Origin of the sequence: Staphylococcus sp. HMSC067F07 (assembly GCF_001837405.1) — a bacterium.
GTDB classification, from domain to species: Bacteria; Bacillota; Bacilli; order Staphylococcales; family Staphylococcaceae; genus Staphylococcus; species Staphylococcus capitis.
In genome coordinates this window covers 65577-123247 of record NZ_KV832232.1, presented here as the reverse complement: position 1 = coordinate 123247, position 57671 = coordinate 65577, and the positions used below count along the sequence as shown (strand labels likewise).

At 34.1% G+C, this 57671-nt stretch carries 49 protein-coding genes and 3 pseudogenes (1 of these 52 only partly in view); 35 read left to right on the top strand and 17 right to left on the bottom strand.

What is annotated here, in order from left to right; genetic code table 11:
• The 4 genes from secA2 to HMPREF2706_RS03255 form a co-directional block, all read left to right on the top strand.
• On the top strand, window positions 1-2061 hold the 3' portion of the coding sequence (gene secA2 / locus HMPREF2706_RS03270; RefSeq protein ID WP_070862188.1) for an accessory Sec system translocase SecA2. The gene continues 348 nt to the left of window position 1, outside the view; the window shows 2061 of its 2409 coding nt (coding positions 349-2409); the start codon falls outside the window, past its left edge; it ends in the stop codon at window positions 2059-2061.
• 18 nt (window positions 2062-2079) lie between these two features.
• A complete protein-coding gene (gtfA, locus tag HMPREF2706_RS03265) occupies window positions 2080-3588 on the top strand; it encodes an accessory Sec system glycosyltransferase GtfA (protein WP_030062699.1) in 1509 nt (502 codons plus the stop codon).
• Window positions 3581-4918 carry an accessory Sec system glycosylation chaperone GtfB gene (gtfB, locus tag HMPREF2706_RS03260; protein WP_064212229.1) on the top strand — a complete coding sequence of 446 codons (1338 nt, stop codon included), beginning with the start codon at window positions 3581-3583 and terminating at the stop codon, window positions 4916-4918. The genes gtfA and gtfB overlap by 8 nt, the downstream gene beginning before the upstream one ends.
• Before the next feature lie 103 nt (window positions 4919-5021).
• Entirely contained in the window at window positions 5022-5381 is a 360-nt protein-coding gene (locus HMPREF2706_RS03255; RefSeq protein ID WP_002436374.1) for a hypothetical protein, read from the top strand.
• 107 nt (window positions 5382-5488) lie between these two features.
• On the opposite strand, the gene HMPREF2706_RS03250 is transcribed toward HMPREF2706_RS03255, so the two are convergent.
• On the bottom strand, window positions 5489-5776 hold the full coding sequence (locus HMPREF2706_RS03250; RefSeq protein ID WP_227959528.1) for an LPXTG cell wall anchor domain-containing protein: 288 nt from the start codon (window positions 5774-5776) through the stop codon (window positions 5489-5491).
• Between the two features lie 476 nt (window positions 5777-6252).
• Here HMPREF2706_RS03250 and HMPREF2706_RS03245 point away from each other — a divergent pair, with 476 nt between their 5' ends.
• On the top strand, window positions 6253-6600 hold the full coding sequence (locus tag HMPREF2706_RS03245; protein WP_002454198.1) for a DUF4064 domain-containing protein: 348 nt from the start codon (window positions 6253-6255) through the stop codon (window positions 6598-6600).
• 288 nt (window positions 6601-6888) lie between these two features.
• Window positions 6889-7368, top strand: coding sequence for a peptide-methionine (S)-S-oxide reductase (locus HMPREF2706_RS03240; protein WP_023350966.1), 480 nt, complete (start codon window positions 6889-6891; stop codon window positions 7366-7368).
• Between the two features lie 113 nt (window positions 7369-7481).
• Here HMPREF2706_RS03240 and HMPREF2706_RS03235 read toward each other — a convergent pair whose 3' ends face one another.
• Together HMPREF2706_RS03235 and HMPREF2706_RS03230 are read right to left on the bottom strand one after the other, a co-directional pair.
• A complete protein-coding gene (locus HMPREF2706_RS03235; protein WP_002436380.1) occupies window positions 7482-7838 on the bottom strand; it encodes a hypothetical protein in 357 nt (118 codons plus the stop codon).
• Between the two features lie 13 nt (window positions 7839-7851).
• Window positions 7852-8904, bottom strand: coding sequence for an LLM class flavin-dependent oxidoreductase (locus HMPREF2706_RS03230; RefSeq protein WP_030062696.1), 1053 nt, complete (start codon window positions 8902-8904; stop codon window positions 7852-7854).
• 245 nt (window positions 8905-9149) lie between these two features.
• Here HMPREF2706_RS03230 and HMPREF2706_RS03225 point away from each other — a divergent pair, with 245 nt between their 5' ends.
• From HMPREF2706_RS03225 to HMPREF2706_RS03210, 4 genes are all read left to right on the top strand, one after another.
• Window positions 9150-10325, top strand: a complete 1176-nt coding sequence (locus HMPREF2706_RS03225; RefSeq protein ID WP_064212228.1) for an MFS transporter — start codon at window positions 9150-9152, stop codon at window positions 10323-10325.
• 162 nt (window positions 10326-10487) lie between these two features.
• Window positions 10488-11174 (top strand): flavin reductase family protein, encoded by a 687-nt coding sequence (locus HMPREF2706_RS03220; RefSeq protein ID WP_002436367.1) that lies wholly within the window; start codon window positions 10488-10490, stop codon window positions 11172-11174.
• A gap of 156 nt (window positions 11175-11330) precedes the next feature.
• Window positions 11331-12347, top strand: coding sequence for an NADP-dependent oxidoreductase (locus HMPREF2706_RS03215; protein WP_037550690.1), 1017 nt, complete (start codon window positions 11331-11333; stop codon window positions 12345-12347).
• 14 nt (window positions 12348-12361) lie between these two features.
• Window positions 12362-13048, top strand: a complete 687-nt coding sequence (locus tag HMPREF2706_RS03210) for a type 1 glutamine amidotransferase domain-containing protein (RefSeq protein WP_023350970.1) — start codon at window positions 12362-12364, stop codon at window positions 13046-13048.
• 77 nt (window positions 13049-13125) lie between these two features.
• Here HMPREF2706_RS03210 and HMPREF2706_RS03205 read toward each other — a convergent pair whose 3' ends face one another.
• The 4 genes from HMPREF2706_RS03205 to HMPREF2706_RS12205 all read right to left on the bottom strand — a co-directional run bounded on the left by HMPREF2706_RS03205 (window position 13126) and on the right by HMPREF2706_RS12205 (window position 18139).
• On the bottom strand, window positions 13126-13701 hold the full coding sequence (locus HMPREF2706_RS03205; RefSeq protein WP_070862187.1) for a TetR/AcrR family transcriptional regulator: 576 nt from the start codon (window positions 13699-13701) through the stop codon (window positions 13126-13128).
• A 188-nt stretch (window positions 13702-13889) separates the two neighbouring features.
• Entirely contained in the window at window positions 13890-14864 is a 975-nt protein-coding gene (locus HMPREF2706_RS03200; RefSeq protein ID WP_064212227.1) for a glycine betaine ABC transporter substrate-binding protein, read from the bottom strand.
• 23 nt (window positions 14865-14887) lie between these two features.
• Window positions 14888-17737 (bottom strand): MMPL family transporter, encoded by a 2850-nt coding sequence (locus tag HMPREF2706_RS03195; protein ID WP_064212226.1) that lies wholly within the window; start codon window positions 17735-17737, stop codon window positions 14888-14890.
• A gap of 225 nt (window positions 17738-17962) precedes the next feature.
• A complete protein-coding gene (locus HMPREF2706_RS12205) occupies window positions 17963-18139 on the bottom strand; it encodes a hypothetical protein (protein ID WP_162837220.1) in 177 nt (58 codons plus the stop codon).
• A 272-nt stretch (window positions 18140-18411) separates the two neighbouring features.
• Here HMPREF2706_RS12205 and HMPREF2706_RS03190 point away from each other — a divergent pair, with 272 nt between their 5' ends.
• Window positions 18412-19209 (top strand): hypothetical protein, encoded by a 798-nt coding sequence (locus HMPREF2706_RS03190; protein ID WP_030062691.1) that lies wholly within the window; start codon window positions 18412-18414, stop codon window positions 19207-19209.
• A gap of 105 nt (window positions 19210-19314) precedes the next feature.
• On the opposite strand, the gene HMPREF2706_RS03185 is transcribed toward HMPREF2706_RS03190, so the two are convergent.
• Window positions 19315-20214, bottom strand: a complete 900-nt coding sequence (locus tag HMPREF2706_RS03185) for a LysR family transcriptional regulator (protein ID WP_002436383.1) — start codon at window positions 20212-20214, stop codon at window positions 19315-19317.
• 137 nt (window positions 20215-20351) lie between these two features.
• Here HMPREF2706_RS03185 and HMPREF2706_RS03180 point away from each other — a divergent pair, with 137 nt between their 5' ends.
• The 4 genes from HMPREF2706_RS03180 to HMPREF2706_RS03165 are packed head-to-tail and all read left to right on the top strand — an operon-like array spanning window position 20352 to window position 24744.
• Complete coding sequence (locus HMPREF2706_RS03180) at window positions 20352-21416, top strand: ABC transporter ATP-binding protein (RefSeq protein WP_030062690.1); 1065 nt, start codon at window positions 20352-20354, stop codon at window positions 21414-21416.
• Window positions 21400-22440 (top strand): ABC transporter substrate-binding protein, encoded by a 1041-nt coding sequence (locus HMPREF2706_RS03175; protein ID WP_030062689.1) that lies wholly within the window; start codon window positions 21400-21402, stop codon window positions 22438-22440. Before HMPREF2706_RS03180 ends, HMPREF2706_RS03175 begins: the two co-directional genes overlap by 17 nt.
• A 1-nt stretch (window position 22441) precedes the next feature.
• Entirely contained in the window at window positions 22442-24091 is a 1650-nt protein-coding gene (locus tag HMPREF2706_RS03170) for an ABC transporter permease (RefSeq protein WP_030062688.1), read from the top strand.
• 35 nt (window positions 24092-24126) lie between these two features.
• Window positions 24127-24744 carry a metallophosphoesterase gene (locus tag HMPREF2706_RS03165; RefSeq protein WP_030062687.1) on the top strand — a complete coding sequence of 206 codons (618 nt, stop codon included), beginning with the start codon at window positions 24127-24129 and terminating at the stop codon, window positions 24742-24744.
• Between the two features lie 72 nt (window positions 24745-24816).
• Here the strand turns inward: HMPREF2706_RS03165 and HMPREF2706_RS03160 are convergent, their stop codons facing one another.
• Window positions 24817-25245, bottom strand: a complete 429-nt coding sequence (locus tag HMPREF2706_RS03160) for an organic hydroperoxide resistance protein (protein WP_030062686.1) — start codon at window positions 25243-25245, stop codon at window positions 24817-24819.
• A gap of 251 nt (window positions 25246-25496) precedes the next feature.
• Here HMPREF2706_RS03160 and HMPREF2706_RS03155 point away from each other — a divergent pair, with 251 nt between their 5' ends.
• Window positions 25497-27461 (top strand): Rad2 family DNA repair protein, encoded by a 1965-nt coding sequence (locus HMPREF2706_RS03155; RefSeq protein WP_030062685.1) that lies wholly within the window; start codon window positions 25497-25499, stop codon window positions 27459-27461.
• A gap of 151 nt (window positions 27462-27612) precedes the next feature.
• Window positions 27613-28173: a cysteine hydrolase family protein gene (locus HMPREF2706_RS03150; RefSeq protein ID WP_030062684.1), complete on the top strand. Its 561-nt coding sequence runs from the start codon at window positions 27613-27615 to the stop codon at window positions 28171-28173.
• Between the two features lie 165 nt (window positions 28174-28338).
• Here HMPREF2706_RS03150 and HMPREF2706_RS03145 read toward each other — a convergent pair whose 3' ends face one another.
• Window positions 28339-30435, bottom strand: a complete 2097-nt coding sequence (locus tag HMPREF2706_RS03145) for an amidase domain-containing protein (protein WP_030062683.1) — start codon at window positions 30433-30435, stop codon at window positions 28339-28341.
• A gap of 292 nt (window positions 30436-30727) precedes the next feature.
• Between HMPREF2706_RS03145 and HMPREF2706_RS03140 the strand changes: the two genes are divergently transcribed.
• Complete coding sequence (locus HMPREF2706_RS03140) at window positions 30728-33580, top strand: YhgE/Pip domain-containing protein (protein ID WP_064212225.1); 2853 nt, start codon at window positions 30728-30730, stop codon at window positions 33578-33580.
• A 67-nt stretch (window positions 33581-33647) separates the two neighbouring features.
• On the opposite strand, the gene manA is transcribed toward HMPREF2706_RS03140, so the two are convergent.
• From manA to HMPREF2706_RS03125, 3 genes are all read right to left on the bottom strand, one after another.
• A complete protein-coding gene (gene manA / locus HMPREF2706_RS03135) occupies window positions 33648-34583 on the bottom strand; it encodes a mannose-6-phosphate isomerase, class I (RefSeq protein ID WP_030062681.1) in 936 nt (311 codons plus the stop codon).
• A 13-nt stretch (window positions 34584-34596) separates the two neighbouring features.
• Complete coding sequence (locus HMPREF2706_RS03130) at window positions 34597-36573, bottom strand: fructose-specific PTS transporter subunit EIIC (protein ID WP_064212224.1); 1977 nt, start codon at window positions 36571-36573, stop codon at window positions 34597-34599.
• 79 nt (window positions 36574-36652) lie between these two features.
• A complete protein-coding gene (locus HMPREF2706_RS03125) occupies window positions 36653-38530 on the bottom strand; it encodes a BglG family transcription antiterminator (RefSeq protein WP_030062679.1) in 1878 nt (625 codons plus the stop codon).
• A gap of 348 nt (window positions 38531-38878) precedes the next feature.
• Here HMPREF2706_RS03125 and HMPREF2706_RS03120 point away from each other — a divergent pair.
• Window positions 38879-39598 (top strand): annotated as a pseudogene (locus HMPREF2706_RS03120) (MFS transporter); the annotation flags it as partial.
• 42 nt (window positions 39599-39640) lie between these two features.
• Here HMPREF2706_RS03120 and HMPREF2706_RS12350 read toward each other — a convergent pair.
• The 3 genes and pseudogenes from HMPREF2706_RS12350 to HMPREF2706_RS03115 all read right to left on the bottom strand — a co-directional run.
• Window positions 39641-39727 (bottom strand): annotated as a pseudogene (locus HMPREF2706_RS12350) (recombinase family protein); the annotation flags it as partial.
• A 115-nt stretch (window positions 39728-39842) separates the two neighbouring features.
• Window positions 39843-39941, bottom strand: coding sequence for a type I toxin-antitoxin system Fst family toxin (locus tag HMPREF2706_RS12060; protein ID WP_121909925.1), 99 nt, complete (start codon window positions 39939-39941; stop codon window positions 39843-39845).
• 162 nt (window positions 39942-40103) lie between these two features.
• Entirely contained in the window at window positions 40104-40463 is a 360-nt protein-coding gene (locus HMPREF2706_RS03115; protein WP_030062677.1) for a hypothetical protein, read from the bottom strand.
• Window positions 40464-40630: 167 nt separating this feature from the next.
• Here HMPREF2706_RS03115 and HMPREF2706_RS03110 point away from each other — a divergent pair, with 167 nt between their 5' ends.
• Window positions 40631-41410 (top strand): (S)-acetoin forming diacetyl reductase, encoded by a 780-nt coding sequence (locus HMPREF2706_RS03110; protein ID WP_064212223.1) that lies wholly within the window; start codon window positions 40631-40633, stop codon window positions 41408-41410.
• Window positions 41411-41461: 51 nt separating this feature from the next.
• Here HMPREF2706_RS03110 and HMPREF2706_RS03105 read toward each other — a convergent pair whose 3' ends face one another.
• Complete coding sequence (locus HMPREF2706_RS03105; protein ID WP_030062675.1) at window positions 41462-42022, bottom strand: hypothetical protein; 561 nt, start codon at window positions 42020-42022, stop codon at window positions 41462-41464.
• Between the two features lie 267 nt (window positions 42023-42289).
• Here HMPREF2706_RS03105 and HMPREF2706_RS03100 point away from each other — a divergent pair, with 267 nt between their 5' ends.
• The 15 genes and pseudogenes from HMPREF2706_RS03100 to HMPREF2706_RS03025 form a co-directional block, all read left to right on the top strand.
• Window positions 42290-42832 carry an immunodominant staphylococcal antigen IsaB family protein gene (locus HMPREF2706_RS03100; protein WP_023351002.1) on the top strand — a complete coding sequence of 181 codons (543 nt, stop codon included), beginning with the start codon at window positions 42290-42292 and terminating at the stop codon, window positions 42830-42832.
• A gap of 62 nt (window positions 42833-42894) precedes the next feature.
• The gene (locus HMPREF2706_RS03095; RefSeq protein WP_002436274.1) at window positions 42895-43416 is read left to right on the top strand and encodes an immunodominant staphylococcal antigen IsaB family protein; all 522 of its coding nucleotides are present in this window, start codon (window positions 42895-42897) and stop codon (window positions 43414-43416) included.
• Between the two features lie 443 nt (window positions 43417-43859).
• Window positions 43860-45098 (top strand): ArgE/DapE family deacylase, encoded by a 1239-nt coding sequence (locus HMPREF2706_RS03090; protein WP_030062674.1) that lies wholly within the window; start codon window positions 43860-43862, stop codon window positions 45096-45098.
• A gap of 204 nt (window positions 45099-45302) precedes the next feature.
• Complete coding sequence (locus HMPREF2706_RS03085; protein ID WP_037550672.1) at window positions 45303-46142, top strand: M23 family metallopeptidase; 840 nt, start codon at window positions 45303-45305, stop codon at window positions 46140-46142.
• A gap of 332 nt (window positions 46143-46474) precedes the next feature.
• Window positions 46475-47995: a M4 family metallopeptidase gene (locus tag HMPREF2706_RS03080; RefSeq protein ID WP_030062672.1), complete on the top strand. Its 1521-nt coding sequence runs from the start codon at window positions 46475-46477 to the stop codon at window positions 47993-47995.
• Between the two features lie 356 nt (window positions 47996-48351).
• The gene (locus HMPREF2706_RS12275; protein WP_030062671.1) at window positions 48352-48546 is read left to right on the top strand and encodes a hypothetical protein; all 195 of its coding nucleotides are present in this window, start codon (window positions 48352-48354) and stop codon (window positions 48544-48546) included.
• Window positions 48547-48740: 194 nt separating this feature from the next.
• Window positions 48741-48944, top strand: coding sequence for a hypothetical protein (locus HMPREF2706_RS03065; RefSeq protein ID WP_030062669.1), 204 nt, complete (start codon window positions 48741-48743; stop codon window positions 48942-48944).
• Between the two features lie 26 nt (window positions 48945-48970).
• Window positions 48971-49186, top strand: coding sequence for a hypothetical protein (locus HMPREF2706_RS03060; protein ID WP_030062668.1), 216 nt, complete (start codon window positions 48971-48973; stop codon window positions 49184-49186).
• A 186-nt stretch (window positions 49187-49372) separates the two neighbouring features.
• Entirely contained in the window at window positions 49373-49834 is a 462-nt protein-coding gene (locus HMPREF2706_RS03055; protein WP_002436164.1) for an arginine repressor, read from the top strand.
• Window positions 49835-50171: 337 nt separating this feature from the next.
• On the top strand, window positions 50172-51407 hold the full coding sequence (arcA, locus tag HMPREF2706_RS03050) for an arginine deiminase (protein ID WP_037550668.1): 1236 nt from the start codon (window positions 50172-50174) through the stop codon (window positions 51405-51407).
• A 124-nt stretch (window positions 51408-51531) separates the two neighbouring features.
• Window positions 51532-52539, top strand: a complete 1008-nt coding sequence (argF, locus tag HMPREF2706_RS03045; protein ID WP_030059225.1) for an ornithine carbamoyltransferase — start codon at window positions 51532-51534, stop codon at window positions 52537-52539.
• A gap of 375 nt (window positions 52540-52914) precedes the next feature.
• Window positions 52915-54345 carry an arginine-ornithine antiporter gene (gene arcD, locus HMPREF2706_RS03040; protein WP_049427778.1) on the top strand — a complete coding sequence of 477 codons (1431 nt, stop codon included), beginning with the start codon at window positions 52915-52917 and terminating at the stop codon, window positions 54343-54345.
• Between the two features lie 18 nt (window positions 54346-54363).
• Window positions 54364-55306 (top strand): annotated as a pseudogene (gene arcC, locus HMPREF2706_RS03035) (carbamate kinase).
• Window positions 55307-55467: 161 nt separating this feature from the next.
• Window positions 55468-56154 carry a Crp/Fnr family transcriptional regulator gene (locus HMPREF2706_RS03030; protein ID WP_023351014.1) on the top strand — a complete coding sequence of 229 codons (687 nt, stop codon included), beginning with the start codon at window positions 55468-55470 and terminating at the stop codon, window positions 56152-56154.
• A 304-nt stretch (window positions 56155-56458) separates the two neighbouring features.
• On the top strand, window positions 56459-57671 hold a 1213-nt coding region (locus HMPREF2706_RS03025; RefSeq protein WP_141761273.1), incomplete at its 3' end, for a YSIRK-type signal peptide-containing protein.

The window sequence follows — 57671 nt, the reverse complement described above, 5'->3', positions numbered from 1 at the left end:
ATGCCACTGTATTTAAACGGGCTCGCAGGAAAAGGTGCCTACCTTATTACTACTAATGAATATCTTGCGAAACGTGATTATCAAGAGATGAAACCATTATATGAATGGCTTGGCCTTAGCGCATCTCTTGGCTTCGTCGATATACCAAACTATGAATATGAAGAAAATGAGAAGTATCATCTATATCATCATGATATCGTCTATACGACGAACGGTCGTCTTGGCTTCGACTATTTAATTGATAATTTGGCTGACGATATACAAGCTAAATTTCTACCAGACTTAAATTTTGCAATTATTGATGAGGTCGACTCAATTATTTTAGATGCAGCTCAAACACCACTCGTTATTTCAGGTGCACCACGTGTACAATCTAATTTATTTCATATTGTTAAATCATTTTTAGAAACACTTGAAGAGGATGTTCATTTTCAAGTGAAATTTAATAAAAAGGAAGTTTGGTTAACTGAAGAAGGGATAGAAGCGGCGAATCATTACTTTAAAGTAAATAATATGTACGAGAATCAACATTTTGATTTAGTCAGAATTATCAACTTATCGCTTCGTGCAAAGTATTTATTTAAGTATAATTTGGATTATTTTATCTTTGATGGTGAAATCGTGTTAATTAATAGGATAACAGGGCGCATGTTGCAGGGTACTAAACTGCAGTCAGGTTTACATCAAGCGATTGAAGCGATTGAAGATGTTGAGATTTCTAGGGATATGAGTGTGATGGCGACGATTACATTCCAAAACTTGTTTAAACAATTTAATCAATTTTCCGGAATGACAGGGACCGGTAAACTAGGGGAAAAAGAATTCTTCGATTTATATTCCAAAATAGTGGTAGAAATCCCAACTAATAGTCCAATTAAACGTGACGATCGTCCAGATAGAGTCTTTGCGAATGGAAATATTAAGAATGAAGCGATTTTAAAAAGTGTCGTTGATATTCATCGCACACAGCAACCAGTACTTCTTATTACTAGAACAGCTGAAGCTGCAGAATATTTCTCACAGCAATTATTCAAAAAAGACATACCTAACAACTTGCTTATCGCACAAAATGTTGCGAAAGAAGCACAAATGATAGCAGAAGCTGGGCAATTATCAGCGGTAACAGTGGCGACAAGTATGGCTGGACGAGGTACTGATATTAAATTAGCTAAAGATGTCTTCGAAATTGGTGGATTAGCAGTCATAATTAATGAGCACATGGAAAATAGCCGAGTAGACCGTCAATTGAGAGGGCGTTCAGGACGTCAAGGAGACCCAGGGTATTCTCAAATTTTCGTATCATTAGATGATTATTTAGTAAAACGTTGGAGTAATTCTAATTTAGTGGGAAATGAAAAACTACTATCGTTGGAATCTTCAAAATTAGAAAATAGTACACTATTCCAAAGACGAGTGAAGTCAATCGTTAATAAAGCGCAACGGGTTTCTGAAGAAACTGCCATGGTTAATAGAGAAATGGCTAATGAATTTGAAAAAAGTATTAGTATTCAGCGAGAAAAAATTTATGACTTAAGAGATCAAATTCTTGAGAGAGAACACTTTGAGGACTTTAACTTTGAACAATTAGCGCGAGACGTCTTTGCGAATGATATTAAATACAAAAAGTTAATCAACGAAGAAGCACTGATTAATTACATTTATAAAAATTTAAGTTTTGTTTTTAATGAAACTGTTTCAAATATAGACATTAAAAATCGTGAAGAGGTTATACAGTTTTTAATAAAACAGTTTAAGCAACAACTTAATCATAATCTGAAAGAAGTATCTGACCCATACTTAAAACGCCGTTTTTTACAAAAGTCCTTTATAAAAGCAATTGATAGTGAGTGGATAGAACAAGTGGATAACTTGCAACAACTTAAAGCAAGTGTCAATAATCGACAAAATGGTCAACGAAACATCATTTATGAATATCACAAAGTTGCTTTAGAAACGTATGAATTAATGGCGAAGGACATCAAAAGAAAAATCATTCGAAATTTATGCTTAAGTATTCTAACATTCGATAAATCTGATAATATGGTCATCCATTTTCCATAAATAAAGAGGTGTAAAGGCATGACGATTTATAATATAAATTTTGGTATTGGGTGGGCAAGTAGTGGGGTTGAATATGCGCAAGCTTATCGAGCTCAACTGCTTCGTCAACTCAACTATCCAATCAAGTTTGTGTTTTTAGATTTTATTCAATCTGAAAATATTCAAACTCTAACGAGTAATATTGGGTTCAAAGATGATGAAATTATCTGGTTATATCAATACTTCACAGATATTAATATCGCTCCCACTACATATACAGTTAATGATTTAATATCTGAACTTGGTAACGAGGTCTCAAGTTATGAGCGAAATGGGAAAGTATTGAGACTGTATTTAGACAATAATGAGACTTTCGTTACATGCTATTTAAAAAATCCTGAAGAAAACTATGTCGATCGTGCAGAATTTGTAGTGAATGGCATGTTAATTCGTAAAGATTTTTATAGTTATGTGCGTACATTTTCTGAGTATTATGCGCCGTATGATAAGAGAGCTAAACTATATATGCGTCAATTCTATAATGAGGACGGATCAATTGTTTATAAAGAATACATAGATGATGATGCACATGTATATGTATTTGATGATGCACGTTTATATAGTAAAGAAGAATTTATCGCGTATTTTATTCGCAAACTTCACTTAGAAAGCGACGATATTGTCATTATTGATCGCGCTACAGATGTAGGTCAGGCTATTTTACAAAATAAGGGCGACAGCAAAGTGGGTGTAGTTGTCCATGCCGAGCATTATAGTATGAACTCAACTGATGATACACATATTTTATGGAATAATTATTATGAATATCAATTTGAGAATGCAAAATACATTGATTTCTTTATTACAGCAACAGATTTACAAAATAAAATATTAAACGAACAGTTTAAAAATTATACGCATGATTCTCCTAGAATCAGAACGATACCAGTGGGGAGTCTACATCAATTAAGTTATCCGCAAGAACCTAGAATGCCTTTCTCTATAATCACTGCTTCGCGCTTAGCTAGTGAAAAACATGTGGATTGGATAGCTCTAGCGGTAATTAAAGCGAGAAAAGCGCTACCTGAATTAACATTTGATATTTACGGCCATGGTCCTGAACAAGAAAGAATCGAGAAGATAATCCAAGAACATCATGCCCAAGACTATATTCGGTTAAAAGGGCACGTGAACCTTCAAGATGTCTATCGTCATTATCAACTATTTGTTGCTGCTTCTCAAAGCGAAGGCTTCGGTTTGACACTGATGGAAGCAGTAGGTTCAGGGCTAGGCATGATAGGATTTGATGTCAATTATGGTAGTCCGACATTTATTAAAGATGCTCGTAATGGTTACCTTATTCCTATTAACTTGGATAGAGAATCCATCAACGACGTCACAGATCATATGGCGACTAAGATCATCCAATATTTTGAAAATGGCCCCTCACACCCGCACGATGTATCATACGAAATTGCTGAGGAGTTTAAGACAACTCATATAGTTGAAAAATGGGAACAATTAATTAAAGAGGTGCTACATGATTAATTTATTCGAGAATTATGATAGTAATACCCGTGAGTTACATGAATCACTTAAAATAGCTGGCTATCATCCTTTTACAATTGTATTAAATGATGATGGTTTCTTACCAGATGAAGTGACTTCACCTTATCAATACTTTGCAAATTATCAAATCTATGATGATGACAAACCAGCATTTTTTAATGATGTAACTACACCGCCCTTTTGGGAAATAAAAGGAAACGGTACGATGGCTCAAGTCATAGACATGGGCGAGTTGCGAGGTAAAATATTCTATAAAGAATATTATAAAACGAGAGTCGTAAGTTATGTAGAATGGTTAGATAAACACCAACGACTTCGTTCGGTCGATTACTACACAAAAGAAGGATTCAAATACGCTGAAAAGGTCTATGATTTGTCCGGTACACCCATATTAAAAAAATATATGGATAGAAATGGTAAAGAAGTTATATACGAAAACTATGTGACTCAAAATATAGTTTTGGATTACAGAGGGAAGTCTTATTTCTTTGAAACGACGAAAGAATTTATAGCATTTTATTTAAATGAACTAAATATTGATTATAAACAAGTCGTTTTTAATTCCCTTTCAACACCGTTTATTACGCTTTATCATCAATCTATTGCACAACAAGTCGTGTTATTTTGGCAAGAACAGTCTCAAGGGCATGTCCCGGGAAATATGAAATTAATGTTTGAGCCAAATAATTTCAGCCAGTTTTCAGTAATTATTCCTGAAAGAGAAGAGTATCAAATGATTACTAATCAACTGAATTCAACTGAAAATCAATTCGTATATCCCTCTGGGTACTTATATAGTAAAAAGAAAGAAAATCAATTATCAAAAAATATTTTAATTCTAACTAATTCCGATCAAATTCCGCATTTAGAGGCATTAATACAACGTCATGATGATTTTAACTTTCACATTGGTGCAGTGACAGAAATGTCTACTGTACTTACAAGCCTAGAACATTATCCGAATGCGAAACTTTATCCGACAATTAAAAGAGATATGGTAGAGGAACTTTATCAACGATGCGATATTTATCTAGATATTAATGAAGGTGGGGAAATATTGAATGCTGTTAGAACAGCATTTGATTATAATTTACTCATACTTGGGTATAAAGAGACTGCACACCATTTAACTATAACTTCACCATCACACTTATTTTCAGCTGAAAATGTTGCAGAATTGAGCCGAGTACTTACTGAGGTAGGTTCTAATAAAGATATATTTAAAGATAAACTTGATCAACAGTCGTCTCACGCGAATGAAATCTCGGTTTCAACATTTAAGACGGCACTCAATCAAGCATTGAATTAAAAATGCTAAGTATTACGTTGTTAAACTTACAGAGTTGTAATTTTAAGCATTATATCTTAAATTGTGTGCAATGATATGTTTAGATATAACTGAGGTGAAAAAAATGAACAATTTTGATGAAAGATATGATGAAAGACATAATGAAAAAGCTAATAATGTATTAGGCGCTTTAAGTTATCTTAGTGTGTTTTTTGCACCTGTGTTATTCCCACTCGTTGTATGGATTATAGCGAAACCCCCAGGTTCTACTCATTCTAGAAATGCTTTATTTAATCATATTTTCACTTGGGTATTTGTAGCTATTGGATTGTTAAGCCTTATGATTATTCCAGCGTTATTTGATAGCGCGCATTCTGGAATAGGAATAACAATTGCATTTATCGTTGCAGCAATTTTCTTTATATGGGCAATTGTCCTATTCTTTACAAATATAATTAGAGGTATTAAATTACTCATTATTTAATGTATGTAAGAAGAGTTGGAGCGTTTAGTTCCAACTCTTTTTTTATGTAATTTAAAAGAGCTTGTCGATGATCAATCGAAAAGCCCATTTTTTAAATAAAATAGTTATTATTTTCTAGCAGAAATCTTTTTATGAATCAAAATAACTAACCCCAAAACGAGCGCTATAATTCCTGCCATAACAGGAGAATGAGATATAGATTTACCTGTTTCAGGAAGTGTGGATTTTGATGTCGTTTGATAAATAGGATGTTTATGTTCTACTGCGTTGGATTTAAAAAAATATGGCTCTGAACTGGCATCTTTTGAATCATCTTTTAATGAATGTAGTTGTAATTGATTCATTGTTTGATTCTCATTAGGAGTTGCAGCAGATACTGGTTGATTGCATACCACAAGAAAAGCGAGAGTAATTAAGACACTACCAATAGTGCAAGCGACAAATTTTTGAGTCAAAATAATCTCTCCTTTAAAATTTAAAATCTATACATTAGAGAAATATAATAAAAGTCTCCCAAGAAGCATTGTTTAAAGTACAACAAATTTACAAATCATTCACGTTCTCTATGTATAATAAATAAGATATCACAAGCTATTTATGAACTCCTGTGTATGAGATATCAAATCTATGACAAAATTGTCACTTTGATATTTATAGTAATATTTAAGATTTTTGAAATTATACAAAATATACAAAAATGTAGATTAGAAGAAAACAATATTGATTTTACAAGATAATATAATAAAATAAAAAGGTGGGCATACTTTAATGTATTGCAACGCATATGTTAATAAGTATCGCATAAAGAATTTAGTCTTATATATAATCCTTATTAACTATTTTTAATTTAATTAATAAAGGAGGGAAAATTATGAATGAAATGCAAAAAGTTAAACCTACAAATCGAGTTGCTGAAATGGTGTTAGGGATCATGGGTAGTATATTTGGTATATTAGGTGGTTTGTTCGCTATTATGCTCCAAGGTGTTAGTTCTCAACTTGATACTGATGGTGGCAATGTAGGTGGATTAGGCGTAGCTGTAATTATTACTTGCATTATAACTCTTATTTTAAGTTGTATTATTAACAAAAAAAGAGTTTTAATTGGTGTGCTTTTAATCATTGGTGGGATCCTAAACTTTATTTTTATTAGTTTTTTTGGAATTCTTTCAGGAATCTTGATTTTAGTAGCAGGTATACTAGCGTTGGTAAGAAAATAAATCGGTTAATAAAAATTGACTTTAATTTCTTAATAACATAACAAGTGCATTATTTTACAAGGATTCGCGATATAAATTTGTGAGTAATTGAAATAATGATAATTAAATTTTACTAAATAATAACCTCTATATTGTTAACAACGATATGGAGGTTTATTTTATTTATATATTAATATAGCAATGGCAAGTCACTTTGGAGTATGCAGTCAATCAAATGGCAACACATTTTTTTATATCATTTGTTATTTAATCTTAGTTAAATGCTACAATGTATACGAGGTGATAGAGTTGGACATCGTATATCTTGCAGGCGGATGTTTATGGGGTACAGAAGCCTTTTTTAAAACGATACCTGGCGTGATTAATACTGAGGCAGGAAGAGTTAATGGAACTACAAATAACTTAGATGGCCCGTACGACGGGTATGCAGAATGTGTAAAAGTTGAATTTAACTCAAATCAAGTAACCATTAAAGAGTTAATGAGTTATCTCTTTGAAATGATAGATCCATATAGCTTGAATAAACAAGGACAAGATGTAGGTGAAAAATATCGTACCGGTATATATAGTGATGATTCTAATCACTTAAATGAAGCTCGCGATTTTATTGATAGTAGATCAGACGCACAACGAATTATGGTGGAAGTTAAACCATTATTAAACTATGTGAAAAGTGCTGAAGAACATCAAGATCATCTTGATAGGCATCCTGAAGATCAATATCTTTGTCATGTTCCTGAATCACTTTTAAATAAATATAAAAAGTAAATTTATTAACTAAAGTATCAAGAAGATACGTAAAATGCATTTAGAGTTATGAAGAAGTATTTAAATAATAAATAAGACTCCCCGCCGATGCGGAGAGTCTTAATTTTTAACTCTTATCTTTTAGAAGTGAAAGTATCTAATAAGCTTAAAGTAGCTAAACCTAGTAAATCAAGGGCATGTTGAGCACCTTTTTTACCGTGGCCAGCTTCAAAGTGTTTATAAGTTGCAACACCTAATACTGAAATAGTAGCAAGTGAACCTAGACGTGAGATGTTTTTGTTTAAGAAACTTGCAGCGAATAATGCAGCTGCAGTAGCTTCAACACCACCCGCTACTTTAACTGAACTAGCTGGTAAACCGAATGTGTTAGTGAAAGTATCTACCATACCTTGGTCACCTTGTAATTTTGGTTTGCTTGCATTGTATAATTCTTTAGCAAGTTTTAAATTTGTAGCATAACGTAAAATCATAAAATATTTCCTCCTATTTATCTTCAAAATATTTATCTACTATAGGTTTAACCCTTTCCCCAAAAAGACGAATTGAATTCATCACATACTCATGTGGCATAGAACCTACAGGCGTATGAATCATAAAGCGATTAATACCTAGAGTTTCAATTGTATCAATAATCTTTTGTGCAACTGTTTCAGGGCTACCTAAGTAGATAGCACCATGACTGCCTATTTCTCTTTCGAATGCATTCTCATCGAAAGCTGGCCAACCTCTTTCTTTACCTATAATATCTTGATGTGCTTTAAGTGAAGGGAAGAATTCTCGTTTAGCTTGCTCATCTGTTTCAGCTACATAACCCCATGAGTGTACACCAATAGGTAATTTTGAAGGATCATGTCCGTAAGATAACGCAATTGATTTGTATATTTCAATATTACGTGCAAATCGTCTAGGATTTCCCCCAATGATAGCATACGTAATAGGTAAGCCAAACGCACCAGCTCTGAGTGATGATTCAGGCGTACCACCTGTAGCAATCCATATAGGTAATTCGCCATTTTCTACTCGTGGGTAAATGCCAGTGTATTCTAAACTTGGTCTTAATTTACCTTCCCAACTTATGATTTCATGTTTGTTGATTTTAAGCAACATTTGAAGTTTTTCATTAAATAGATCTTCATAGTCATTTAAATTATAACCGAATAGAGGGAAAGATTCGATAAATGAACCTCGACCAATCATGATTTCAGCTCGGCCATTAGATACAGCATCTAAAGTCGAAAATCTCTCATATACTCTAACCGGATCATCAGAAGATAAGACCGTAACAGCAGATGATAATTTAATGTGCTGTGTTCTTGCAGCTGCAGCGCCTAAAACTGTTACGGGATCAGAAACTGCATAGTCTTTTCTGTGATGTTCGCCTAAACCATAGATATCTAAACCAAGTTGATCGGCGAGTTCAATTTCTTCGACAATATTTCGAATTCGTTGTGCATGACTAATAGATTCATGCTTGCCATCAGGCATAACAATATCGCTATTCTCAGCAAAAGATGTTAATCCCAATTCTATTTTCATCACTCACACCTCCTAGTATATTTTTTATACTAGGTATATATTAAGCTTACACTTTTACTATGTCAATATAAAAGTTTCCTTATTATAAAAAATAATATTGAGCATCATATGCATCATTATAGACTTCAGCTAATTTATCTTTAATATAGGTAATATTCACCAATTAAATCTCCCCCTTTAGAATTTAAAATCAAACTGGCATAATAGTAACGTTGACTAAAAATTTGAAAGGAGTATGAAGATGAATGGAAGACAGTAGAAACTATAATCTCATCACGACAATTATGTTTATTTCAGGAATTATCGTGATGGGTAGTTTATACACAGCATTGCCTTTAACCGCAGCTTTTGCAGAAGACTTTCATGTTCCTCAATCAGTAGCAACATTGAATAGTGTTGTTTTCTCACTCACTTATTCAATAAGTTGTCTTTTCTACGGCACCATCTCTGAAAAGTTCGGCAGAATAAAAACGATACTGATGGGTATTAGCGCGCTAGTCATCATTTGCTTAATCATAGGATTCGTACATTCATTTATGCTTTTACTTATCATGCGCGCATTGCAAGGTATCTTCGCTGCAGCATTCTCTCCAGTAGCGATTACGTACACAACTGAAACATATCCTCCAGTCAAACGAATTACAGCAATCAGCTTTATTAGTACAAGTTTTATGTTATCAGGTGTACTCGGTCAAAATATGAGTGAAATAGTAGTCAGTTATCTCAATTGGCATTGGGTTTATTTTATCTTAACGATATTATATTTAACACTGACATTTATTATTTATAAACATGTGCCAGAAAGCCCTAATAAAAAGCCAGATCTAAAACTACTTAATTTCTTCAATAACTTTAAAGACTTTGGTCAAAATCTTAAAGTATTGTATTGCTTATTTATTTCTCTTACGCTACTCATTATGTTTATTAGTATGTATAGTATCTTGAATTCATATATAACCTCTAATAAAGTTGGTGGGGATATGTCAGTTGCATCAGTCGTAAAATTATTTGGTGTGATAGGAATGTTTTTATCATTATTAGCAGGACGTTTGAGTGGTCGATTAGGTACGAAACGTGTCCTAACTTTAGCGCTCTCTACATGCGTGGTATCACTTATACTCATGGGAACTTTCACGAACATTGTACTCATCACTATTTTTAGTGTGACATTTGTAGCAGGTATTGCATTTGCTATACCTACAGTGATTTCTAAAGTGGGGGTTGTGGTGAACAGTAATCAAGGTTTCTTTTTATCAGTTAATACAGTGATTTTATTCTTAGGAACGGCTATTGCACCAATTTTAATGATTTATGTTAAGCAAATTCCTAATTTCTTCTTAGAGTTTGTAACTATTGCAATAATAGGTGTTCTAGCAGTTATCGTTTCTATATTTATGCCGAATGACCATTATGTGAATTAATTTTGTAGGAAAATGACTCAACATTTCATAGTTATAGAGTATAAGAAAATGATTTGTTTATAGTATGAAGCTATAGATAAATCATTTTTTAATATTAGACGTTAAGCGACAATGTCATGTAGTCTGAATATAACAACATTAAAACAATTGGGGTGGAGTCAATTGAATTATTCTCCAAAGCAAGGCACGAGAAGTCACGGGTTACCGCATGACCCATTTAAAAGTAGTACCGTACCAAGACCTATCGGTTGGATTTCGACAGTATCTAAAGATGGTGAAGATAATTTAGCACCTTATAGTCAATATCAAAATTTAACATGGGATCCACCGATGGTTATGTTCGCAGCTAATCAATCTGTATTAGGTAATCATGAACGGAAAGATACAGTAAAGAACGCTGAAGAAACAGGTTGGTTTGTATGGAATATGGCTACATATGACTTACGTGAAGCGGTTAATCTTTCTTCGAAGGCTTTACCACCTGAAGAAGATGAATTTGAATTCGCCGGAGTTACAAAAGAAGAATGTATTGAAGCGCCTGGATATAGAGTTAAAGAATCACCAATACACTTTGAATGTGAATATGTTCAGACAGTACGTATACCAACAGGTGATCCTGTATCAACTGTGGATATTGTTATAGGACGTGTGGCACAAGTCCATATCGATGACAAAGTCATTCTCGATAATGGTAAATTAGACATTCAATCCATTCGACCTATCGCACGTTTAGGATATTATGACTATACAGTAGTGGACGAAATCTTTGAGATGAAAGCACCAGCTGCTACTAAAGAAGAATTAGCTGGATTAGAAGGCCGAAATTTTGATAATAAAACGGAAGAGTAAATTTAAAATATTAGGATGCATGACGCTCTCAGGAGTGGCATGCATTTTTCTTGTAATGAATACAAATGCACTTTACACTTGATGAAACTTAAATTTATCAGACGCACAATCTTTTAGGAATTAAATGAAATTTACATTTAAAGAGGGGCGAAAAAGATGAAAACAGATATGCAAGCAATGGTCATCCATCATTATGGTAAAGGACCTGTATCACTTGAAAGAATGCCATTACCAAGTATGAGTCCTTACGAAGTTCGTGTAAAAATTAAAGCAGCAAGCATTAATCCCATCGATTTTAAAATTCGTGATGGTGGGCTTAAAATGTTATTAACATATCAATTTCCACTCATTTTAGGCAATGACTTTGCTGGTGAAGTGTATGAAGTAGGAGACAAAGTCACTCAATTTAAGGTAGGGGACAAAGTTTATGGTCGTCCACGAAAATCTAAAATTGGTACATTTGCTGAATATATTTCAGTTAATGCAGAAGAAATCGCGCCAATGCCTAAAGGATTATCGTATGAAGAAGCGGCGAGTATACCTTTAGTGGGCTTAACAGCGTATCAGGCAATCAATGAAGTTATTCAAGCGCAACCAGGGGACAAAGTACTTATTCAAGCTGGATCTGGCGGTGTTGGAAGTTTTGCAATCCAATACGCGAAAGCTAAAGGACTCTATGTTGCAACAACGGGAAGCGATAGTGGTAAAGAACTCATTGAGTCACTCAATCCAGATGAATTTATTAATTATAAAGAACAAGACTTCTCAGAGGTACTCAAAGACTTCGACGGTGTATTTGATACGCTTGGAGGAGAGAACCTCGAGAAATCGTTCCAAATTCTTAAGCCACAAGGCATCATCGCGTCCATTTCAGGACTGCCAACTGAACGTAATGCACGAAAATTAGATAAAAGTATCTTTAAACGTGGCATACTCAAAGCAGCTTCATATAAATATCAACGTTTAGCTAAAAAATACGATGTTCAATATGAATTCCTGTTTATGCATCCAAGTGGTCAACAATTAAGAGAAATCACAGAACTCATTGAAGTTGGAAAAATTAAACCTATTATTGGTAAAGTATATGACTTTAAAGAAACACAAAAAGCTTTAGAATACTCTGAGAGCGGCAGAGCTAAAGGTAAAATTATTGTGAAGATGGAAGATGAATAAAAGAGGTGAAACAAATGAAGAAAATAATGATTGTTAATACAAGTACAGAGTACTTCGGTAATACGGAAACGCCCACGGGTCTTTGGCTAAGTGAACTTGTTCATTTCTATGATGCTTTCAAAGATACGAATGTAGATATTGATTTATTCAACATCACAGGAGGCAATACACCTATTGACCCAGTGAGCCTTAGTCCATTTATGTTAGACAATACTACAAAGGCATATTATAACAATGAGCATTTCATGGATATGTTGAAATATTCTCAACCTATCAGCGAAGCTCAACCTGATAAATATGATGCTGTATATTTCACTGGGGGTCACGGTGTCATGTATGATTTCCCGGAAAATAAATTTATACAAAGTGCAGTGAACACGATATATGAGCAAGGTGGTATTGTGTCAGCAGTCTGTCATGGTGTTGCTGCGTTGCTAAACGTTAAAGATGCAGGAGGCACATTTCTCCTACAGAATAAAAATGTGACTGGTTTTTCAAATGTTGAAGAAGTACTAGCTAAACGAGATACAATGATTCCATTTCATTTACAAAATGAAATCAAACACCGTGGTGCCAGCTATCATTTCGGACGTGTGCCTTTTACATCTACACTTGAAGTCGACGATCGAATCATTACAGGACAAAACCCTCAGTCTCCATCACAAGTTGCTGAAGCAGTTAAAAAACAACTCTTATCCTAAATTAAATCAAAAGCACGTATCTTTTACTTTTGTGAGCAGGTAAGTAGGAGATACGTGCTTTTTTAAAATTTATTCATTTATGAATTTTTACAACCGTTTAGAGAACTTTCTAGTGTTGCATTTAATGTTTCAAAGATTTCATCAACAGAATAATTGTAATCATTTTCAACCCAGCGTCTTAAAACTTCTATGACGCCACTACTATAGAAGTCAGCTAAAATTTCAGGGTGCTTACTTTCTCGAATTTTAAGTGCTAGTGGTTCGTTGTGATTATTTTTTGAACCATACAACATCATTTCGCGACTTGCATGTGTCAGACTTCTAAATACATCTACTTGCCTTGAAGATACGAGCAAGTGTTTGAAAACAGTTTTATGTTGTTCTATATAATAAATAAACGCTTTAAATGACTCAGCGGTATCAATAGAGTGCTCTGTATTTGGATCACCCATGATTTCGCCTGTCATATACGGAGGTAATGAATAGAGTAGGTCATATTTATCTTGAAAATAACGATAAAAGGTACTGCGATTAATTTCAGCTACTTCACATATCTTTTGTACAGTAATTTCATCAAAGTGATAATCATATAACAGTTCAAAAACAGTTTTATTGATATGTCGAATCATACGTTTTTGCGTTGATGTAGGCATACACATTTCTCCTCTATATTTCTTCTCAAAGGATACTTCATGACTTAGAATATACGTTAATTTATCATAAGTAGCGTGTTTTTACCAAATATAACTCCTGATGATTATCATTTTAAGATAAGTGAACAAAGAAAAACCCCTTCACTGTCATTCAATGTGAAGGGGTTAATGATACTATCGATTTTTAGTTAGTGATCAATACCTTTTAACCATTTATCGACTTTAGTATCATGATTATCTACATAATCTTTAGCAACGTCTTCAGGGTTTTTATTATCTTTGAAGATTTTTTTCGCTAATTTTTCTTCATCATCTTTGCTCCAATTATCGGAAATACGTGTTGCAATCGTATATGCAGCAGGATGATCATCTTTGAAATTTTTATTAAACACTAGGTTAATATGTTCATCATCTTTACCGTAAATCTTCTCAGGATCTTTCAACATTTTAATATCAAGTTCCTTAGAGAACCAACTTGGTTCCATAGCAGTAAAGACGATAGGTTTTTGTTGTTTATAAGCTTTTTGAATCGTTTTAAATTGATCTTGGTCAGATGACTCTTTAAGACTATATTTGTCTAATTGACCATTATCTAATTCACTTTTAGTTTGTTTCATAACACCATTTCTAGCATCTGTACCTTGTATTGTCCAATCGACAGATTTACCAAAGCTGTTACTACTATTGCCAGTATTACTACTAGTAGTAGATTTCTTGCTATTTAAGTCTGAAATTGAATCAATATCCTGTTCATACTTAGGAACAGCTAAGCCAACTTTAACATTATCAACTAAATTCTTCTTATCATAAACAGTTAAATTACTTTTAAATTTATTGTAAAAGCTTTTATCTGTTGAAGGGAAGATACCTGATGCGTGGAATGAGTCAGAGTCTTGAGATACTGACGCATATAATGGACCACTCGCTTGTACTGGCGTAGTAGTAACATTGTATCCAGCTTTTTTAAGGACTTCCGCAATAACTAATGAACGTGGTGTAGAATTATCGCTTGCAATATAAGGGATATTAACATCTTTCTTACCTAGTGACGTATTTCCGCCACTCGATGATCCATTGCCACCATTACCACACGCACTTAGCACAATTGCTAAGGCGAGTGTGGCAAGTAGTCCTAAAACTTTGAAACTACTTTTCTTGAACATTCGGCGTTTCCTCCTTTGTGATTTTACTCTCTCTCATCTTCATTATCATGTCTGCGAGGTGCACGACGCGCATAGTCATCATATAAATCTTTGTTATTTTCACGTGCATATAACATTAATGCGTTAAATAACATATCTTGATCGTTAGTTTCGCGAGACAATTGTTTAAATAAATCAGTTGTACGAGACTCACTATCAGAACGTTGCGCATGATCTCTATAATGACGTTCTTCGTATCGGCCATCCTCGTATCGAGATTGAGGGTCATCATATCTTTCCTCACGATGAGGTTGACGTTCATATCTGTTTCTTTCGCCTTCACTACGGTAATGATTACCTTGTTGTGTGTAGAGAGATTCATAATCTACATGCTCACGTCGTTGACGAGATGGTTCATCTACATTTGATTCTCTCTCATCTTGTCTATATTGTGATCTACGATATTGTGAGTCATTTTCCGGAAAATGATCTTCCCCATAGCCACGACGGTCATCATCTAGACGAACGTAGCGAGGATAGTCCTCTTTATCATTATTGCCATAGCGATCACGATTGAAATAGCGCTCGCGGTCATCATAACGTCTATGTCTCTCATCATGTGCATCACGTTTGTCATAAGCCTGACCATGACGACGTGTATATTCTTGGTCATCATAATAAATGTCTTCATCACGATTACGACGGTTATAGCGATGTGCTTCATTCGTAGAAGTATTCGTGTTTGAATGACCTTCTTCTAAAGCTTTACCTTCGATATCAATCTTAGGTAAGATACCGCCTAACCATTTAGGGATATACCAAGAACCTTTACCAAATAATTTAGTAAGTGCTGGAATTAAAGTCATGCGTACAACGAATGCATCGAAAAGAACGCCGAATGCGAGTGAAATACCCATGGATTTAATCGCTGAATCTTCTTGGAAGACAAAGGAGATAAACACACTGAACATAATGAGTGCTGCTGCAACGATGACTGGACCACTTTCTTTGATACCTACACGGATAGAATGATCGTTGTCACCCGTTTTACTATACTCTTCATGTACACGTGTCATTAAGAAGAGTTCATAGTCAATGGCAAGTCCGAAGAGTAAGCCAATGGTGATGACTGGTAGGAATGCTAATAAAGGACCCGTATTTTCTACACCGAATAGGCTACCTAAGAAGCCATCTTGCATCACGAGTGTCGTAAATCCAAGTGTTGCTAGTAGTGATAATACGAAGCCGAGTACAGCTTTTAATGGTACTAGGATTGAACGGAATACAAATACTAGTAGCACAAATGCTAAGAGTACAATAACGCCAGCAAATACTGGGATAGCTTCATTAAGTTTTTCTGACATATCAATGTTAATTACACTTTGTCCTGAAATCTCTGTATTAAAGTCATATTTCTCCTTAGCAGTTTTATTATAATCACGTAAATCATAAACTAAATTATTTGTAGACTGTGCATTTGGACCATCTTCAGGAATGATAGAAATCAATGCATAGTGATTATTATCATTCAATTGTGGTGATGCCACTTTATCTACATTATCCATATCCTTAATATCATCTCTAATATTATTTAGATCTTGTTGAATATCTTTCTTGCTTCCGCCGTCTTTCGTGTTTACTAACATAACGATTTGACCATTATAACCGGCACCAAAGTTATCAGTAATTAAGTTATAAGCTTTGTGTGCTGATGTATTGTTAGCTTTAAGACTATCGTCAGGGATACCTAAACGCATACCACTCACTGGAAGGGCAGCTGCAATTAAGATAAGTAAACTAATAATAATAGCAATAATTGGTTTACCTACAACAAATTTAGCCCATGGATGATTTTTAGGATCTTTATTCTTTTCAGGTTTATCTTTAATCTTAATACGTTTATGGAACACGCTAATAAGTGCAGGTAAGAGTGTTAACGCAGCAAGGACAGCGAATAATACACTAATTGCTGATGCGAATCCCATAATAGCTAAGAAATCAATGCCAACTAGTGATAAACCACAAACTGCAATCATTACGGTCACACCGGCGAAGATAACGGCACTACCTGCAGTACCAACTGCTGTCGCAATAGCTTCGACAGGCTCTAGACCGCGTTTACGAACTTCCTTATATCTAAAGAGTATAAATAGAGAGTAGTCTATTCCAACGGCTAAACCTATCATTACAGCTAGAGTCAGTGTGAAGTTTGGAATATCGAATATAAATGTTAATAGAGCGATGATTCCAACACTGGAGCCTAGTCCGATGAGTGCACTGACAATTGGCATACCAGCTGCAATTAATGAGCCGAATGTAATCAGTAGAATGATGAAGGCAGTGACAATACCTACAAGTTCTGAAGAACCACCTACTTCAGAATTCATTGAGCCACCTTGAGTTTGCTCAATTTTAAGATTATGATCTGCTTTTACATCATCTAATTCTCTATCGATAATTTTCTTAGAAGAATCTTGCAACGCTGTTTGGTTAACGACATAGTTAACTGTTGCGATTGCAGTATCTTTATCATCATTAACTTGATGAGAATCATAAGGGTTACTTACGTTTTGTACGTAATCATCATCTTGTTTGATATTATCAAGTGCTTTTTCAATATCTTTCTTAGTATCTTTGTCTGTAATACCATTCTTCTTATCGGAATGGAAGACAATCTTCATCGAGGCTTTTTGACTATCCTGATGAAATTCTTTAGTGATTTTATCATTTGTATCTAATGATTTTAGACCATTCATTGTGATGTCATCATCAAACTTAGGTGAGTTAATCATTAGCGGGGTGATAATAACGCCTAGAACGATTAACCATGCAAGGATACTCACCCATTTGTTCTTAGCAATGAATTTGCCCAATTTGTATAAAAGTTTTGCCAAGACATTTCCTCCTATTTGTATATTATTTTGCAACAGAGCATGGAATTCTTAATAATTTTAACGCGATTTGGAGGCATTAAAATTAAGGTGCTTGTAAGTTACATATACTAATTTAACAATTTCCCAACGCTCTAAACACCACTAATTTGAGTAAGACGTTGAAAAATGCAACAGATAGTCAGAATTGTTGTTACTTTTTTAGAAAATGATTAAGCAATAAGATATTTAGAGTGAAGCATTAACAAAATGCCCAATTAAACAAAGCGTTCCTATTAAGAGTAAGCACAAACCTGGTACATAAATTTTCTCTCTTAAATCAAATGATTCAGCTTTAGACACGATTCTACTCACTAAAATAAGTAATAGACCAATTATCATAAAAATAATGGAAGTTGTTAACATACATCGTCCTCCTACAGTATCTCGTTGTCGCCTAGTTCCGGATATATATAATGAAGAAATAGATTATGAAGTTACTTTCATATTCCCTTTTAATCTTGAAATATCTAATGTGATAGGAGAATATTTTTAACAAACTGTGAAATATAGTAGTGAGAATATAAACTTTATAAAAGTATATATTCAAAAACTTTATAAAAATTTATTATCTATTTATTTTAATGTCATGTTTGCTACATAAACATCGTTTATGTTGAAAGTGGAGGTGGGAGCGAATGACAAGTTCATTAATTAAAGTTGGAATGGTTACAACAGCAATTTTACTTGGTAGCGGAGTAACGCATAATGCGCAAGCTGAGACAAATCAACCAGATCAATATGAAGTTAAAGTATATGCAGATAGTCATAAAATAGTAAAAGACAATCGCCATATTAAGCACAGTGTCTTAGAAGATTTAGGTTCAGAAGACAAAGATGAAGACTTTCAAGTTCAATATTTAGATGATGCCAACCGTACGAATTATCAAAACAACGTCACTTATCGTATACGCAAATCTGAAGATGATAGTAAACATAAACTGCAGTATAAAAAGAGATATGCTATTTCTAATCATGATGTGTCTAGCGCCATTCAACAAGCAAAAGCAGATGGCTATAATGGAGATGAGTACGAAGTAGAATATGGTGAAGGTAAAGAAACATTAAGCGTGACAAAAGAAGCAAAAGAAAAACTAGGTTCAGGAAGTTTAGCTATGCCTAATGCTCAAGATAGTTTAAAGATTTTAAAGACTCATGCTGAACAACCTTATAGTGATGCATTAGATAAAATCAAACAACCTCATTTAATTGGACCGGTCCATTTTGAACGACATAAAGGTCATATTGATGGTAATGAAGTGAAGATCGAAAACTGGGATATTAAAGATCAAAATGTTGTAGAAATCTCCTCTAAAGTTACCAATGAAGCGGAAGCGAAAAAAGTTCAAAGTGCTATCATTAAGAGGTTAGATCAATTAGGAATTCATGAGAAGAAAGATCAACTTAAAACCAATCTGATATTTGAAAATTACTAAGAATTAAATGTTACTTCCATGAAAGTAGGGAAGTGAGTTGAGACAAAGTTAGGTTCAATTTCTACTTTGTGTTTCAAACACTTCCTGCTTTTTATTTTACGTTATCTACGTACGTTGATTTGGAGCTTCCCCGAAATTTACATTGTATATGAGTGAGATAAAATTCTGTATAACTGGAGTTAAATACATATCATCACGGTAAACTATTGATATGTATCGAGGTCTGGGTCCATTAGGTAGCTTTTTACTTACGATGTCTTGACGATGTTGAATTGCACTATGACTAATTAAACTTAAATAATGAGAATGTTTAATCGTTTCTAAAATACTACTCAAACTATTCGATTGCATACGTGCACGAAGTTGTACTAAATTATCACGACGCCACTCATCAATACTTTCTCTGGTAGATCCTCCACTATGTATAACAAAATCATAGTATTCTAAATCCTTCATAGTTAACGCTTCTTTATGAGCTAGTGGATGTTCTTTGTCCATAGCTATCATTAATTCATTTTCCATAAAACGTTTTACCTTTAAATCATTCTCGTAAAAGGCATTTTCAGAAATGACAGCTAACTCAATTTCTCTACTTCTCAATTTATCAATGATATGAGGCGCTGTATCTACTGTTAAATCAATTTGTATATTTGGATGATTATTCATATAACTTTTAAAGGCTTCTGGCAAAATGTGGTAAACAGGCGCATGGCTTGCACCAATTTTTAAAGTTCCTCGCTTAGAAGCTTTGAAGTCTGACATGACATCATTTGTTTCCTGCATTAAATTTAATAATTTAGTTGTATTTCGATATAACAATTCCCCAGCTTCAGTTAATTTAAAATGCTTTCCTTTTTTGTAATATAAAGGAATACCATAATATTTATTTAAATTTTTTAAATGAAATGTCACGGTCGGTTGAGTAATATTCATTGATTCAGCTACCGCATTTTCATTTTGAAATTCAACAAACTGCTTAAATATCATCATCTGCTTTGTATTCAAAGCATGTCACCTCCCAAATATAAATTTTCTCTATACATTTATACATATTACATATAATTTTTTGAGTTAGCGTTAACATTCTGTTTAATAATTATTAACAATCTTTTTCTATAGTAGTAATTGAAAGAGGTGAGGATGTGGTTTTAGAACTTAAAAATATTAAAAAATCATTTGGTTCAAGGACTGTGATTCAAGATATTAATTTAACGATTGAGAGTGGTAAATTTGTATCGCTCCTAGGGGCCTCAGGATGTGGTAAGACCACGTTGTTACGATTAATTGCCGGTTTAGAAACACCAGATTCTGGAAGTATAAATCATGATGAGCGCACTTATTATGATTCTAACCAACATACATATGTATCACCGGCTGAGAGAGACTTAGGGATGGTCTTTCAAGATTTCGCACTATGGCCACACATGACTGTTTTCCAAAATGTTGCGTATCCATTGAAGGTAAATAAAGATACGAAAGATTTAAAAACACGTGTGATGCAAGCACTGAAAGAGGTACACTTGGAAGAACACTATGATAAAGCGATTCATCAACTTTCAGGTGGCCAACAACAACGTGTGTCATTAGCCAGAGCAATTATTTCACAATCCAAACTGATATTGATGGACGAACCATTATCGGCTTTAGATGCAAGTTTAAGGGAAGATATGCAGTTATTAATTCAAAGATTAATTAAAACATATGACATGACCGCTATATTCGTCACACACGATCAATATGAAGCTATGAGTATGTCAGATTATATTGCAGTCATGTCGAATGGAAGTATCGTTCAATATGGAACGCCTGAAACATTGTATCAACATCCTAAGAACAAGGAAGTTGCCACATTTATTGGGAAGGGGACATTTTTAGAAGGCGTGAGTCATAATCAAGTTTTAAGCACGAATGAAGGTTTTCAACTTAATCATTCTATCCAAACTAAAGAGGGGAAATATGGCGTATTAATTCGCCCAGAACACGTACATATAGAAGAAGCAACTCATTCGAAAGCGACACCCGCTGTCATTGAGACAGTGAGCTTCACAGGTGAACGTTATCAATATACAGCATCATCGCATGGTGTCTCGATTATGTTTTACGATAGTAACTATTTTCAAGAGAATGAGACGGTCAATTTAACCTTTGATATTCCTGAAAATTACTTTATAAAAATGGGGGAAACTAAACATGAAGCAGTTCACTAAATATATCGTAATCTTAATTGCAACGGTAGTTTTATTAGCAGCATGTCAAAATAAACCAGAGAATGGCGACAAAGGGAGTAATAGTTCTAAATCGAGTTCAAATGACGGAAATAGTAAAGATAAACTCGTTTTATATGCAGCAGGACCAGATAATTTAGTTAATGATATGGTCAAACAATTCGAAAAACAAACAGGTAAAAAAGTACAAGTTTTCCAAGGAACTACTGGAGAAATTCTTGGTCGCTTAGAAGCTGAAAAAGATAATCCTAAAGCAGATGTAGTTCAACTCGCATCACTACCTGCAGCATTAGATTATAAGAAGAAAGGGTTAATTGAACCTTATAAAGTTAAAAATCATAAAAAATTATATAAAGATTGGATAGATAAAGACGGATACTATTATGGATTTAGTGGCAGTGCATTAGGTTTATCTTACAATACTAAAAACGTTAAAAATCCACCTAAAGACGTCAAAGACTTAACTCAATCTAAATTTAAAAATAAAATTGCCATTCCTGATCCTTCAGAATCTGGTACGGCATTAGATTTATTATCTATTAAAGTGAATAACGAAGGAAGTAAAGCTTGGGATGAATATAAAGCATTGAAGCAAAATGGCATGAAACTTGCTGGTGCGAATAAACCTGCATTAGAATCAGTGATTAAAGGTGACAATGATGTTGTATATGGTGGTGTAGACTACATGGTATATGCAGCGAAAGCAAAAGGTGAACCGGTAGACATCAAATATCCTAAATCAGGGACAGCGATTTCACCGCGTCCAGCATTTATTCTAAAATCATCAAAACATAAAGAGTTAGCTAAAAAATATATGAACTATGTCACTAGTTCTAAAGGCCAAAAGCAAGTGGATGATCACTATTTAATTCCAGCAGACAAAACAGCAGAGAAGAAAAAAGGTAAAGCTAAACTTAAAGATATCAAAGAGTATAAATATGATTGGAATCATTTAAGTGATAAGAGTGAAAAAGTATTGAAAAAGTTCACGGAATTGATGAGATAATATGCGACATCATTCTTCATTCTATCGTGTGAACCAAGTACTAGCAGTCATTGTGTTGTTCCTCCTCATCATCTTGCCCTTATGTTTAATACTTTTTAAAGGGTTTGTGTCTAGTGAGGATGGCACATTTGGGGAACACATCCAACAACTAGGTCAACCTTACCACCTTAAAATATTATGGAACTCAGTTATTTTAGGTATTTCAGTCGTCATATTATGCACAATCATTGCACTACCACTGAGCTATATTATGACAAAGACGTCACTTTCTAAACATCAATGGTTAGATCTTGTTATTATGATTCCATTTATGACACCACCTTATATCGGATCAATGGGATGGATGCTAACAATGCAGAGAAATGGGCTGTTGGAACAACTCAGCCCCATTTTCTCACGTGTGACACCATATTTCTTTAGCTTTTTTGGGATGGTGTTGATCATGAGTTGCCACTTGACACCATTTTTATATATTATTTTGAAAAATGCACTCATGACAATTCATCAATCACAAGAAGAAGTAGCTGAAATTTACGGAGGTACATTCTTTTATCGTTTTCGTAAAATTATAGCGCCACTTTTTGCATCAGGATATAGTATGGGAGCATTGCTTATTTTCGTTAAAACAATCGGAGAATTTGGTACACCAGTCACAATGGGAAACAGAATAGGCTTTCAGGTATTAACCTCAGAAATTCATCATAGTGCTTCTATATGGCCGATTGATTTTCAAAGAGCAGCGTTATTATCTACTTTATTATTAGCTGTGAGTATGACAGTATGGGCATTTCAACAATGGTTTCAATCGCGAAATCACTTAAGTTCTAATGCTGGAAAAGGACATAAAGTGAAAGTTCATTCTCGCAGTAAGTGGAATATATTATGTTATGTATTTATTATTTGTGAAATTATCGTTACTATCGTTTTACCTTATGCAAGTATCTTTATGAATGCCTTTATGAAACAGTTATCGTCAGGATTTCATCTAAGTAACTTTACTTTGCAAAACTTTGTTAATGTATTATCGGGTAATGGTGGCATAGCTTTATTTAATAGCATCATGTTAGCTACTATTTCGGCTACGTTAGCAAGTTTAATTGGTCTATGGGTTGTATTAATCACACGAAGACGTAATTCTTTAGGTCGGGTGATTGACTTTTCAAGTTTATTACCAAACACAGTACCTGGTATTATTGTGGTTATTGGGCTAATCCTTTTCTGGAATAATAAACATAATCCCTTACCGGTTTATAATACAATCGGAATATTAGTCGTTGCTTACACAGTGCTTTATATTCCATACGCTGTTCAAAACATAAGAACGGTTGATCAACGTTTAAGTAAAAATCTTATTGAAGCAGCTCAGATTTCAGGTAGTAAAGGATGGACATTGTTCAGAACAATTACATTTCCTTTGTTAAGACCAGGCATTATTTCTGGATGGATACTTATATTTTGCATATCTATGAGAGAATTAGTTGCTTCGTTAATGTTGAGACCACCTAATACGGATACATCTTCAACGTTTATTTACCGTCAATTTGAGCAAGGAGATTCTGCCCAAGGTATGGCAATGGCAATAATGTCTATAGGTATTACTTCAATCATTTTATTCATATTAGAAACGTATCAAAGAAAGAAAAAGCTTTAAGAGTTCAGTAGTAGTGAGAGGAGCGTGATGCACAGATGCCTAAAAGATTATTAGCAGTATCGGACATTCATGGGCATGGTAAGTCTCTAGCGCGATTGCTGAAAGCAGCTCACTATGATGCAAAAGATGACCAACTAGTACTTATCGGAGACTATGTCAATAATGGTCCAGATTCAGTGGGGACATTAAAATTTGTAAAACAATTAGTAAACGACGGGGCTATCGCGTTAGTGGGGAATCATGAATTAAGATGGCTCGAACGTAAAGACAAACCAGCGATACAGTGGCATCAATTTATCAACGAACTTCCATATTATAAAGTCATTGGTCAATATATTTTTGTACATGCAGGAATTGATACAAGTAAGTCGATGCGCAAACAATCAAGAGCAGTTGTTACAGGCCATGCTCCAGAAAATTTAAACCACTTCTTACCTAAAAATAAAGTTATTGTTCACGGTCATGTGCCGAATTATAGATTAGGATATAAGAAAGATCACATTCATATTGAACCTCGTGTCATAGATATTGATACTGGCGCAGGTCATAATCAATACTTAACATTACTAGATTTAACATCGCAGAAACAATATTCTGTGAAGGTTTCTGATGATGATGCTAAAATTCAAGAGCGTCGCGTTAAATTAAAGTAGGATAAACAAAGAATCCCCTTACTACTGGTGATAGTAAGGGGATTTTTTAATGGCTTGGCTTTACCGTATTTTTTATTGTGCTGTTACTTCTAATTGCACGTCGATGTTACCTCGTGTTGCTTTAGAATAAGGACAGAATTGATGAGCTTGTTCTACATATTTTTCAGCGTCTTCTTGTGAGATATTTTCAAGTGTTACTTTGATATCTGCCGCAAGTTTAAAGCCATTGTCAGTGTCATCTTTAATTAATTCAATAGTGATTTCTACTTCTGGGTTAGCATCGTTTACTTTGTTTTGAGATAAAATTAATGATAAAGCACTGTTAAAGCATGCACTATATCCAGCAGCAAATAATTGTTCAGGGTTCGTGTCATTACCACCTTGACCACCCATTTCTTTAGGTGTGGCTAGATTTTGAACGAATGTATTATCAGGGCTAAATACGCGACCATCACGGCCACCATTTGAAATCATTGTCGTAGTATATAAAGGTTTTGCCATTTTGAGAACTCCTTACCTTATTTGATTACGCTTGATTAGATATTTTGTTTAACTAATCAAGGTTATAACGAAGTATAATACCATTTAAGTCAAACTTACAAGAAATGTGATTTTATATTTAATATTATTTTTAAATAATCTACAGAAATCTAAAAGAGTGTAATAAAAATGATAAGTGTATCTTTATGTAAAATGGTATATAATGGCATTGAATTGAGTAATTGGGAAATCTATAGAAGGAGAGTAAATATATGAAGAGAACACGTGTACACCAACTTAGCGGATATTTAAAAATCTCATGTACAGCACTACTTGTCAGCGGGACAATCATTGGTTATGGATTTACCCACAATACACACGCAGATTCTACAGAGACATCTCGTACGATGACACAATCGCAAGATCAAAATCATTCTTTAAGTAAACACATTAAAGAAGCTAAAGATAAATTAAATCACTTAAAAGACTTATCAAAAGAAGATATCAAAGATTATCAAACTCGTATAGATCGTGCCAAAGATGACTCTAAAATAGATGCTATTATTGAAGATGCGAGACAACATAATGAAAAGTTAGTAAATTCAACGGTCTCTAATGATAGTAACAACAATTCAAAAGCGTCTAAGGAGTTAGATCAATTTTTAGAAGATTTGGATGCCATTTCTAATAATGTTGATAACTATCAACAAAACAATGGTGTAAATGAAGACCATCCCAATAAAGACGCTATTCATAAAGAAGATACACAGAATACAGAAGCTAAAGACAATGATACTAAAGCACAGGCGAATGATACGACCATTTTCAAGAAATTAGACTCTATCAAAGATGATGTGGATTCTCTCCGCTCAAATGAAAGTTCTAGTACGAGTCAAAGTGATAAAAAGACTTCAAATCAATCTGATAACAAAGAGCGTCAAAATCAAATTGAGCATGATATAGCAACACTAAAATCAGAAGCTAATCAAAATAGGGATAATGCTGAGGATACGATTGGAAAAATCACTAAGGACTTACAAGGTAGTGATAAAATCACACATGCGCTTGCACAGAGACAATCACGACAAAATGATAATAATGAGAACTATCTAAGTCGTAAATTGAATGATTTAGGTGCTTTAGAAAGCAAAGTTAAGGAAGATAACCATTTATCCGACGATAATAAGCAAAAATTAAAACGTGAAATTGATCGAGCGCATCAAAAACTTGATGGACAACAAAACGCGATATTAAATCAACTTAAAAATGATAAAGATAAAGCTAAGACCACTGAAAATATACTTCATAGCATCATGAGTAACAATGAAGCTCAACGTGCATTGAAAAACATTAAAATTAAAGGTCAATCTGATAAAGACATTGCTAATCAAATCGCGAAGCAGATTGATGGCGTTGCCACTACTTCAAGTGATGATATTCTTAAATCAATGTTGGATCAATCACATAATAAAGAAAAATTGATTAAAGAACTATTATCTACGCGACTAGGAAACAATGAAGCTTCTCAAATAGCAAAGAAATTAGCCAATGGTCACTTTAGTCAATCTCAAATTGTTGATCAATTAAAACACTATTTTGATAAAAATGGTCACGCAACAGCAGATGATATTTTAAATGGCGTATTAAATAATGCTAAAAATAAAAAAGAAGCAATCGAAACGATATTAGCGACACGATTGAATCAAGATAAAGCGAAAATTTTAGCAAGTGTCATTACACGTATTCAAAATGATAAAACAGATGCGTTACAACTGATACAATCCGCTTTAAATGGTAAAGCAAATGACTTATTGCAACTTCAAAATCGTGTTAAACGAGCTAAAGGTGATTTAAATTATATTTTATCACCAATAAAAGATCGCCCATCATTACTTGATAGAATCCATGGTAATCATCACAACAGTAGTCAACTCGCTGATATATTAAACCAACTCGCAGGTTTAACAAATGGATCAGGTATATTAGATAATTTAAACTCTAAAGATTCTATACTAGATGGTATTGGTAATATGGATACACCATCCCCAGAGAACAATTTATCATTAGGTTCAGGTGATGGCTTATTGAGTGGAATATTAAATGACGACGGCAATATCTCTTTACCAGCTGCAGGTAAAGTTCTTAAATTGAGTGTTTTACCATTTGCAATCATTGCTTTAGTGATTGGAAGCACGTTGATTTGGGTAAGTCGCCGTAAGAAACATCATGCATCATAATTAATAAATTTAGTCACCCGGACGTCTTAAAATTGTTAAAATGTTTGGGTGACTTTTCAATGGAAATAAATATAAATAATTGGAGAATGAGTATCTCATATCGTTATAATGTAGAAACTGTTCATGAAAAAAGAGTTAAAGGAGTATGACTATGACAAATCAAACAGCTCTATTAGTGATGGATATGCAAAAAGGTATCGCAAATAATGTGCCACAAATTAATAGTTTAATTAAAGCAAATCAACGTGCAATAGAAGCAGCACGCGCACACCAAATTCCGGTAGTCTTTATGCGTGTTGCATTAGAGAAAAACTTTGCAGACGTTTCACCTCATAATCGTGTGTTCTCAAGTTTTAAACAACGCGGTATATCCATGACAGAGGATGATGCGTTTGCACAAATTCTTGAGGAATTAGAACCTGCAGAGGATGAACCAATCATGACTAAACGACGTTTTAGTGCGTTTACAGGTAGTGGTTTAGAGGTCTTCTTGAATGCGAATCAAATTAATCACCTTGTTTTAACAGGTATTTCGACAAGTGGAGTGGTGCTAAGTACCGCACTTGAAGCTGCAGATAAAGATTATCAAATCACAGTTTTAGAAGATGCTGTGGGAGATCGTTCAGATGATAAGCATGATTTCATAATAGAACAAATTTTAAATCGTTCATGCGAAATAGAATCAGTCGAATCATGGAGAAACCATTTATAGTAAAGTAACATCCTTATATAACGATGAAATACAAATTGAGCAATCCCTCCGTAAACATTGTTTATGGAGGGATTATTTTAAATACACATCAAACTCAACTATTTCCTGGAAAATAAAAAAGATAGCAAGCTCTATGAAGAGACATGCTATCTTGAGTAACTCTTATTATTTTCCTTGAATATAATCTAAATCATTGGCATCTTCTGCATCAATGGTTCTGTATGAAATAACGCCAAGACCTTTAACATTAGATTCTGAAATCACAATTGAACCATCGTCGTTGACTTTTTCAACGAAACCAACATGACCATATTGTGTATCTGCACCAAGTTGGCCAGCTTCGAAGACAACAGCAGTATGGTTTTTAGGTGACTGTGTTACAGTGTAACCTTCTCTTTCAGCGTGATTGTTCCAATTGTGTGCATCACCTAAATCACCAGAAATAGATGAGTCATATTGTTGCATACGTTGATAAACATACCACGTACATTGTCCTTGTGGATATGGAGAAGATCCACTAGCTTCAACAAATGGTTTGAAATCACTTCCTGAAGTTTCTGTTCCAATTGATTGAGTATATTTTTTCAGATTTGGCATACGTTTTTTATCAAATGCAGTTAAATTGTAATGTTTAATGATACTATTTAACTTTTTAGCATAATTCGGATCTGTCGCATAAGAATGTGATAAGTGTGACGTTGCCTCTTTATATGTTAATGCTTCGCTCTTCCAAGTAGGTTTATAAATTGTAGGATTGCCTTCAATACCATTTTTAATTAAGTCAGCATAATCTTGGAGTGAAGATTTCAAATTAGGATATTTACGGAATCCAGCGTTTATACTAAACATTTGGTTATCGCTACCAGCCTCTAGTGTATTGAAGTTCACAGATTCCCCATTATAACTGCCTTTAACACCGAATAAATTATAGTTAGGTGATTGAGCTAGACTACTTTTACCTGAGTCAGATTCCAAGATAGCTTGAGCCATCATAACAGAGGCATAAATCTTTTCTTTTTGGCCAATTTTATGTGCATCTTTAGCAATCGATTTAATAAATTTACGAGTATCTTGGCTGTCTACCACATTAAAGTTATCGTCTGACACTTTGCCATCTTCAATTTGTGGTACTTGTTGGAATAAACTTGTTGAACGCGTATTAGATTTTTTAATATCATTCTCAAACGATTGAACCGGTTTAGATTTATGTTTCAATTCATTCTCTGTAGGTAGTTGCGGATTATTATTTTGAGAAGACTGCGATGTGTTCTTCTGATGTTTAGATTTCTGCTCATAATTAGATTGGGTCTTCTTAGCATCTTCACTGTATTCATCAAGAATGGTATCTAGTGCTGAATCAGATACGCTTGAGTGGTTGTTGTCACTTGATGAATGTGATGTTGTTTGATTAGAAGATGATTGATGCGTTTGATTTGATGACTGTTTAGATTCATCTTGTTGAGACGATTGACCTTGTGACTGGGAAGTATTTTTATCATCGTCTTGTTCCCATTGAGATAATGCGTCACTCACCTTTGAATCATCTGTTTCTGCTTTAGAAGATGATGTACTACTTTGATGTGATTGATCTTCAGAATGAGAGGAATGACTTCCTTCAGAAGGAATGTCTGAATTAGTATTTTTATTCGATGTTACCTCTTTAGAATCATTGTTATCACTATCAGTAGAATCATCTCTATTTGAAGTGGAAGGTGATTGACTTGTATGATCGTCTGACTGTTCATAATTTGAAATATTAGAATCAAAGTTAAAAAGATTTTGAATTAATGTAGTTAAACTAAAGCTATCATCATATTTATCAGGTTTTAACAGGTCGTTCATATGAGACTGACTTTGAGCAACGTTATGGTAAAATTGGTCAACTAAATTTGTATTTTTTTGCTTATTTTGATCAGTAACTGCTGTTGTAGTTTGATGCGGCTGGTTAGAATTCTGATCTGACTGATTGGATGCTTTGTTTTTATCCGCTTTAACATCATTATCTTTTTTATGCGTTTTAGAAGATTTACCGTTCTCTTTAGAAGGAGATTTCTCAGAAGAAGCTTTTTCAGCTTGGTGCGCACGTTGATTGCTATCAGTTTGCTCTTGTTTATCTTCTTTCGACTGTGAACTTTTATGAGTTACCTTTGTTTGTTGATTCATGTCATCTGTATTATCTTTCGCAACGGCCGTAGGGGTAGTGAATGTTGGAAATACCAACGTAGTTGATAGTAAATAAATTAACAATTTGTTTTTCGACATCACATTTTTTCTCCCTCGAAAAGTTTAATTTTGGTGTGATAATAATTGAGAATTTGGTATAATTTAACTTATGACTTATATTGTTGATATCTATCAACGAAACGTAATGCGCCTTAATACATTTATTATACAAATCTTACTTGTAAAAATAAATTACTTTCCTAGAAATTTTATAAAATAATAGAAGTATCTCCTCAATGATCAAGTAATGATGGGGGAGTCATTTTCAAAAATAAAAATAGAGTTATTATAAAGAATGAATATTAAAGACCTTCTCAATAGGAGTGTGAATATGAAGAACGCACTAAAACTCTTTATCACGGATTTGAAGAGGGTAGCGAAAACGCCGGGTGTTTGGGTGATCTTAGCAGGTCTAGCTATTCTACCTTCGTTCTATGCATGGTTCAATTTATGGGCGATGTGGGATCCGTATGGTAATACAGGCCATATTAAAGTAGCAGTAGTAAATGAAGACAGTGGTGACAAAGTTCGAGGTAAAAAAATTAACGTCGGCGATACAATGGTCAAATCGTTAAAGAACAATGACAGTTTCGATTGGCAATTTGTTAGCAGAGAAAAAGCAGACCATGAAATTAAGATGGGTAAGTACTATGCCGGTATATACATACCAAGTAAGTTTACACATCAAGTTACTGGCACCTTAAGAAAGCATCCGCAAAAAGCAGACGTTAATTTCAAAGTGAACCAAAAAATTAATGCCGTAGCAGCGAAACTGACAGATACAGGTTCATCGCTCGTTGTAGAGAAAGCCAATGAGCAATTTAATAAAACAGTTACGAAAGCATTGTTAACTGAAGCAAATAAAGTCGGTCTAACATTAGAAGACAATGTGCCGACAATCAATAAGATTAAAAATGCGGTATATCAAGCGAATGATGCATTACCTAAGATAAACGACTTCGCTGACAAAGTTATTTATCTTAACAATCATCAAGACGAGTTAGATCAATATGCGAATAAATTTAGAGATTTAGGTAAATATAAGGCTAATATTACTGATGCTCAAGATAAACTCAATGCAGTCAATTCCGCTGTTCCCGCTTTAAATGAGAAGGCGAAACTCATCCTAGCACTTAATGATTATATGCCGAATATCGAACGACTACTCAATGTAGCTTCGAATGATGTGCCAGCACAATTTCCTAAGATTAATAAAGGTGTAGACATTGCTAGTGAAGGCATTGATGCAGCAAGTAGTCAATTAAACGACGCACAAGGATATTTAACTCAAGCGAAGCAGCGTGTGAAAGACTATCAAGAAGCTGCCGGTAGAGCACAAGAAGTGAATGGTGCTGTGAATAAAGATTTAAACAATCAGACAACGACACAGCAACAAAGTGCTACCCAAAGCCATAAAGATTTAGGGCATAGTTACTCTAATATAAAGACCAGTCAAATGAGTACGATGGGTGATTCATCTAACAATGATTCAGATTTAACACAAAACGACATTAAATCAATGAACACCGCCTTAGCAGAATCGTTATTATCATTATCAAATCAGACAGACAAACAAGCTCAAGCCACTCAACAAGATATTAAAGCGTTGAAGAACATGGCATATGGTATTATCGCATCAGATAAACCTACACAATTTAAAGAACCACTTGAGAATATTAAATCTCGATTGGAAAATGCTACTAAATATAATCAACAAATGGTCGATATTCTTTCAGAACTAGAGAAAAGTGAAGATGTAGATTTATCATCAGAAATTAAACATATTAAAAAGGCGAATAACCAAATTAATGATAGTTTACGAACAACTAATCAATTAATTGATGCTTTATCAAATGGTAGTTCAGGCCAGTCTGAAGCAGTAAAAGTACTTCGTGGACTGCCAAAACTGAGTGATAATCTTGATAACTTCCGTTCATATATTAAAAATGAACTAAACAAAAATTTATTAGCTGTTTCAAACGAAATTACAGATCAATTAAATAAAGGTCAGAATACTTTATCTACAATTCAATCGAAATTGAACTCAATCAACCAAGTGATTAATGCAGGTCAAGATATCTTAAGTGATGGTAAAGAACGTATTGATACAATACAAAGCACTTTACCTGGTATTGAACAAACTTACATCAATGCCATGAAAACTGCTCAAGCTTACTTCCCAACTGTGAAGAAAGATGTTGCACAAGCCGCTAGTTTCGTGCGCAATGACTTACCACAATTGGAACAAGAATTAGCCAATGTCACTCAATCAGTAAACCAAAATTTACCGGCATTATTTAATCGATATGACAACGCTGTTAATTTATTAAATGAGAATCAACCACGCGCGAAAGAAGGTTTAGCTTCACTAGCTGACTTCGCACAGAATAAATTGCCAGACGTTGAGAAGGATCTTAAAAAAGCAGATAAAGTCTTCAAGAAACTAGACAAAGATGATGCTATCGATAAACTTATAGACACATTAAAGAATGATTTGAAAAAGCAAGCAGACACAATTGCAAATCCAATTAATAAAAAGACTACGGATGTCTTCCCAGTGAAAGATTATGGTTCAGGAATGACACCATTCTATACAGCGTTATCAATATGGGTAGGTGGCTTATTAATGGTAAGTTTACTTTCAGTAGATAACAAACATGAACATTTGCGACCTATATTAACAGCACGACAAATCTATATGGGTAAAGCTGGTTTCTTCTTCCTCTTAGGTATCATTCAAGCACTTATCGTGTCGATAGGTGACCTAGTGATACTTAAAGCGGCGGTGGAATCACCAGTCTTATTCGTAACCATCGCTGTATTTAGTTCACTCGTATTTAACTCAATCATCTATACATGCGTGTCCATGTTAGGTAATCCAGGTAAAGCTGTAGCGATTATCTTGCTCGTATTACAAATCGCAGGGGGTGGAGGAACATTCCCAATTCAAACGACACCACAGTTCTTCCAAACCATTTCACCATATCTGCCTTTCACTTATGCCATTGACGCCTTACGTGAAACTGTAGGTGGTATTGTACCTGAAATATTAATTACTAAAGTTGTCGTACTCACATTGTTCGGCCTCGGATTTATTATATTCGGTATATGTATGAAACCTGTGATGGATCCAATTATGCGTAAAATTGCTAAACGTGCAGCAGAAAGTAAAGTAACTGAATAATATACTAAAATCCCTCGAATTGTAAGATTCAATTCGAGGGATTATTTTAGTTATAAGCAATGCTTATTTAAGGATGGCTTATAATTAGATCCATGTGTCCATTAAACTGAATTGCTTTATCTTCTGTTGTTAAAATAAAATGCGTACCTTTTTGAACAGTGAATGTTTCGTCATCAACTGTTAATTGACCATCACCTTCAATGACTGATACTAAGCAATACGGATGAGGTTTCGTTAAAGTTAGATGTTCAGAAACATCCCATTTCTCTACTGTGAAGAACGTATTCGACACAAATTGCGTATAAGTGTTACCATCAATCTCTTTAGTATGTGGAGAAGTATTCGGCTGTCGATTAGAAATATCGATAACCTCTTTACTTTGTTCTAAATGTAATTCACGTGTGTTGCCATTTTTATCTTTTCTATCGTAATCATAAATACGATATGTGGTATCAGAAGATTGCTGTGTCTCTAAGATGAGGATGCCTGAACCTATCGCATGTACTGTACCAGCAGGAACATAATAGAAGTCGCCAGGTTGAACTGGAACATGAGTAAATAAATGGTCGAAGTCTTTATTATCAATGAGTTGTTCTAATTCTTCTTTTGTTTGTGCTTCTACACCATAGATGATTTCTGAGCCAGGTTCTGCATCAAGAATATACCAACACTCTGTCTTACCATATTCACCTTCATGTTTAAGTGCATAGTCATCATTAGGATGAACCTGTACTGAAAGTTGATCATGAGCGTCTAGAATTTTAGTTAGAAGCGGGAAGTGTGTTCTAGAATCGTTATCGAATAACGCACGATCTTCTTCCCATACCTCATCTAACGTCTTACCTTGATGTTTGCCATTTTCAATGACATTAGGTCCGTTCTGATGTGCTGAAATAGCCCAACATTCGCCAGTTTGATCACTTGGAATATCGTAACCAAACTGAGTTAAAGCATTGCCACCCCAAATGCGCTCTTGAAATACAGGCTTAAGAAACAATACCATATCTTACACTCCTTTATATCTCTTTTAAAATGTTGTAAATTTCATTTTTATCTTGAGCATGCACGAGGTTGTCTCTTGTATCATCATGCATTAAAGCTTTTGATAAGCGTTGCAATAATCTTAAATGCGTATCATTACTGTCATTTGGCACAGCGATAAGGAAGACCAATTGCGGTAATGAACCATCAAGGCTTTCCCACTGAATGCCTTTTCTATTTTGCATAACAGCTACGGCAGGTTGATTGACTGCACTTGATTTCGCATGAGGAATCGCCACATTCATACCAATGGCAGTAGTTGACTCTGCTTCTCGCTTATGAATAGCTTCTTTAACTTCTTCAACATTAGAGATATAGTGATGTTCATTTAATTTAGAAATAAGCGTATCAATCGCATTGTCACGCGTAAGTTCAGTATTTGATATTTCAATAATATTCTCGGCAAATACTTCATGTTCTTTACTTTCATTTGTAGGCTCACTTTGTGGAGCAGTCGTTGCTACATTACTTTGTGTTGTTGTATCGTTTGCTGATGTAGAATCATTTTCAAGGGTAGGGTCAGTCTCGTGTGAATTCACTTCATTCACAGGTGTATGTCTCTTGAAAATTAAAACCGTCATCATTGTGACTAAACTACCGATAATGACAGCGATAAAGAACCAAAGGACCTTATCAATACCGCCAAGTACTGCTACAACTGGACCACCGTGGGCAACTCTATCTCCAACACCTCCCAGCGCGGCGATGACAGATGCTACCATAGCACCAATCATATTAGCTGGAATCGTTCTAAGTGGGTCTTGGGCAGCGAAAGGTATCGCACCTTCAGTGATACCGAAGAGACCCATTGTAAATGAGGCTTTACCCATTTCTTGTTCAGCTTTATTAAACTTACGTTTTTGAATAAATGTGGCTAAGCCTAAACCGATTGGAGGCGTACATACTGCTACAGCAACCATTCCCATCACTGCATAGTTACCTTCAGCAATTAATGCAGAACCGAAGAGAAAGGCAACTTTGTTAATCGGACCACCCATATCGAAGGCAATCATAGCGCCGATAATCAACGCTAGAATAATAATGTTTGCGCCTTGCATACCTTTTAACCATGTCGTCAATGCAGCAAAGATACTTGAAATCGGAGCACCGATGACAAAGATAAATATCAGTCCTACGATAAGTGAAGAAATAATAGGTATGATAATAATTGGCATAATCGGTGCCATCGCTTTAGGAACTTTAATTTGCTTAATCCATTTAGCGATATAACCAGCTAAGAAACCGGCAACAATACCACCTAAGAAACCAGCACCTGCAGTACTGCCATAGAGACTTCCGTCAGCAGCGATAGCTCCACCAATCATACCTGGAACAAGTCCGGGTTTATCAGCAATACTTACGGCAATATAACCGGCTAGAATTGGAACCATAAATTTAAAAGATAAGCTTCCAATATTTTCAATTGATTTCCAGAATGAATGCTCTGGAATGACGAGGCCTTTAGAAGTCGCTTCGCCACCTATAGTTAAAGCAATGGCCATCAGCAATCCACCTACAACGATGAATGGCACCATGAAAGAGACACCATTCATTAAGTGTTGATAGACCATTTGCATGCCACTTTTATGTTCATTATCTTCTTCAGAATTGTGGCTGTGAGTTTCTGAATCATTTCCATGATAGATACGGGCGTCTTGATCAATGATACGTTGAATTAATTGTTTTGGATGATGGATACCTTCACGCACGTTCTCATTAATGAGGCGTTTACCATTAAAACGTGAAAGATCAACTTGTCTATCAGCAGCGATAATGATGCCGTCTGCTTCTTTAATTTCTTTGGCAGTTAAAATGTTTTCAGCACCTACACCGCCTTGTGTTTCTACTTTGATATCTACGCCCATTTCTTTAGCAGCTTGTTCTAACTTTTCTTGAGCCATATATGTATGAGCGATACCGTTCGGACATGATGTTATAGCAAGTATTTTCATCGCTTTCACTCTCCTTTATTTAAAGTGTAAGCGTATTCAATGCTATATAAAAAAGAATAATTGCCGTTATTAGTGGCAATTATTCTCGAATTTGAGCGATTAACTTATTTTTAAAGTCATGGTTCTCCATCATACACCACTGATCAACCGTATGTTCATCAAGTTGGGCTAGTGACTGAATCATATTTTTCATCATTTGCGCATCCTTCTTCGCAATCGCTAGGAAGAATACTAACTTCACATCATGTTGTTTCCAAGGAATGGGGTGCTTGAATTTATAGACAATCACATGAGATTTCAGCACCTTCTCAGGATTACCGTGAGGAATCGCCATACCATTGCCTATGAAAGTTGAAGACTGACGTTCGCGTTCCATCGCAGATTCAATGTAACCGTCTAAAGTCGTTTGATGTTCTTCTAGAATCTCTTGAGTTCTCTTAAAGATTGAGAGTGCAATGGAAGGTTCATCTTGTTCGATGTCGGACTCAACCACAAATTCTATTGGTGACAGGGCATCTCTTTGTAACGTTGGGTTTTTAAACGTTTTAATTACATGTTCAACTTGGCGTTCATCATCTTTCGAAAATAATGGCGACACCTGAATCACTTTCGGAAGGTGTGATGAACGTTTGTGACTTAAGTCGATATCATGCGTTGTGATGAGTAAATCCACTTGCGCAAAGTCATATGTCTCAACATCTTCAAGTTTCAATGTATCAACAATTGATATTGAAGGACTTAATTTCTTAATTCTTTCAGCTAATAAAGTTGAAACCCCTAAGCCGTAATAGCACACAATGACGACGTTAATGGTCGAGTGCATTTGTCGTTCAATTGATGATTGAAAATGAATCGTCAAAAAGGCAATTTCATCTTCGCTAAGTTGTATGTCAGTGTCTTTAGATAACTGATGAATTACATCGTAAAGCGTGTTAAAGATAAAAGGATAGAGTTGTTTGATTTCAGATGTCAGCGGATTGTTGAGGTAAACATTGCGCATTAATCGTAAGTAGGTACGACTAAAGTGCGTATAAATATTTTCTTTTAGAATTGAATCTTTAGAAAAAGGAATATCTACATTCGTTTCCATCAATTGTATTAACCGTTGAATATAACTTTGAATAAAGAGTTGTTGGAAGCTTAAATCAAATTGATTGAAATGATAACTAATGAAGAATGAAAACAATTGACTCGTTTCATCAGTTAGCTGGTAACCTAGTTGTTGATTAATATCTTTAATACACTGTCGTGCTATGGCTAGAGAAGTTGGATTCGACTCCCAATCTAACTCCTCAGAGTTAGAGCGCTTAATAATTAAGATTAAATGCACAAGTAATTGTCGCACTTGATTATCTGACGTTTGAAGCTCGGAAGCTTGAATATGTTTCTTAATAATATGATGAATACGCTGAATATGTCCCTGTGGTAATTCTTGCAGAATCAAATCTTCCACTTTAATTTCATTCGAAGAGAGTTGATTCAGATGAAGAACCGCATTACTTAAATCCGAACCACTAGCATCGATAATGATGCCTTGTTTCCTTTTCAAAGTGATGGTGACATCAAATTTTTCACACCAAGTTTGGATACGTGTGACACAATCGAGTACATCTGCCTTTGATAGATGAAAATGTGATGCAAGCTCACTCAAAGTATATGTATGATGATCCATCAATAATTTATAAGCAATCGTAATTAATAACTTTCTCTCTTTAAGAATACTGTCATTTAATTGTCCCTCAATAAAACTAATAGAATATGCATCTAAATTTAATTGATAGCCTCTAGATTTAACACTCACTATAAGATTATCAATGAATGTAGAATTAATAACTTTAATATCATTCCTAACTGTGCGATTAGACACATTTAAATAAGCCGAAACTTCATTCCCGCTAATGTACGTTTGAGCGTTATTGATTAAGAGTTGAATGAGTTTAATCTGTCTGTTTATCATAGTCCATCTCACTTCTCCCACAAAGTTTGATTAGGAAAACGCTTACTCCACAATCAAAGTTTACTTGTTAGCGAGGAGATAGGCAAGTAGGTATGATAATCAACTTTGAAGAATTAAGTACGAAATTATCGATCATTGTAATCAAACAATTAATAGACTCCAAGTCTCCGATATTCAAGACAACGAACTTCCAAATTTAAATCATTACATTAGAACAATTGACTCAACAACTACTCCCATCAAACATTAATTTTAATTGACTTGCTCAAATAACAGTTTCTTCATTATATTGTTAAGCAAAATGTTATATGGGTATGAGTAAATTAGTTAGATGAGGAGGTATTATAGTTGAACATTTCTTCTAAATATTTTGATTATTTAGTTGTTTTTACCGCAGGCATAGGAATGTTTTTATCTACCTTAGATAGTGGGATTATTAACGTTGCATTACCTACTTTATCGAAATCATTTAATGTTGATACATCATTGATAACATGGAGTGTCACTTTATATACTTTATTATTGACGGGAACGATTATCATATTTGGAAGATTGAGTGACAAATTTAGTCGAATAAATATCTATAGTATCGGGCTTATTGTGTTTTTAATAGCTTCAATTTTATGTGGTTTTTCAAGTAATATTATCCAATTGATCACATTTCGAGGTTTGCAAGGCATCGGAGCAGCAATGTTGCAAGGCACTGCCACTGCTATTATTACAACTAGTATTCCTGAAGATAGACAAGGATCGGCCCTAGGAACGCTAAGTATACTTTTAGGAATAGGACCAGTTTTAGGACCTAGTGTAGGAGGGAGTTTACTCTCTTTAGGAAGTTGGAGATGGATATTTTGGATGAATATTCCCTTTATCGTAGTAGGGTTAGTTGGCTGTTTAATATTGAAGAGAAATATTAAAGAAAATAGAAGTACATCTATTCACCTAGATTTGCGAGGAAATATATTGTTATTTCTATCTATATTTTGTTTATTAATCAGTCTAACTGCATGGTCTCATAATTCTATTAAAAGTTTACTCGTTTATGGGAATTTAATAACTTTTATCATACTATTTAGTTTGTTTGTAGTATGGGAATTAAAAAATAGTCTTCTCTACAACTCTATGATAGACAATACGTTTTTGAGGATTTTTCGCATTAGGTGAGTATAATATAGGACGTCCTTTATACACACTTTTTGCATTTCTTCACTCACCAGTGTTATAATTTAGGTAACGAAAATAAGTATTCACTTATACACCAATCCCCCACTATTGCGAGTAGTGAGGGGATTTTTGTTGGTGTGGCTATATGTCACCTATTTTTATTGCGTTTACTTAGCCAATGAGTAAAAAACGCAATGGCACAGCCACTGATGACTGGTGCTATGATGTGAACGAAAATAAGCATCACTCTATACACCTCCTCTCTACGTCAAATTGACGCCTGAGGGATAGGCGACCTATATATTATATCATCCCCGAATATACGATGAGAGTTAACTTCCGATAAGTCATTTATGTTAACTAAAAAGACTCTAGTACAATTTGATATGTATTAGAGTCTTTTTGTTAGTTAGTCATTTAATTCTACTGATTTTATTTTTGGTTTTTCTGGTAGTAATGCATACTTAATTTTAACAGTTAGAGTAGCTAGTTTGTCATTAATATTCACTTGATAATAACCTATATGACCGCTACCTTGATTATCTGATTGTCCATTAATAGAAACTTTATCTTGGCTTTTTAGAAATTGATAAGTTTTATTATCTTTAGCAATTTCTTTTAAGTTTTTAGTATCTTTATTTTTAATAGAGGTATTTAATTGTTTTTCACTGGAATACATAACCCATTTATCAAAAAATAAGAAATTTAGAATCATATAACAAATGGCTACTACTATAATTACAAGAGCGATATAAATTAACTTTTTCAACGTTAAACACCTTTTTAAAATTATTTATAATTTATGATAACTCATAAGTATATGTAATTGCCAAATAAGATATAAAATTTAAATAAGTATTCACAATCTCTACAAATCATTCTTATATCTTAGTGATAATATAATAATTGAATATATTATCTATAGGAGTGATTTGGATGAGTAATTCTAAAAAAGTAGCTGTTGTTACTGGAGCGGCTCAAGGTATTGGTTTGAAAATTGCTGAACGTTTATTTAAAGATGGATTTAATTTAGCCATAGTTGATTACAATGAAGAAGGTGCTAAAAATGCTGCGTCATCTTTAACTACAAATGAACAAGAGGCAATTGCCTTTAAAGCTGATGTCTCAAATCGTGATGAAGTCTTTTCAGTATTAAGAAAAGTGGTCGAGCACTTTGGAGAGTTTAATGTATTAGTTAACAATGCAGGTTTAGGTCCAATGACGCCAATTGATACAGTGACACCTGAACAATTTGATCAAGTTATTGGAGTCAATCTAGGTGGCGTATTCTGGGGAATACAAGCTGCATTAGAACAATTTAATAAGTTAGGTCATGGCGGTAAAATTATTAATGCTACTTCTCAAGCTGGTGTAGAGGGTAATGCGGGATCATCTTTATATAGTAGTACTAAATTTGCTGTTAGAGGTTTAACACAAGTTGCTGCTCGTGATTTAGCTGATAAAGGTATTACAGTTAATGCGTATGCACCTGGTATTGTTGAAACACCAATGATGGAAGGTATTGCAATAAAATTAGCTAAAGAGAACAATCAACCCGAAGAGTGGGGTTGGAAACAGTTCACTGATCAAATCACTTTAAAACGTCTTTCAAAACCGGAAGATGTGGCTAACGTTGTCAGCTTCTTAGCAAGTAGTGATTCAGACTATATTACAGGACAAACTATCATTGTTGATGGTGGTATGAGATTCCATTAATAAAAAATAAAAACGTTTATGCATACATCTGTTTGCATAAACGTTTTTTTATTACTCGTGTTTATTTTGTGTGCTGTTGTTATTGTTTTGTTGGTTACTTGGTTTGTTTTCAGAGTTTTGTGAGCTAGATTGCTGGTTGTTAGGTTTCTCTGATGTTGATGGTTGTGTAGAGTTCTGACTATTTTGTTGTGAATGGTTATTGTAGTTATTATTGCTCGTGTTATTTTGCGTGCTTGGTTTGTAGTTGTTCTTAGATGGTTTATCTTTAGTTTCGTTTGTTTTGGTTTGTTGTTTATCGTTTTGATACTGATTATTGCTAGGTTGCTTAGTTGTGTTGTTGGAATGATTGATATTAGAGTTTCCGTTATATGTGCCAGATGCTGGTTCTGATTGCGCATTTTCTTGGCTTTGGTTAGCGTTATTATTTCCATTATATTGATCGCTGTCTTGATTAGATTTATTTTTCTTCTTATGTTTCTCTTCAGTTTTTTGATTGTCTTTATTTGAGTCTGTATTAGAAGATTTGCTTTCATGCGTCATTGCTGCATAAATTGAGAAGCTTAATGCAGCGACAAGAAGGATCACTACGATGCTTGCTAATATCTTTTTCAAATGGTTGTCCTCCGTCCTTATTAAATTTTTCTGTATTCTATTATAATCGTTTTCGGGTCATAAGTAGAACTATTTTGAAATAATAAGTTACATATATCATACCAATTATTTTTGAAAATATAAAAAATTACAAGAATGTAATAAAAAACATTAAAGAAAAATTTGCACTTTATGTAATCGCATTGTAATATTGTAATTGAATCGTAATATCCCATCTTTGTTGTACATAAATAGCGATTCCAATAAAAACAGAGGAGAGATCCATTTATGAACAGAACTACAAAAGTAATCTTATCGTCAATGTTAGCAGCCGGAACAGTATTTGGAGTTGGCCTTTCAACAGATACGCCACCAGTGAATCAAGCCCATGCAGCAACAGCACCTTACTACTCATTTACAGGATATGCTGGTAATCATGCCTCATTTGTTTTAAACCAACTATTTATTAATTCGTTAAAGTATGACACTTTTAGAATGAATGGAATTAAAATTCCTTACACAACTGGTAAAAATCATGTGAACAAATATAAAGGCACGGTTAAGAAATATGACCAAAGCTTTAGTGGAGTTAATACTAAGAAAACGAGAGCAGGTAGCGTAGAGTTTAAAGTTACAAGTCATCTATCTGTGAAACAACTTAAAGAAGCTTATGGTAAAGGTTTGAGAGCTTTACCTAACAAGCACAAAGGCACTAAAACGTATGCTTATAGCCCAGGAAATAAACACTATGGTATATCATTTACTACTAAGAATAATAAAGTAACTAAAATTACAATCGGAACACTAGGTGTGACTGGAGAAAAATTCTAGCTAATCATTTATTAATACGTAATGAACAAGCAACATTAAATTTAGAAAAGAGATAGCTTATCATGAGAAAACTAACTAAAGTATTTGTAGCATCAACTATCGCAATGGGAACATTAGTAGGAGTGGGTGTTTCTACGGCTTCACCAGTTAATGGCATTGCTCAAGCTACAAACTCACATTACTATACGTATCAAGGTTACGTTAAAGGAAATGGATCATTCTTAATTAAAGAGCAATTTATTAAAGCCGTTAAGAGTAATAATGTGACATTTAATGGAATTAAATTGACACATTCGACTGGTACTAAAATGGTCGATAAGTATGATCAACATTTCGAAGGTGTCGCAAATGATGGGATTAAGGCTAAACAAGTCCAATTTACTGTGACTAAAGATTTAACCTTAAATCAGCTGAAAAAAGCTTATGGCAAAGATTTAATTAAGAAAAGTCATAATAAAAACAAGGATGGCGGTATTTTTTGTTATACACCTTCAGGTAAAGGTTTAGGTGTATTGTTTGTAGTAGATAATAGTCGTGTCGTAGCAGTGACGATTGGCTACTCACTTTCTACACCAAGTAAATAAGATTTATAGGTGGAGGCTGTAACATAGATAATTGTCTCAACCTTAATTAACATATTGGCAGTAGATATCTGAATTGAAAGTGCACTTATGCTAAGCTTCTTTCAATCTTAGTCATCCTTGCCGGAGTGGTACAAAGAAATTAATTTTGACAAATTATATTTCTGTGCCACTCTTTTTTATTTAGTGGAGAAATATTTATTCAAATCTATAAAATTAGAGTAGGGAAAACTGATATGATGAATAGAGAGACACTGATAAAGGTCAATGATGATGATATCCTCCCCCTTATTAAAGTGCACCAGCGCTTAAGAATTTTAATTTTCCTTATACGTAATTTAAGTTGTATCAATGAAATATTAAAATTTGATAAAGTTCACTTTCTGTCGGAAAATTAATTTTCAAAGTGAGTGGGTATAGAAGTCATGGAAAGGTGGTAATCATTCATGAGTGTATTAACAAATGAAGAGAGAGTCAAAATTCTATCGGATATCGTCGCAATCAAAACAGTGAACGACAATGAATTAGAAGTAGCGAAATACTTACAAAAGTGGTTCGACAAGTATGGAATTGAATCAGAATTAGATGAAGTTTCAGAAGGACGTGCCAATTTAATTGCCACTGTTGGTTCAGGTCAACCTGTCATCGGTATTTCAGGTCACATGGACGTGGTCGCTGAAGGAAATCATGATGACTGGACTTACGATCCATTTGAATTGACTGAAGATAATGGTTACTTGTATGGACGCGGTGCTGCTGATATGAAATCAGGTTTAGCAGCATTAGCCATTGCGTTAATCGAAATTAAAGAAAGTAACCAGTTAAATAAAGGTACAATTAAATTTATGGCGACTGTTGGTGAAGAAATGGAACAAGCAGGTTCTTCACAATTATATGAAAAAGGCTATGCAGACGATTTAGACGCGTTACTTATCGCTGAACCGTCTTATCCAAGTTTAGTCTATGCGCATAAAGGTTCTATGGATTTCCGAATCACTTCTAAAGGTAGATCTTCACATAGTTCAATGCCATTCTTAGGTGAAAATGCGATTAAACCACTACTCGAATTTATTCAAAATATTGATAAAGAATATGAAGAACTTACGCAAACTGTTAAAGGTGAGTCTTTAGACTACAGTAATATGGTGAATAAGTTAGCAGGTCAATTACCTGAAAATGTCACTAAAGAACAGGCTAAAGATTTAATTGAAGGTTTAGTCATGACAAATAGTATCTTTAACGGTGGTTCACAAGTCAATTCTGTACCGGATAGTGCGACTGCTGAATTTAACGTGCGTACTATACCAGAATATAATAATGACAAAGTTAAAGAATTATTTAATAAATATTTAAAACAAGCTAACGAAAATGGTTCAAGTTTATCTCAAGAAATCTATCTTGATTTAGCGCCTGTTGTAACAACTGGTAAAAATAGATTGGTAGAACTTGGCCATGAGAAAGCACAAGCACATTTCCCTAATGAGGAAGGTTTAATTATTACGCCGACTGTTGCGGTTACAGATGCGTCTAACTTACTTCGTGGTAAGGATGAGCACTTCCCATTCTTAATGTTCGGCCCTGGTATTAGACCTCATCAAGTTGACGAATGTGTTGAAAAACAAAATTATCTTGATTTTGTTGATTATTATATCGATTTCTTAACGTCATTTACTGATGAATTTTAAGTATTAATTGATAAGGTGAAAGCCCATCTCGCTAGAAAAAGTGAGGTGGGCTTTTTTGTGCATTTTTGATTGAATGGATATTTTTAGTGAATTCATAGGCTTTTATTTGTAAGGGTCTAATTTTTATATATAAAGATGAAATATGATAATTATATATAAATTAGGGAATATATATTAATGTATAGGACATCTGGGGGGATGAAAATGGACTTAAATAAATTAATTACTCTAATCGAAAATAAAAAGCACAATGAGTTATATAGGATGTTTTCTAAAAGTTTTAAGCGCTCTATTAGTAAACGCATGTTAAAGGAAACATTAGATCTATATATGAAATATGCGAAGAAACATACTTTGTATGTTGATATAGGTAATGAAAAGAGTGGCGAAAAAATCTGGCTAGATGAATACCAAAATTATGGTATTTTCGTGTTATTGGAAAATGATGTTATTTATAGTTTAATACTGAAACCCCTCTATTATTTTAAAGATAAATGGACGAAACAGACTTATGATCTTCCTATTAAAGATGAATGGCTAATATATTGGGGTGGAGATAACGAATTATTTAATTACCACTATAACTATGAAACGCAACGCTATGCATATGATTTAGTGAAACTAGTCAATGGTAAAACGATGTATGATGGTGGTCAATTTTGTTCAAATTATTATAGTTTTGGGGCGAATGTGGTTGCACCGATTTATGGAGAGGTTGTCAAAGTTGTGAACCATATTAATGATAATACGCCTGGAAACACAAATGAGAGTGAGCCATATGGAAATTATGTAATGATGAAGCATGGCGATCATGAGTATAGTGTTCTTGCCCATTTAAAGAAGCATTCGATTACTGTACATGAAGGGGATTTAATTTATGCGCAAGAAGTGATTGGCCAGTGTGGCAATTCAGGAAACTCTACCGAACCTCATTTACACTTTCAAGTTATGAATGCCCCTGATTTGGAAAATGGTCAATCATTGAAGATTCAATTTAAAGATTATAATAATCCTATTAAAGGTGAAATATTAAAAAATGATTGATGGAAATTACTCGATTGAATGTCGAGTAATTTTTTTATGTTTCAAAACCCTTGATATCAAAGGTATTACGCACAATACACTTTCGCTTAATTTCATTATGCATAATATAATTATTAATTTTATTGCAGTTTAATTAATAAAAATAAATAAATACAGTTTATCAAAGTTTAAATACTAACATAAGTTTTTGACATAATGAACATATTATTTATACAAATAATTTATAAATGAAAAGTATGTGAATAAAATGCAGTTTCCATTTACTTAACAGAAAATTAAAATTACGATGGCACCGTAAGTTGCTTTTTCAAAAATTTATAGGAGGTTACGAGATGAAAAATTTTTCAAAATATGCACTTACAAGTATCGCAGCACTTACGGTCGCAAGCCCCTTTGTCACTATGGATGGCCATGCTAAAGACAAGTCAGTAAAACAAGACATTGATGCGAAGGTTACTCAACAGACTGACGCACCAAAAGCACTTAAAGCATTGCCTGGTTCAGAAAACGTTAAGAACCATTATAAAGACTATGTTGTCACTGATGTAAAAAAAGACAACAAAGGATTTACGCACTACACTTTACAACCTAAGGTAGGTAACGTCTTTGCTCCTGATGAGGAGGTTAAAGTACATGTGAATACTGAAGGCAAAGTTGTATTAATTAACGGTGACACTGATGCGAAGAAGGTGAAACCAACTAATGAGGTGTCGATCAACAAAGAACAAGCATCTAAAAAAGCGTTTGAAGCGGTTAACCTTAATCCTAAAAAAGCGAAAAATATGAAAGAAGACGCCGTCAAAACAAATAAAGTAGAAATCGATGGTAAAACAAATAAGTATGTTTACAATGTAGAATTGATTACCACAATACCTAAAATTTCACATTGGAATATCAAAGTTGATGCAGAAACAGGCCAAGTTGTCGATAAACTAAATCTCATCAAAGAAGCAGCGACGACAGGTACCGGTAAAGGTGTGCTTGGTGATACGAAACAAATTAATATCAATAGTGTAAATGGAGGATATGCGTTACAAGATTTAACGCATCAAGGACAATTAGCAGCTTACAATTATAGTGATAACACTGGCCAACATTCGCTCATCAAAGATAACGATAAAAACTTCACAGATGATAATCAACGTGCTGGTGTTGACGCTAATTACTACGCTAAACAAGTGTATGACTACTATAAAGATACTTTCGGTCGTGAATCATATGATGATAGAGGAAGTTCAATTATCTCTCTAGCCCACGTAAACAAATTCCAAGGTTCTGATAATAGAAATAATGCCGCATGGATTGGCGATAAGATGATATATGGGGATGGAGACGGACGAACATTTACAGCACTATCTGGTGCAAATGACGTTGTAGCTCATGAAATCACACATGGTGTAACCCAAGAAACAGCGAATCTTAATTATCGTAATCAATCAGGTGCTTTAAATGAAAGTTTCTCGGATGTCTTCGGTTACTTTGTCGATGATGAAGATTTCTTAATGGGTGAGGATGTGTATACACCAGGACAAAATGGAGATGCACTAAGAAGTATGTCCAATCCCGAACGATTTGGACAACCATCTCACATGGATGATTATGTAAATACACAATCAGATAATGGTGGTGTACACACTAACTCTGGAATTCCTAATAAAGCAGCTTACAATACAATACGTAGTATTGGAAAGGGTAAAGCACAACAAATTTACTACAGAGCGCTCACAGAATATTTAAGTTCAAATTCAAACTTTAGTGATGCTAAAGAAGCGCTGTATCAATCAGCTTTAGATTTATATGATAAAAACACAGCTAACCAAGTAGCAGATGCATGGGACGACGTTGGTGTATAAATAATTGAAACTTTAAATCGTTTAAATCAGCCATAAACAATCTATCAACGAACATAATCAACGCCTTAATAAACAAGAATTAATGTTAAACACTTACAAATATTAAACGCCTTAATAAATGATGATCAAACAATGTTTGGCTTCATGTGGCCCTTACTCTAACAGTAGAGTAGGGGCTTTAAAATATTCTTAGGGAGGAGACTGCGGGTTGTCTAGCCGAAGTGAGACGGCAGTCTATTGATTGAAACTATTAATAGATATTCTTAACTCTACCTAACCTTTTTATTCTATCTTATAAATGTTATAAAGAGTGAAAGAGACAATACAAATGAGGGGTTATAAACACGAATGATCCAATGAAAGATTTTAATTTAAGAGACGTTATAGGAATATTGATTATGGGATTCGTTAGTTTTTTTAAGTTGCCTTTACTAAATGTCGTATTATTAGCATTGCTTATGATTATTGTGACATCTTTTATAAATGAAAAATTATGCTCTAAAAGCAATATTACTAGGAGAGAAGAGGATGAAAAAGATAAAACAACTTGAAGTTATTGATATTCTGTTAATCATTATTAGTTTATTAGCCGTTTTAATTGGAGTTTTGCAGATATTTAATTTAATACACGTATCGCCAATCATTACGTTAATACTTCTTATAATCATTGTCGTCCTTAATCTGTTTAAGTCATTGGATGAACATAAACATTCCAAATAGAAAATAAAGTGTTAGGAGATAAGAAGTGCGTAAATTATTAAAGAAGTTAACTAAAAAAGATTTCGTATTGATTGTCATTTTATTTATAGTTGCAGTGATGTGCTTCTTAAATACCTTTGACATAGTAAAGTTGTCAGAAAGCCAATCTAATTATGTTGCCACTATTTATACCATTATCGTTTTTATTAGTTTGATTCGAATAAATAAGAAAGATAAACACGATCAATGATAGAAAGGTTTAGGAGTTGATTGGGGTTGAATAAATCTGAGCAAGGTCTGAATATTATAGATTTCATTTTATTTACACCACTAATCATTCTTTTCTTCATTAATATTTTAATATTCACTCATTTGATTCACGTATCTGCATTTTATTCTAACTTATTATCAATCATTAATTCGGCTTTATTAATGATTGGATGGATTAGAATGATTTATAAAGATAAGACATCTTATACATTGTACAAATGATTGTTCAATGTCAGTTATACATTAAAGTGATGTATAGTACTACCTGTGTTACTCAATATTTGTCACAAAATTTTACATACTTTCTCATATATTTTTAACATTAGAATGATAAATTATTATTAAATAAAAAGAATTATTAAAGTTTAAATGAATTTAAATTAGATTTAGTGAGGAGTTTATCATTTAATGAAAAAGAGTAAACGTCAGGATTTAGTAACCATGATTGTTAAACAAAATCACATCTATAAAAAAGCAGATATCATTGATTATATTGATGATCACTTTGGCATTCGTTATAGTATGACAACCATTGCGAGAGACTTGAGAGAACTTAATATTTTTCGTCTGCCAGCTGAGAGCAAACAATTTGAATACAAAATTTTAAATAATCAATCGCAAATCGACGCTAAAATTAAGCTAGATGATTATCTAGAAACAGAAATCATTAGTACCGTGATTAAAGAATCATATATACTTATAAAGACGTCACCAGGATTTGCGCAAAGTATCAATTATTATATTGACCAATTACAACTTAAAGAGATTGTTGGTACTATAAGTGGCAACGACACTATTATGATACTTACTCATTCTAAAGCAATGGCTGAATATGTGTATTACAAAATATTCAATCATAATTATTCATAATCTCTCATATCTGAATAATGAATCGAAAGGCCTGGTAAACGTATTGCATGCGTTTGCTAAGTCTTTTATATTACTAAAGTTATTAATTCACATATTGACTAACTATTCATTTAAGTGAATAAAAAACTTTTTATCGAAACATTCATTATTTCATATTAGCTGAATATTCATTTTCCATACGAAATAACAATACAAAAATGTATAAACAATCATATAAATGTATTGAATAACCAAATTGTACAAAACTTTCTACATTGAACTTGTGAATATAATCACATAAATATATGTGAAATCACTATATACTCATGTTGAAGTTACAGAAAAGGAGGAAATGAATATGGCAGATGGACCCATTCAAGTAAACAGTGAAATTGGTAAACTTAAAACCGTTTTACTTAAACGTCCAGGTAAAGAGTTAGAAAATTTAGTTCCAGATTATTTAGGTGGTTTACTATTTGACGATATTCCTTATTTGGAGGTTGCTCAACAAGAGCACGATCGGTTCGCCAAAGTGTTACAAGATGAAGGAGTAGAAGTACTATACTTAGAGAAACTTGCTGCAGAAAGCATTGAAGATTCAGATATTAGAGAACAATTCATCAATGATGTGTTAGCAGAATCTCGTAAAACAATTCTTGGTCATGAGAAAGAAATAAAAAAATTATTCTCAACATTATCTAATCAAGAGTTGATTGATAAAGTTATGGCTGGTGTGCGTAAAGAAGAGATAAAATTAGAATCTACGCATTTAGTTGAGTATATGGATGACAAGTATCCATTCTATTTAGACCCAATGCCTAACTTATACTTCACTCGTGACCCACAAGCATCAATAGGTCGAGGTATTACAGTGAATCGTATGTTTTGGAGAGCTAGACGTAGAGAATCAATCTTCATTTCATACATTTTAAAACATCATCCTCGCTTCAAAGATGCGGATGTTCCGGTATGGTTAGACCGTGATTGTCCTTTCAACATTGAAGGTGGGGACGAACTTGTACTTTCTAAAGAAGTACTAGCAATTGGAATATCAGAACGTACGTCAGCTCAAGCTATCGAACGCTTAGCACGACGTATATTTAAAGATCCGTTATCCACTTTTAAAAAGGTAGTAGCAATTGAGATTCCAACTAGCCGTACATTTATGCACTTAGATACAGTTTGTACAATGATTGATTATGATAAGTTCACAACGCACTCTGCAATCCTTAAAGCTGAAGGTAATATGAACATTTTCATTATTGAAAATGATGAAGCTAGTGATGACATTAAAATCACTCATTCAAGTCACCTTAAACGAACATTGGAGGAAGTACTTGGTGTTGATAATATCGAGTTAATCCCAACTGGTAATGGTGATGTGATTGATGGTGCACGTGAACAATGGAATGATGGTTCAAACACATTATGTATCCGTCCAGGTGTAGTAGTCACATATGATCGTAACTATGTATCAAATGATTTGTTAAGAAAACGCGGTATTAAAGTAATTGAAATTCCTGGAAGCGAACTAGTTCGCGGACGTGGTGGCCCAAGATGTATGAGTCAACCATTATTCAGAGAAGATTTATAGAATAGTATTCAAACACCTGTTATAGTGTAGTTGAAATCGCTTTCAATTTTAAGACTAATCATATTAAGTTTTGAAGGCGCTGATGATTTACACTGCGACTAATTAGATGAAAGGGGCGTATATTATGGAAAAAATCCGGAAACCATTTGACTTAAAAGGAAGATCACTACTTAAAGAATGTGATTTTACCAAAGAAGAATTTGAAGGTTTAATAGATTTTGCCATGACGTTAAAAACGTATAAACAACAAGGCACACCGCATCGTTATTTAGAAGGTAAAAACATTGCATTACTTTTTGAAAAAACGTCTACACGTACGCGTGCTGCATTCACAGTCGCATCTATTGATTTAGGTGCACATCCTGAATTTTTAGGAAAAAATGATATACAATTAGGAAAAAAAGAATCTGTTGAAGACACTGCGAAAGTATTAGGCAGAATGTTTGATGGTATAGAGTTTAGAGGTTTCTCACAAGAGAAAGTAGAACAACTTGCAGAATTCTCTGGTGTACCAGTTTGGAACGGATTAACAGATGATTGGCATCCAACACAAATGTTGGCAGACTTTATGACAGTAAAAGAAAACTTCGGACATCTTGAAGGCATTAATTTGACTTATGTCGGTGATGGACGTAATAACATGGCACATTCATTAATGGTAGCTGGTGCGATGCTTGGTGTAAATATTAGAATTTGTACACCACAAGCACTAAGTCCTAAAGATGCTTATGTAGAAATTGCTAGAGATTGTGGCTCTAAATATGGTGGTTCCGTGTTAGTCACTGATAAGATCGAAGAAGCAGTTAAAGATGCCGATGTTATTTATACAGATGTATGGGTATCTATGGGCGAAGAAAGTGAGTTTGAAGAACGCATTAATTTATTGAAGGACTATCAGGTCAATAAAGCGATGTTCGAATTAACTGGTAAAGACAGTACAATCTTCTTACATTGTTTACCAGCATTTCACGATACACAAACAGAATACGGTCAAGATATATATGATAAATATGGCCTCAGTGAAATGGAAGTTACTGATGAAATCTTTAGAAGTGAGCACTCTAAAGTATTTGATCAAGCCGAAAATCGCATGCACACAATTAAAGCTGTTATGGCTGCTACACTAGGCTAGATTAAATCTACACAACATCATGAGGAACTATAGACTTACAACATACAAAACAAATTGAGCCACTCCAAGTGTATGAAGTCAAATGAGTGATTGTGTTTATCATATTCGAGCAGTGATGAATCAAGATTAAACGTTCATCATCATTAAGTCGTTACGAATTGACCGTTATCAATCCGTCCGTAGTCACATGTTTACTAACCCGTTTAATGTAACGGTCGTAACTATCTTTCACACCTTTCCACAACACCCACTCTCGCATACTGACTTAATGACAGGATATGAATGAAAGAAAATACACTATTAGTTTCAGCACAATGATAACAATTAAAGGGAAAAGTAAGTCTATAGATTCCTACTTCTAAAGGAGAAATGAATATGAGCGAACAAGGAGAAAATAAGTTAAGTCGATCATCATTGATAGGTCTTGTAATAGGATCAATGATAGGTGGCGGTGCATTCAATCTCATGTCTGATATGGGAGGACAAGCTGGTGGTTTAGCCATTATTATAGGATGGGTTATCACAGCCATAGGCATGATTTCATTAGCATTCGTTTTCCAAAACCTTACAAATGAACGACCGGATCTTGATGGCGGTATATACAGTTATGCCCAAGCTGGTTTTGGCGATTTTATCGGCTTTGCAAGTGCATGGGGATATTGGTTCTCTGCATTTTTAGGGAACGTCGCGTACGCAACATTACTAATGTCTTCCGTCGGTAACTTTTTCCCAATTTTTAAAGGTGGTAACACATTCCCAAGTATACTCGTTGCTTCAATTTTATTATGGGGTGTTCACTTTTTAATACTTAAAGGGGTAGAAACTGCGGCGTTTATTAATAGTATTGTTACGGTTGCCAAGTTAATACCTATATTATTAGTCATTATATGCATGTTAGTTGCCTTTAATTTTGAAACTTTTAAAGAAGGATTCTTCGGAATGAATGCACATGGTGCACTACCATTTAACTTTGGAGACACAATGTCTCAAGTGAAAAGTACAATGCTCGTCACTGTATGGGTATTTATCGGTATAGAAGGTGCTGTCGTCTTTTCAAGTCGTGCCAAACGTAAGAAAGATGTAGGTACTGCAACAGTAATAGGATTAATTTCAGTGTTACTCATCTATTTCTTATTAACTGTATTAGCACAAGGTGTTATCATTCAAAACCATATCTCTCAATTAAACGCACCATCTATGGCACATGTCCTTGCTTACATCGTAGGTGATTGGGGTTCAACACTTGTAAACATCGGACTAATTATCTCAGTTTTAGGTGCATGGTTAGGTTGGACACTACTTGCCGGAGAGTTGTCTTTTATCGTTGCGAAAGATGGATTATTCCCGAAATGGTTTGCTAAGGAAAATGAAAACGGCGCACCAGTCAATGCATTATTAATCACTAACATATTAGTTCAAATTTTCTTGATTAGTATGTTGTTCACTGACAGCGCGTACCAATTTGCATTTTCATTAGCATCTAGTGCCATTTTATACCCATATATGTTCAGTGCCTTTTACCAAGTTAAGTACACTATTGAACATAAACAACACGCGACACCTAAACAATGGACAATAGGTATACTCGCCTCATTATACGCAGTATGGCTAGTCTATGCTGCAGGATTTGATTATTTATTATTAACAATGTTGCTTTACATTCCTGGTCTTATCGTTTATTCAATCGTTCAAAAAAATAACCAAACACGCTTAACACGCATTGACTATATCTTCTTCGCTATCATTATCATTCTATCTATTGTCGGACTTATACGACTATGTAGTGGCGCGATTAACGTGTTCTAGAAAAAGGAGCGAACTGTTATGGATAAAAAAATTGTCATCGCATTAGGTGGTAATGCGATTCAGACGTCTGAAGGTTCAGCAGAAGCACAACGACGGGCTATTCGCATGACCATGCAAACACTTAAACCACTATTTCAATCCGATAATGATATTGTCATTTCGCATGGTAATGGTCCTCAAATAGGTAATTTATTGATTCAACAATCTCAATCTGATAGTGAACAAACGCCCGCTATGCCACTTGATGTATGTGGGTCTATGACACAAGGTATGATAGGCTACTGGTTAGAAACAGAAATTAACCGTGTACTATCTGAGATTGGCAGTGACAGAGCTGTCGGTACTATTATTACTCGTGTAGAAGTCGATAAAGATGATCCGAGATTTGATCGACCAACTAAACCGATTGGTCCATTTTATACTGAAGAAGAGATGCAAGAATTGAAAGAAGCGCAACCTGAGGCTATCTATAAAGCAGACTCAGCTGGTCGTGGTTATAGAAAGGTTGTCGCATCACCTTTACCAATTTCAATACTTGAACATAAATTGATAAGTACACTTGTTGAACAAAAAAATATCATCATTGCATGTGGTGGTGGCGGTGTACCTGTTATTAAGAAAGATAATACTTATGAAGGTGTTGACGCCGTCATTGATAAAGACTTCGCTAGCGAGAAGTTAGCTGCCTTAATTGATGCGGATACGCTAATGATTTTAACCAATGTAGAGCACGTGTATATTAATTTTAAAGAACCTAATGAAGAAAAGTTAACAGATATTGATGTTGAAACTTTGAAACGTTACGCGAGAGGGTAAATTCGCTGAAGGATCAATGCTACCTAAGATAGAAGCGGCGATTGATTTCGTTGAAAGTGGGGAGCATAAAGAAGCGATCATCACTAATTTGGAAAATGCTTATCAAGCGTTCGACAAGCAAGCAGGTACACATATTCATAAATAATGAATGATTATGCTATTGGAGATTTAAGAACGATGGCCCCCTAATCAAAAAATATAACATCTTTGAAGCGGTTCTTCTTTGACACTTACCCCGTTAACAACTTGTAAAAGATGTTTGGTTGTTCCTCTATCCAATAGCTTAGGTAGTAAGGAGTTTATGTTATGGCTGGAAATCAAATGTTTTGTAGAGAAAATGAACTTGATGAAAGTTTTAAACAATTAGCGTCATATATTCATATACCTGTAGGTGTCTTACTTCCATTTAAAAGCCAATGCTTTGTGAGACATTATAGTAAGGGTCAGGTAATTTACTTTTCGTCAGATGAAACGACGCATATCTATTTATTAATAGAAGGGAATATAATGAGAGAAAACTTTAATCTTAATGGTGATGTGTATCGTTATTTAAATAGAGAAAAAGTGTTATTTCCCTTAAACAATTTATTTCAAGATAAGGCGCCAAATGAAATGTGCACCGCATTGACGAATTGCGAAGTGATTGGCATACCTAAAGATTTAATTGAATATCTTTGTAAAAATCATGAGGATATCTTTGTAAGGTTATTTGAATTATTGAGTGCAACACAATGCCAACACATTGAATATAATATGGCGTTAACCAGCAAGCTTGCGAAAGAACGCGTAACAAAGATATTACGCTATCTTTGCCAAACAGTTGGTTATGATAATGATGAATTTTATGAAATTAAGCAATTCATGACGATACAACTGTTGAGCGATATGGCCGGTATATCTAGAGAAACCACAGGTCATATCATTAATGAACTTCGAGAGGATAAAGTTCTATTCAAAAGTAATAAAAACTGGTTAATCAGCAAAGATTTATAATGACACTTAAAAAATTTAATATTTCATAATTACTTTAGAGCGTTAGTTAAATGATATTCATATGAATTATTTAACTAACGCTTTTTGTTTTCTTAAAAAATTTACTAATATAAAAATAATACGTTGAAACGCTAAATATTCTGAAATAAAATTGAAATTCAAAAAATAACACCAAAAACAAATTTCATATATTTTGTGAATTATTAATAACATTTTAATTAACTCTTTTATATAAAAAGAAATTGTAGTATTATATTCTGTGTGATTATATAAATCACAAAATTTTTTTAGGGAGAGAAGTAATTTGAGAAAAAGAATGGATTTCGTGCCTAACAGGCACAATAAGTATGCCATTAGAAGATTTACAGTAGGAACGGCATCAATATTAGTTGGTGCAACATTAATATTCGGAGTGAATCATGAAGCTAAAGCGGCTGAGACTTCAACTGAATTAACTCAGGCACAAGTGGATGAAGATTGTTCGGGTATTACTGATCAAGGCCAGCAAGAAGAAATGTTAACAGAAACTCAAAACACACAAAACGACTATAACGAGCAACAACCAACTCAGCAAATAGACAACGATTGTATTATTGATGAAGTTCCTATGAACGAAGTTGAATATAGTGATGATGCATCATCCAAAGCCCAAGAAGAAGATGCTACATCATTAGAAAATGTTTCAACAGATATTAACACACGTAATACGGAGAATGAATCAGTTGACGCCCAATCAACTGATAACTGCATTGCAAATGAACAAACTTTTGACAACGAATCAGTGCAAGAACAAACAGATAACCAAGTGAACAACGACAATAATATAGATGAATTACAAAAAGCCCAAGAATATGAAACTCAAGAAGAAAATAATGATGCTAATCAATCATTGTCAGAATCAGCAGACTGTGAAAATGGTATTCAAGCAGGTTCTAACAATTACGATATAGAAGCAATAAGTGGAGTTTCCGAAAATAATAATGATGATTTAGATAATTCATCTGATGTCTCAGCTAATGGAGACGTTGCTGAAAATGTTTCAGCTTTAGATAGCAACTCAGATTGCGATTTATACGCGGATCGTAGCTTAGACTATGACACTGACTCAACAAGCAATGATTACAACACAGATAGTGATTACAATACAGATTGTGACTACGGCTCGGATCGTAGCTTAGACTATGATACTGATTCAACAAGTTATGATTACAACACAGATAGTGGTTACGACACAAACAGTGAATATAATACTGATTGTGATTACAACACAGATAGTGATTACAACTCAGACTGTGATTATAGCTCAGATAGTGATTCAGGCTTAGATTATGATTCAGATTCAAGCTATGATTCAGACTCAAGCTACGATTCAGACACAGACTGTGATTACAACTCAGACTGTGATTCAGACTCAAGTTATGATTCAGATTCGGACTATGATTCAGATTCAGATAGTGATTTAGATTCAGATAGCGACTCAGATTCAGACTGTGGTTCGGATTCAGACTGTGACTCAG

Excerpts from the sequence above, each read along its gene's own strand:
- HMPREF2706_RS03080 (WP_030062672.1), top strand. The coding sequence starts at position 46,475 with ATGAAAAATTTTTCAAAATATGCACTTACAAGTATCGCAGCACTTACG.
- HMPREF2706_RS03030 (WP_023351014.1), top strand. The coding sequence starts at position 55,468 with ATGGCTGGAAATCAAATGTTTTGTAGAGAAAATGAACTTGATGAAAGT.
- HMPREF2706_RS03145 (WP_030062683.1), bottom strand. The coding sequence starts at position 30,435 with ATGTCGAAAAACAAATTGTTAATTTATTTACTATCAACTACGTTGGTA.
- arcA (WP_037550668.1), top strand. The coding sequence starts at position 50,172 with ATGGCAGATGGACCCATTCAAGTAAACAGTGAAATTGGTAAACTTAAA.
- arcD (WP_049427778.1), top strand. The coding sequence starts at position 52,915 with ATGAGCGAACAAGGAGAAAATAAGTTAAGTCGATCATCATTGATAGGT.
- HMPREF2706_RS03200 (WP_064212227.1), bottom strand. The coding sequence starts at position 14,864 with ATGTTCAAGAAAAGTAGTTTCAAAGTTTTAGGACTACTTGCCACACTC.
- HMPREF2706_RS03215 (WP_037550690.1), top strand. The coding sequence starts at position 11,331 with ATGAAAACAGATATGCAAGCAATGGTCATCCATCATTATGGTAAAGGA.
- HMPREF2706_RS03255 (WP_002436374.1), top strand. The coding sequence starts at position 5,022 with ATGAACAATTTTGATGAAAGATATGATGAAAGACATAATGAAAAAGCT.
- HMPREF2706_RS12275 (WP_030062671.1), top strand. The coding sequence starts at position 48,352 with ATGAAAGATTTTAATTTAAGAGACGTTATAGGAATATTGATTATGGGA.
- HMPREF2706_RS03110 (WP_064212223.1), top strand. The coding sequence starts at position 40,631 with ATGAGTAATTCTAAAAAAGTAGCTGTTGTTACTGGAGCGGCTCAAGGT.
- HMPREF2706_RS03155 (WP_030062685.1), top strand. The coding sequence starts at position 25,497 with ATGAAGAGAACACGTGTACACCAACTTAGCGGATATTTAAAAATCTCA.
- HMPREF2706_RS03095 (WP_002436274.1), top strand. The coding sequence starts at position 42,895 with ATGAGAAAACTAACTAAAGTATTTGTAGCATCAACTATCGCAATGGGA.
- HMPREF2706_RS03130 (WP_064212224.1), bottom strand. The coding sequence starts at position 36,573 with ATGAAAATACTTGCTATAACATCATGTCCGAACGGTATCGCTCATACA.
- HMPREF2706_RS03245 (WP_002454198.1), top strand. The coding sequence starts at position 6,253 with ATGAATGAAATGCAAAAAGTTAAACCTACAAATCGAGTTGCTGAAATG.
- HMPREF2706_RS03150 (WP_030062684.1), top strand. The coding sequence starts at position 27,613 with ATGACAAATCAAACAGCTCTATTAGTGATGGATATGCAAAAAGGTATC.
- HMPREF2706_RS03090 (WP_030062674.1), top strand. The coding sequence starts at position 43,860 with ATGAGTGTATTAACAAATGAAGAGAGAGTCAAAATTCTATCGGATATC.
- HMPREF2706_RS03160 (WP_030062686.1), bottom strand. The coding sequence starts at position 25,245 with ATGGCAAAACCTTTATATACTACGACAATGATTTCAAATGGTGGCCGT.
- HMPREF2706_RS03085 (WP_037550672.1), top strand. The coding sequence starts at position 45,303 with ATGGACTTAAATAAATTAATTACTCTAATCGAAAATAAAAAGCACAAT.
- HMPREF2706_RS03225 (WP_064212228.1), top strand. The coding sequence starts at position 9,150 with ATGGAAGACAGTAGAAACTATAATCTCATCACGACAATTATGTTTATT.
- HMPREF2706_RS03175 (WP_030062689.1), top strand. The coding sequence starts at position 21,400 with ATGAAGCAGTTCACTAAATATATCGTAATCTTAATTGCAACGGTAGTT.
- gtfB (WP_064212229.1), top strand. The coding sequence starts at position 3,581 with ATGATTAATTTATTCGAGAATTATGATAGTAATACCCGTGAGTTACAT.
- HMPREF2706_RS03140 (WP_064212225.1), top strand. The coding sequence starts at position 30,728 with ATGAAGAACGCACTAAAACTCTTTATCACGGATTTGAAGAGGGTAGCG.
- argF (WP_030059225.1), top strand. The coding sequence starts at position 51,532 with ATGGAAAAAATCCGGAAACCATTTGACTTAAAAGGAAGATCACTACTT.
- HMPREF2706_RS03235 (WP_002436380.1), bottom strand. The coding sequence starts at position 7,838 with ATGATTTTACGTTATGCTACAAATTTAAAACTTGCTAAAGAATTATAC.
- HMPREF2706_RS03100 (WP_023351002.1), top strand. The coding sequence starts at position 42,290 with ATGAACAGAACTACAAAAGTAATCTTATCGTCAATGTTAGCAGCCGGA.
- manA (WP_030062681.1), bottom strand. The coding sequence starts at position 34,583 with ATGGTATTGTTTCTTAAGCCTGTATTTCAAGAGCGCATTTGGGGTGGC.
- HMPREF2706_RS03205 (WP_070862187.1), bottom strand. The coding sequence starts at position 13,701 with ATGCCTACATCAACGCAAAAACGTATGATTCGACATATCAATAAAACT.
- gtfA (WP_030062699.1), top strand. The coding sequence starts at position 2,080 with ATGACGATTTATAATATAAATTTTGGTATTGGGTGGGCAAGTAGTGGG.
- HMPREF2706_RS03125 (WP_030062679.1), bottom strand. The coding sequence starts at position 38,530 with ATGATAAACAGACAGATTAAACTCATTCAACTCTTAATCAATAACGCT.
- HMPREF2706_RS03170 (WP_030062688.1), top strand. The coding sequence starts at position 22,442 with ATGCGACATCATTCTTCATTCTATCGTGTGAACCAAGTACTAGCAGTC.
- HMPREF2706_RS03230 (WP_030062696.1), bottom strand. The coding sequence starts at position 8,904 with ATGAAAATAGAATTGGGATTAACATCTTTTGCTGAGAATAGCGATATT.
- HMPREF2706_RS03210 (WP_023350970.1), top strand. The coding sequence starts at position 12,362 with ATGAAGAAAATAATGATTGTTAATACAAGTACAGAGTACTTCGGTAAT.
- HMPREF2706_RS03190 (WP_030062691.1), top strand. The coding sequence starts at position 18,412 with ATGACAAGTTCATTAATTAAAGTTGGAATGGTTACAACAGCAATTTTA.
- HMPREF2706_RS03055 (WP_002436164.1), top strand. The coding sequence starts at position 49,373 with ATGAAAAAGAGTAAACGTCAGGATTTAGTAACCATGATTGTTAAACAA.
- HMPREF2706_RS03165 (WP_030062687.1), top strand. The coding sequence starts at position 24,127 with ATGCCTAAAAGATTATTAGCAGTATCGGACATTCATGGGCATGGTAAG.
- HMPREF2706_RS12205 (WP_162837220.1), bottom strand. The coding sequence starts at position 18,139 with ATGTTAACAACTTCCATTATTTTTATGATAATTGGTCTATTACTTATT.